Below are 57,671 nucleotides of genomic sequence, written 5' to 3' on the forward strand. Positions count from 1 at the left end.
TCGGTGGGGGATGAGGTGAGGCTCAAGGGTAGATAAGGCTGCCAGTCTTTAACCCCTTGAAGAATTGCATTATGCCAAGCCTCAGGCTTAATTAACGCTCCTTGGGGCGGAGGTGCAATGTAAACCCGGATAGGCCAATGACTCCAGATCAAAAATCCGGCTCGCGATGGCTTGATTTGGTCGAAATAGTCTCCCTGAGCGTTTTGAACTGCATCCCATCGCGCTAAGGTTTGGGGTAGCGGATGGGCTTGAGCGGGCGGGAGCGTCGATGAAGTTTGGCTGGAAATCTTCCCCGCAGAGATTGTTAAGGCAATTGCTACAACGGCAAAGAAGACTGTAAGAAAACGTTTCCACGTTTTCCCGCTGAAGTCGTTCTTTCGTCGTCGAGCGATCGGCATTTAAACTGCGGGTGCATTAAATTGACCTGCTGTGGATTCTGCGGGTGGGGACTCTACCGGTGTCGCCATTCGAATTTCCGAGCAGAAGGTTGTAATGCAAACCGTATCGTCCTTCTTGATACTGCTGCTGCGCAAGCGCAAGTTGGGGCTGGCAAACCAGATCCGCTCTTCAGAAATAACGTTCGCGTCCTCAAGCCGAAGGGTGAGTGCTTCATCGGTCCCGATGCTGTAGGTGCCCGTTACGCCATTGGCAGAATTTAAGCTGCGCAGAAGCTGCCCGGAGTGCGGGCTGTCCGAGGCGATCGCCACCAGCAATGCCATTCCTTCCTCCTTAGGCTTGAAGCGACTTTGGTAAGCTTCCGTCACTTCGCTCCAGCGCAGCCTTAGGCCGCATCGTGCCGAAGATGGATCGACGTCGAGCTGTTGGCAAAGGGCTGCAATCTCGCCATGGCTGCCTTCTAGGATTTCACCCCATAGATCGGAACGTCCGCTCTGGTTGTTTTGGTCGATGAGGTGATGGGTAGTGCGCTGAGAAATCCACTTGCCATCGCAGAGCTGAAAAAAAGATTGGATATCCATGGAGCTAGTGACAGAGTACGCCGAATCCTTTCTATTTTAAGGGTTGAGGTGACGGGCGTGAAATTGAATGTGATCCTCAATAAAAGTGGCAATGAAATAGTAGCTGTGGTCGTAGTGAGAATGTTCTCGATAGGTGAGGTCGCGTTTCGTCGCTCGACAGGCTTTTACGAACAGTTCCGGACGCAGTTGCTCGCTCAAAAAAGGATCGGACATTCCCTGGTCGATTAAAATCGGGCGCGAATCGGCTGGGAGCGTTGAAACAATAGCAGTGGCGTCGTAAAGATCCCAAGCAGTTCGATCTGCCCCGAGATAACCCATCAATGCCTTTTGACCCCACGGGCACTGACTGGGGGCTGCAATGGGCGCAAATGCCGAAATGGAACGATAGCGATCGCCGTTCCGCAACCCGCAGACTAACGCGCCGTGCCCGCCCATCGAGTGCCCGAAAATCCCCTGTCGCGCTACATCTGCCGGAAAATACTCGGAAATGAGCGTGGGCAGTTCCTCCACCACGTAGCTGTACGTTCGATAGTGCTTGTTCCAGGGCGATTCCGTTGCGTCCACGTAAAACCCGGCTCCCGCGCCAAAGTCCCAATCTGCCCCTTCCCCAGGAATTCCCGTATTGCGAGGGCTGGTGTCGGGTGCGACCAGAATCAGCCCCAACTCAGCGGCATAGCGCTGCGCGCCAGCCTTGGCCATGAAGTTTTCTTCCGTGCAGGTGAGTCCTGCCAGAAAATAAAGGACGGGTAAAGGCGTTTGGCTGGCCTGCTGGGGCACGTAAATTGAAAAATTCATCGGGCAGTGGCACACTGCGGAGAAGTGGCTGCAAAAGGAAAGCGTGCCATCAAAGATGGCGTGCTGTTTGAGAATCTTAAGCTGGACAGTCATGGGTCATCGTTACACTGGTCTGACTATCCATCAATTTTGCGATAAAAACAAATTCTGTTGTGATTAATGGCCGAAAGAAGGCTGCTTCGCAACGATTTTTAAAGCGCGCTGGAGCCGATCGCTCAAAATCTCCGCGTATTGTTTCATTTGCGCGTCTTGCTTCTTTAATGCCTGTCGCTTGAGGGTGTTGAGGCTGTTTTGGGCTGACAGAAGATGCTGGCGACAATCTTGAGGGTCCTTTGCTGCTCGAGCTTGCAGCACGGTTTCTAAAATCTGCGCTGTAAGGACAAAGGCATCCTGAAATTGCTGGGCTTCGCGTTGGCGGCGTTGGCGATCGGCTTGGCTCATCCAGTTGTGAAGCGTACCTGCCGCCAGCAGTCCGGCACCCAATACCGTTGCAATTCCAGCGGTTCCCGTGACTGCATGGGCGATCGCCGCTTTAGACGTTCCCAGGGCTACTAGCTTGGAACTCAAGGCCGTGATGCCCGACCCCGCCAGCAATCCCGTCGCCGAGCCGACGCCTACTGAGGCTGCTTTGATGAATAAATCTGCCTTCAAGCCTGCTTCCTGTAATTCCCGCTCTCTGAAGAGGTGGTGCTTCGCAAATACGCTGGCTAAAAATTCGTCTTTGCGAAGGGCGATCGCTTCGTCGAAGAGCTGCTGGCGCGCGCGCCGAAATTGTCGTTCTGTCGTGAGGGACGAATTGAGGCGATCGTCTAGAGGCTGCTTCAAGAATTGTGTTGTCGTAATATCGATGGATTCCAGCAGAGCATCTTTCATCGTACGGCGCGGGTCGGACATCCAGGCGCGCAGCGCCAGCAGCTTTTCTTTGCTCGTATCGAGGGCGTACATCAGCCAGCCCGTTTCTTCCTCTTCGCGATAGAGCGTCACGGCCTGACGGAGATTTTTCTCGGCTTCCCCCAGTCCGTAACGACAAAGTTCGAGGCGGTCTTGCTTTTCGTAGGTTTGCTTGCGCTTGTCAGCAGCATTCGACAGCAACCCCGCACTCAGCCCGACCCCCGCTGCGATGGGAATGAGAAAGGGCGCTTCTCGGTCTAGGGCGTAGACCGTTCCGCTGACGCCCACAACGCCCGCAAATACCCAAGCCGCTCCGTGTTGCTGCCATCGGTACCGATTCGGTTGTCGGGAGCGGTATAGCGCGATATCTAAGCGATCCTTCGCTAAGTTGCGTTCTAGCTCGGCTTCGGTCGCCTGCTGTTCGAGGGTGCGGACCAGTTGAGTTTGCTGCGGGTCAACCATGGGTTTGCGTCAAAAGTTCCCTACTTTTATTATGCCCTGATGCTTCAATCGGTCGCTGGCGCGCTACACCCATCCGCTGCACCGATACTAGCTGCACCTATACTAATGGAAGTACGCATGGAAGACGTCCCGAGTCCCTAGGTAAACTTTTATGATTGCAGCGACACCTCCCCGTCATTGGCAGCCGATCGTCCAGGCGCTAGAGGCCATTGTGGGTCGCAATGCTATCATCAGCAGTCGCGAAGAGCGCTCGGTCTACGAATGCGATGGGTTAGCCAGCTATCGAGAATTGCCTGGGCTGGTGGTGCTGCCCCAAACCACTGAAGAAGTGGTCGAAATCGTGAAGCTCTGCGATCGCCTTAACATCCCCTTCGTAGCGCGCGGGTCCGGCACGGGGTTGTCGGGGGGTGCCATGCCGACGGAAGATTGCCTGCTGATCGTAACGGCCCGCATGAACCGGATTTTAGAGGTAGATTTTGAAAACCAGCGGGCCGTCGTGCAGCCTGGGGTCATTAATGCTTGGGTGACGCAAGCGGCGAGTGCCGAAGGTTTTTACTATGCCCCGGACCCCTCCAGCCAAATTATTTGCTCCATTGGCGGCAACATTGCCGAAAACTCCGGCGGGGTTCACTGTCTCAAATACGGCGTGACCACCAACCACGTTTTGGGGATGAAAATGGTCTTGCCTGACGGCGAACTGATTGAGGTGGGCAGCAAAATTGCCGAAACCCCCGGCTACGACCTAACTGGTTTGTTTGTCGGCTCGGAAGGAACCCTCGGCATTGCGACAGAGATTACCCTCAACATCGTCAAGACGCCCGAAGTGGTGGAGGTTCTGTTGGCGGACTTTACCAGTATGGAGGCAGCGGGGGAAACGGTTGCGGACATTATTGCAGCGGGTATTATCCCCGCAGGCATGGAAATTATGGACAAACTCAGCATCAATGCCGTGGAGGATGTCGTGGCAACGAACTGCTACCCCAGAGATGCGGCAGCCATTTTGCTGGTCGAGCTCGACGGACTGGGTGTAGAAGTGAAGGCCAGCAGCGATCGCGTCCAAGCGCTCTGCCGCAAAAACGGCGCGCGCAATGTTATTGCCGCCAAGGATGCCGAGGAACGGCTCAGGTTTTGGAAAGGTCGAAAAGCTGCCTTTGCTGCGGCTGGCAAGCTCAGCCCCAATTACTTCGTCCAGGATGGGGTCATCCCTAGAACGCAGTTGGTCTCTGTTCTCAAAGAAATTCAAGCATTAAGCGATAAATTCGACTACCGCATTGCCAATGTCTTCCATGCGGGAGACGGTAACTTGCATCCGCTGATTTTGTACGATGAATCCATACCGGGAGCCTTTGAGAAGGTGGAAGAATTGGGCGGCGAAATCTTGAAGCTGTGCGTGAGGGCAGGGGGCAGCATTTCCGGCGAGCACGGCATTGGGGCGGACAAGCGCTGCTATATGCCAGAGATGTTTTCTGCGGCAGATTTGGACACCATGCAGTGGGTTCGCGCTGCTTTCAACCCTAAGGAATTAGCAAACCCCGGCAAAGTCTTCCCCACCCCGCGCACTTGTGGGGAAGCGGCCCACGCCCACCACCACGGAACGATGGAAGGGGTAGATCTCTTTTGACGCAAACCTTAAAGCGTCAAGATAAACTGTCGTACTGCATAAATTGGCAATGGCTACACATGAAGATCTCTCTAGCTCTTTCAGAGTGGCTCCGCCAAGAATAAGGAGGAACTTCAGGCTTTAGCGTTTTTGAGGCTATAACTAACAAGATTTTTCAAATGCCCATTGAAGACGTTGGGAGCTTGAAGAAGATAAGAGAAAAGTAAAGAACAAAAAAAATCCGCTAAAGAATAATTGAACAGTGCGTTAGTGTCCTGAGTTTTTCGCCATAGAGGCCAAAGCGTGAAAAGGTCTGAGGATAAGAGATTCAGGCCAACAGAGAATGGATATCGTCACACGCAAAGCCCAAATACTGCGGGTTCAAACCCAAAATCCATATCCAGAGTTGAACGAAGTCCTACAGGAAAAACTGAATACAGAGGTTCTGGGGGTTACGCAAAGCGTCTTAGAAGCAGCTCTGTGCGAAGAATTACAAGAGCATCTCAATCAGCTTGCGGGAGAACGACCTCGTCGGTCTGGCTACTTCAAGCGAGTCCTTGATAGCGAATACGGGCGCATCGAATCCTTGTCGGTACCCAAGCTGCGCCATGGGAACAGAGACCGAGACTGGCAAATCTTGGGGCGCTATCAACGGGGCCTTGGCAGTCTATTAAACTTTTGTCTAAGTCTGTATGTCATGGGCCTGTCCTTGCGAGACTTGCAAGAAGCGCTCTATCCATTACTCGGGGCTGTATTATCGGTCAATGCCATCAACCGAATCACAGAAGCCGCTCAACAGCAGATGAATCAACGGCGCACGGCAAAAATTACCACTGCTGTACCCATTTTGCTTGTCGATGGTGTTTGGGTGAGAATTCAATATGCAAGCGGGGAAACCTTTGAAGACCAAGCTGGACATGTGCGCGCCTTGCGTCAAGCCGAAGAACGGGTTGTTTTAGTGGCAATGGCCATTTATCCAGATGGCACTCGTGAAATCTTGCACTATGAGATTGCCGAGAGTGAATCTCAATTCGCCTGGGAGTCTTTTTTCAAGGGTTTACAGGAGCGTGGATTGAAGCTTGATGGGGTTGAGGTTGTCGTCAGTGATGGGACCAATGGATTGCCCGCTGTGCTCAAAGCCTGGGTACCTCAGGCCCAGCATCAACTGTGCATCACTCATAAAATCAGGGCAATGCTGCGTCATCTGGGCTATGAGAATTTATCCATCCAAGATGCGCAAGGTCAGACCCTAGACCTTCCAGAAGCAAAGAAGCTTCGCTATACCCAGATTAAGACTGACGCCTATGACATCTATAAAACCGATGATTGGATGGAAGCCATTGAGCGATTGGTGGTCTTTGTCGAGACTTGGCAGTCTGTTGAACCTAATGCCATCCGCTCCTTTTTGAGAGATATTGTTTTGACCTTTAATTTCTATGATTTGAACCCATCCTTATATCCACTCGTCCGAACCACTAATGCGCTCGAACGATTGTTTCGAGAGTTTAGGAACAAGTCCGATGAAATTGGTGCGTTCCCCAATGAAGACAGTTGTTTGACCATTTTCTTCTTGGTCTTACAGCGTGACCATACCAAGCATGACCGTCTCAAATCTGTGGCGAAAAACTAGGGACACTAACGAACAGTGCTATCCTAAGTGACCATGGATTCACGATCATGTCACATTATATGCAACATTTATTCATGCATAGCTGTTGTTGAGCGATGCATATTACACAACAACAAGAACAATTTAGCAAAGCATACCTCCGTGCCATTTCAGCTATCGCAGGATGTACTTTAGCTGAGCCAGAAGTAGACGACGATAGTATTGATATTACACTGTCGAGCAAGCGATTCCCTAGAAAACCAAAGTTGGATATACAGCTAAAGTGTCATATGCGGGACACTTGCATTGACAAATCTGGCTTGAGGTATGGTCTAAAAAGGAAAAACTATGATGACCTAAGGGCAACCGATGTTCTTGTACCGCGTCTTCTTATGGTAGTCGTGGTGCCAAAGGCCATTGAGAATTGGTTGTCTCAATCTGACAACGAAGCTATGATAAGATACTGCGCTTATTGGGCTTCATTAAGAGGGCTACCAGACAAAGATCAAGGCGAAATAACTGTGTTTATGCCTCAGGCAAACCGAGTGACTTCAGAAAGCCTTAACGAACTGATGCAAAAGATTGCATTAGGAGACGAGCCATGAAAGCTTTTATCCAGGATTCCGAAACTCTCAGGAGTCTAGACCCTAACCAGATTCTTGTATATTTACAAGAAAAAGGTTGGGAACAAGATGATTATATCGAAGACAAAGCATCCATGTGGACGCTAAAAGAAAACGGTTCTGAAATTGCAGAGATTTTACTGCCTGCACATTCACGTTTTAGAGACTTCCCGCTTCGGATAAGTGAAATTCTAGAGACTCTAGAGGAAGTAGAAAAAAGATCGCAAATTGAAATTTTTAATAATTTAGTGAATTCACTTTCTGATGTCATAAGAATCAAATTGAATCATCAAGAATTTCATAATGGAACGGTTCCACTCAATAATGGTTACAATTTAATTCGATATGCCAGGGAAATGATGTTGTCAGCAGCTTGCTCAACTGTAGATTCTAGAAGGCATTTCGAAAAAAAGAAACCGTCAGAAGCCAATGAATATCTCAGAAAAGCGAGATTTGGACAAACTGAGAAAGGGAGCTTTATCTTAACTATTATCTCTCCTATTTCTTCAGAAGTAATAGGACATTTCTCTGGCGATCCATTTGAAAGAAAAGTTATAAAAACTCTTTTTAATTCGTTAGAGCTTGCCAAGGAAGCTGCTCAAAGTATTGATGTTTCGAGAATTGATTTTGAATTACCCTCTAACTATATTGAAGAAGGTATCAGCTCTAACTTGTGTGATGCTCTTGTAGGTATATATCAAAGCGGAAAGAGAGAAGATATTCATATAAAACTTGATAGTTCTCCTGCGATTTCTATGCCAGACAGCATTTCTACTAGTATAAATTTTCCTTCTAAATTGATGCCTGCTATTCACAGAATAGGGAAGCGCCTCAAGGCGAATATAACCCCTGATTTTCAGGTTATAGGCGAAGTTATTAAACTAGAAAGACAAAATAGAGAACAAACTGGGCAAGTGACTCTATTTGGAAATCTAGGTAAGCAAATAAAAAAAATCAAGGTTCAACTTTCTGATGAAGATTATGCCATTGCCGCAAAAGCTCATCAAGATAGAGTTTTTGTAAGTTGTTTTGGCTCTCTCATAAAAGAGGGACAAATCTATTCACTTACTAACCCTAAAGATTTTTCAATAGTAAATAAAGTAGAAGAGTGAATCAAGTGTCGTTGAAATTGCAGGTTTAACAACCTTAATTTTGGGCTGATGCAGATGGCGTTTGCTGTTTGAAATGCTTCGGCCAAATGCGATCGCAGAAAAACAGCGTACCCGATGCAACGCAGAGGGGCACTGTAATGAGATTCAGCAGCGGAATGCTGACCAAAAAAAGCGAGACCAAGCCAAAGCTAGCGGTGGCGGGAAGCGTCCCGTAAATTAACCCTAGCTTTTGACGAAACTTCAAGCGGCGGCGTTCGAGGGGAGAATCTAAAAAATCGAGGCAGACCAGCGTCGAACCCAAGGAGAATCCACCGATCGTGGCGATCGTCGAACCCAGCCCTGGCAGCGTATTGACGATAAAGCAAGTTCCCCCAACCACCAGCAAGAGCAGGAGCTTTTTGAGTTCGAACAGCACCGCCCGCCGAACTTCCTGGATCGGTCCGATTTCAACGATCTCCATCTGCTGGGTTTTGAACTGCTCGATCTTTTCCGAGAGCTTGCCATACCACGGCGCGCCCAGCAGCGTCCCAAACTGGGCCAGCAGCAGCCCGATGAGCAAAAATAGCCCCAGACTCAGCGCGATCCGAAACACCCAGCCCAGCCCAGCCCCAACTTCATCTAAAAAGCCCAGCCAAGGCGGCAATGTCCCCTCCCACTGAGCCAAAAAGGCATTGAAATCGCTGAGTTCGGTGTTAATCCACTGCCAGCTTGGAGCAAAGATGCCCAGGTATAGCCCTATCCCAAGCACGACATTTAGCAAGAGCGGAAAAAAGAGGTACGTCAAAAAGGCTGGCTTGCGCAGAAATAGTGCCAGCGCGCGAAAAGGATAGGTTCCGCCCGCAATCAGTCCCGTCATAGGTAATAATATTGGCCCGTTTGCAATGGCTTAGGATCGATTTTCGGCAAGGGGCCGAAACAATGCAAAGACGGCGGTGTACCCGTGGAGGAAGGTGGCGCTACCGATCGGTCCAATCTCTCCCTGACAGAAAAAACCGCCGATGGGTGTCTCGCCCACGTACTGACGAAACAGTTGAGTATCGAAATTAGGGCGGTTGTAAAATCGTTCGCCTCGACCCAAACAATCGAATAGCAGCGCTCCCGCAGGCGACGGGTTTCGCTCGTTTTTTTCTTGATAGTCGATCAGCAGCATTTCCAAATCTTCGGCAGAGGCATCCGCGTCGCGCAGGTGGAACTGAACCCGCTGTCCTGGCCGGATGCGATCGCCAATGGCAATCGCCCCAATTCGGGGATCTACTCCAATCAGATTCCGAATCAAAAAATCGCCCGTCTCTACATTCGCCTTAAACGCATCGCGGACGATCCCGATCGAGAGGGCATTTTGAGCCTTCGTCCGATCTTCTTCGTCCAGGGTATCTAGGGCGCGATGCAGGGCTTCAAGGGCCGTTTGCGCTTTAGTATCCACTGCTGCCGTCTCCCAGCGTTCGCCTTCCGGGTTCGCTTCGACCCGCAGCAACACGTGTCTGTCCGCCTCTGCCACCCGCAGCAGCGGGCCAACCGGACGACAGCCCTGGGCCACAATGGTCTCGACCGAAATATTGCCGCTGAGCGCGACGCCAATCGTCCCTTCCCGCAGCAATCGCCCTTTACAAAACAGGCCGCTCCCCCCCAGAGCCGAGACACCAGCGGTCAGCCCGCCCACTTTAACTGACTGAGGATAAGCGTAGTCTAGACCCTGAAGCAAGTCGTTGATGCGGGCGCTCATCGAATCGCCCAGCAAAATAAAATGCGGGTTGTCTGCCGGATCGACCCCAAGTAGATTGACCCATCGGTCGGGAGAGCTGTCTAAATCGGGAAGTTCCTCTGGACGCAGGTGAAAGGGATGGACCTGCACGTCCGGTAGGGCGGCCAACGTGAGGGCGATAGCGGGTTCGTCTTCAATTTCCAAAGGGCGTCCCGAGGCCGATTGCGCGATCGCGCCGCCGCACCCGCAGCCTAAAATAGGAACGGATCCGAGTCGCGCTTGCAGCAGCGGCATTAACCGCGAGTACTCGCTGGCAAAGGCTTCAGAGATGAACACTAAGGCCAAGTCAGCCGCCTGGCCCAAGGCCGTTTGGGCCTTGTCTGCCACTTCAGTGACTGCTGCCTCTAGAGAGGGACGAGTTGAGAGCGCACTAGTCCACTTCATCGAGCCTCCTTCCGCCAATACTGCTGGGTGAATCCCATCGATCGAACCTATTGTGCCTATTGTGACACTCTAGCCCCTAAAATGCAGCATTGGTAACAGTCCTCTATGGGTCGATCGCTGCGGGTTCGCGATCGAGCGAGCGATTTCGTTTGCCCGTTGCAGCCTGAAACGCACTAGAGTGAATGATAGTTGCCAGAATCTGGATTTGGATCTACTGAGGAGACTTTGAATGCCCACGCCTGACGATTTTTTGACCTATACCCAATGGAGCGGCATTGCGACGTTGGCCCTTGCGGGACTGACAGCACTGGCCTTTGCGATCGGTTGGGGCTTCCGCTTTCGGCTGGTGGGCGCGACGGGGTTCGTGGGGGTGTTGACGGTGGGCCTGCTTTCCCTCAGTTTTGTGCCGCTGACGCAGACTGTTATTCCCAATGCAACCAAGTATTCTTTGGTCTACGATACGGGCGCTGCCGAAGTGGTGATTGCAGTCGCACCGGACATTACGCGGCCCCAGCTCGAGGCGACATTAGAGCAGGCTGCTGTCAATCTCTTTTCTCCAGGGCGGCTCGGTCGCGGTAAAGCGCAGCTTACCGTCAGGGCCAGAACGGTCATTCATCCTGAGGAGGGCGTTTCCGTGCCGCTGTATTTAGGAGAAGCGCGGCGATCGCTCTCTACCCGCGATGACAAAAACCTCGAAGTATCATTGTTCGAGCAAAATCTGGCGCTGCTGCCCCAGCTAGCAGCAAGCTAAATAAAATCCTTAACCTTTTGCACGGCTACCGTTAGCGCCAGCATTGCGATCACAAAAAAGGCAAAGGTCGTGAGATGGGACGCGACATTCACGTTATACGCCTGACCGAATTTTTCGTAAAGGCCGTTAATATTTCCCTCCGCTTCGCTGATGGCCCGATTGTATTTGAGGTTCCAATCTTTATAGACCTCATTCCAGACCTCCATTTTGTCTTGGTAAGTCGCAATCTTTTTTTGATAGGCCAACTGCTCTTCCAAGGAAGCGTTGCTAGACAACTTCGGCTCGTCGGGCTTCTTCGGTTCGGCTTGGTCGATCTCGGGGACGTAGAATTTACCGATTCCTGCAAAATTACAGGTCTTGAAGACGTTTTTGCCCATGCATTTGCAGTCTTTTTTATCTTCATTTTTGAGGTCTTTGCGCTGTTCTGGCGGCAGCTGCCAGCATTTATCGGTCGCCACATCCTTGCCGAATCCGGTCAGCGTCACCAAGGTTTCAAAAGGCCACTTGGTGAGAGCCAGGGTGTTCAGCACTTTCCCCGGCGGGCCGAAGGTTTCGATGGGCAAGACGCCACCGCCGAACAAAATCTGCGGGATCAGCAGCAGCAGCACGATCATGGGCGCAACGCTCTGGTTGGGCGAAATGGCCGAACCCAAGAGTCCCATCATCATGCCGCCGAGGGTGGCTAGCAGCAGGGTCAAAAACATCCCACCCAAAAACTCGGGGGTGCGGGGCAATTCCACGGCTAAGGACTTAAACAGCACGAAGATAACGGCCTGATAAATCGACAGCAGCAGCGCCACCCACACCTTAGACAGCACGTAGGGCGCAATGCGGATGCCAATCATGCGCTCTCGCTTAAAGATGTCGATTTCTTTGACGATCTCGCGCATGGTGGCCAAGCTGCCCACCATAATGGCAATCAAAATGGAGGTGAACAGCATCGAAACCGTGAGGCTGGGGTTCCCGGTTTTGACGTTCAGAATGGTTCTGGGCCAAGCGGAAAAGTCGAGCAATCCCAACAGGGGCGCGACGGCCAGCATCAGAATCAGGCTAATGCGATCGCGAGCTAATATGGCTAAATTCCGCTGGGAGAGCACCAAAAACTGCCGAAAGCTGGAAGCGCGCTTGATATGCGCGCCAGACTTGACCAAGCGTTCTCGTTTTTTCGTCCCGCGTCCGTCTTCTGCCACCTTCAGCGTCTGCTGGCGACCTGCAATGTACTTGTGGAAGTAGGGCGACTGGAGATACTGGGCCTGCCATTCCTCCGGCGATCGCTCGTTTTCGACTTTCCGGTAAATTTCGTTAAAGCGCTGGACGCCAAAATACTTCAGCGCGTCCTGGGGCGGCCCAAAAAAGGCTAGATTGCCGCCCCGCGCCATAAAGACCACCTGATCGCACAGCATCACGTTTTCCGTGGCGTGGGTAATCAGCAGAATGGTGCGACCCTGGTCGGCCAGCTCACGCAGGAGCTGCATGAGTTCGCTTTCCATGCCGGGGTCTAGCCCCGAAGTGGCTTCGTCCAAGAAGAACAAACTGGGCTTGGTCAGCAGCTCTACCCCGATCGAAACCCGCTTGAGCTGACCGCCGCTCAGGGATTTGATGGGGACATCGCGACGCTGGATCAGCATGAGTTCCCGCATCACCTCTTCGACCCGTTGGTGGCGTTCGGCGGGGGTGGTATCGACGGGCATTCGCAGCTTGGCCGCAAACTGGAGCGCGTCTTCGACGGTTAGCTCCATGTGAACGATGTCCTTTTGAGGGACGTAGCCAATTTCAGTCCGGTAGGCGTTGAAGTTTTTGTACAGGTCGATACCGTTGATATAAACGTTGCCGCTGGTGGCGGGACGAAACCCGTTGAGGGCATCTAGAAGCGTAGACTTGCCGCCGCCGCTGACCCCGGCGATCGCCACAAACTCGCGCGGCTGGATCGACAGAGAAATCCCGTTGAGGAGATTGAGTCCCTTGGCAACCACCTTATTGAGGTCGATCGCATCGATGCGAAGATTCCCTTCCTCGTTGGTTTTGATGAGGGTTTCGTCTACGTTAAACACGAGCTGAGCGGGACCGATGCGGATCGTATCTCCCACCTTCAGGGCATGACTGCCTGAAATCAGCTCGCCATTGAGGAAGGTCCCGTTCGTGGAATTGAGATCGTAGAGGGTATAGTTCCCCTGCTCCAGCTTGATTTGGCTGTGAAACCGCGACGCTGCGGGGTGGTCGATGACCATATCGTTGGTGGGGTCGCGCCCGATGTTGAGGAGGTCTCTTCCCCGCAGGTTCATGCGCTGGGACGTCCCTACGTCTCGATCGGGCAGCGCGTCGAAGGGTAAAACGGTCGTTTTTTCGGCAGGCGGTAGATTGGGCGACAGTGGTGGAGCTTCGGGGCCGGATACCGGGTACCCAGGCGCCTTTGGATGCGTCGCGATCGCCTCCGTTGCCTTAAAGGTAAACTGACAGACAGACCCGATTGAAATCCGATCGCCATCCCTGAGAGCGTGCGGCGTATAAGCCTGAATGCGCTGGTCGTTGAGATACGTGCCGTCGGAGCTGCCGACGTCTGTTAGAAGGTACGTTCCGCTCCCTAAAGCAATTTGAGCGTGGTGCCTCGAAACCGTCAGGTCGTCACTCAAGCACAGCAGGTTATCCGGGGCGCGACCAATGGTTACAATCGTCTCGTTGAGCCATAAATCTTGAAAAAACTGACCATCGCTGTGAATGACGAGCTTGGCGTTGGTTTGGGCCATTGGGGTCTCGGTACCTTTAACACGATCGTTTTGACCCCTAAACAGGAGTGTTTGGGGGGATTCGTTGAGTTTATCTTGACAGAAGTGCGCCTAAATGGGCACTGAGCTATTCTTGCACCTTCAGGCGGTCCTTAAAACTATAGGGTTGAAGGGAAAAGCGGTAAAAATCTTTACAGCAGTCCGGCAAAGATCGGCAAACAGTGTTTAATGGGTTTAACCTCGACCTCTTCCTGTCTTTGAGACTCTTTGAGACGTTTAATGACGGCCAGCCTTGCCCGACTGCAAATTCTGACGGACTCCGGCTCCGATCGGCGTCAAATCCCGCTCCACCCTCACACTATTACTTTAGGTCGCGGCTATGATAATCACTTGGCGATCAACGAAACAACCGTATCGCGCTATCACGCTCGGATCGATCGGGGAGAGCAGGGCTACACCATCACCGACCTCGGCAGCGCGAATGGCACTCTGGTCAACGATCGCAAAATTGCGGCCCAAGTGGCAATCCCCCTCAACCACGGCGATCGTATCGAGATTGGCGCGCTCAAGGTTTCCTTTTTAGTCAGCGAAACCGCTCCCATCGAAGACTCCACGGCCCAGCGCACTATCTTAGCGCCTGGGGATATGGGTCCTGCGATCGAGTTGGGAGTCCCCCCCGAAACCCTATCTCTGCGGGGCCGCGATGCGTTTACCATCGGTCGCGATCCCAAAAACGACTTAGCGATCCCGCACCCCGTTGTTTCCCGCTTTCATGTCAGGCTCGATCGACGGGATGGCAAATTTGTCATTACCGATCTCAACTCCAGCAACGGCACTTACGTCAACGGCAAAGCCGTCCGCGGATCGGTGGCCCTTCGCGCCAGCGATACCATCCAGGTCGGGTCGTGCAGCTTCGTCCTGAACCTCAACGAAACTCTAACGCAGAATTTTGAAGAAGGGAATCTGCGGCTCGATGGGATTCACCTCAGCAAGATTGTCGGCAAAAACGTAACGCTCCTCAACGATGTTTCCCTGTCCGTTTTGCCGAGGGAATTCGTGGCACTGTTAGGCTCCAGCGGTAGCGGTAAATCCACATTGCTGGATGCCCTCAACGGGCTCAGACCCGCCACCAGCGGCAAGGTGCTGGTCAACGGGACAAATCTGTATAAAAACTTCCAGGCTTTTGCCACGCAGATGGGCTACGTGCCCCAGCAAAACATCATCCACACCGATTTGACCGTAGCGCAGGCCATGTCTTTTGCCGCCCAGATGCGGATGCCATCGGATACAACGCTCGCCGAACGCCAACAGCGGATCTACGAGGTTCTAGAGGATATCGGATTATCTCATCGACGCGAGGTGCAAATTAAGCTCCTCAGTGGCGGTCAACAGCGGCGCGTTTCGATTGGCGTAGAACTGCTCAATCGGCCCAGTTTATTCTTCTTGGACGAAGCCACTTCGGGGCTGGACCCCGGTACTGAAGCGGACATGATGGTTCTGCTGCGACAGCTTGCCGACCAGGGCCGCACCATATTGCTCATCACCCACGCCACGCAAAATATTCGACAGTGCGATCTGGTCCTGTACTTGGCCGAGGGAGGCCGCATTGCCTACTATGGGCCGCTAGACAAAATTCTAGAATACTTCCGCAACGCGTTCCCCCGCGAATGCGAAGGATTTGGGCTAGATGATTTTTCTGGAATCTATCGCTTCCTGGACCCCGAGAAAAACTCTCAGGCTCCCTCTCCAGAGCGATTGGAACGGCAGTTTCGCGACTCCCCTTTGTACCAACAGTACGTCATCGAACGCCAGCGCGAAGTGCAGCCCAACGATGCGGAACGCTCGACGAAGGTGCGTCCCAAAATGACCAGGGCCAAGGTCCAAAACCGCATTTCGGGCTGGCGACAGTTTCGGATTCTGTCTGCGCGGAATTTGGCAGTCTTGGCCAAGGATAAAGCGACATTGGCGCTGATGTTTGCGATCGCCCCTCTTCTGGGCATGTTGGACTTTATCACCTGGAAGTCCGACCTCTTCAGCGTCAAAAATGGCAGCGCCACCCAGTCCGTCACGATGCTATTTGTGAGCGCCCTGATTGCGGTGATGATCGGCGAAATTACGACCATGAACGAACTGGTCAAGGAAGACGAGATCTACCGTCGCGAGCGGCTGTACGGCTTAAAAGTCACCCCCTACATTTTGTCGAAGGTCTGGATTGCTTTTTTGTTCTCGGTGTATCAGGGGGCGGCGTACCTGCTGGTCAAGCTCATCGCAGTTCGGTTTCCGGGGGGTTGGGAGGTCTTGCTCAATTTCTACCTCGACTTCACCATCGCAATTATGGCAGGGGCCATGTTGGGGCTTCTGGTCTCGGCGATCGCCCCCAACCAAAGCATGGCGCCTTTGCTCATGATTATGGTGCTCGTGCCCCAGATTATCTTTAGCGGCGGCATCCAGCCCGCCAGCAACTTCGGGCCACCAGGGCAGCTCTTAAATCGCGTCAATGTCATTAAATGGCCCTTTGAACTGTTAGTAACGCATTCTGGCCTGGGGCAAGACGTGGCCAAAGATCCCTGTCTCAAAAAGACCGATGCAGAGCGCGAAAAATTGACAGACGCGGAGCTAAAGCAATGCCAGTGTTTTGGTCCGAATGTCTTTAAGGGCTGTCGCTTCCCTGGCATTTTAACGAAGTACGTTCCTGAAATCGACCAGCCCGAACCCGTGCAGCCCAAGCTGGCAAAGCAACCGAGCGATCCCTCTCCCGAGGCTCAGCTTGCCTATCAAAAAGAGGCTGCCGCGTTTCAGGACACCCTTAAAACCTGGCAAGCAGACTATCAAAACTGGCGGCAAAAGCGCCAAAAGGCCATCAGCGAAGCGGAGGGAATTATTACCAAAACCTACGATGAGTTGGGCTACTTGTTTGACATCAAGCCGCTTGCTCATTTCTGCGTTCAGGGGCTGCTTATTTTAAGTATCTTAATAGCACTGCCTTTTGTTCAAAAACGTAAGGATGTGGCATGAAAAAATTGGCATGAAAAAATAAAGAGCCAGTTGTTTCTTCAAAACTCAAGATGCCACACGCCACTGGCAATCCATTTCCCGTCATACTCCTGAATCTTTTGAGGCGTCATAAAGTAGGCCCAAGCAAAACCCAGCGATCGCCCGTCCTGCCCAAACACTTCCGCTTCCCGCCGCTGATACTCATTGTGCGCTTCAGGTCGCTGAGGCTGATAGTCTTCTAGGCGGTCTAGAGCGAGCAACGCGGATTCGTCGGCAAATTGCAGCAAATAGCCCTGTACCCAAGCGTCACCGGACGTCATCCCCGGATATCCGAGGGAAAGGTGAAAAAGTCGACCCCGAACTTGGGCGGGCAGGGCCTGGAGAATGCGATCGCCGCAATAGCGATCGTAATTTACCTGTCCGGGTTTCAGCGTGCCGTAGACAAATACCCTCAGCATTGCTACTCGTCTGCCATACCCGCATCCACTGCTTTGAGGGTCGGGACGCTGCCGATCTCAAACGTAATAACATCGGGGTGATCGGAGTACCTCAGTTCCCCCAATCCAATCCAGCCTTCATGTTGCAAGACGTACTCTTCGCGGTGGATAAAGGCTTGGCTCCGATCCTTTGCCACAATAAACGTCCCGTTTGTGCTTTGGTCGACGAGCACGAACTTTCCTTTGCGGAAAATAATTTGAACGTGGTGCCGAGAAGTGTAGTCATCGCAAATGACCAAATTGTTATCGGCATTGCGGCCAATGGTAAAGCCGCTCTGCTCGGGTCTGAGCTGTACGACGCGATCGTGGTGTTTGAGTTGGAGAACGCTGGTATGGGTGGAAGTCTCCGCCAAGTACGTTCTGGCCGTGGTCAGTTCTCGCCGCTCCCAAATAATTTGATAGAGACTGATGCGTCCGGTTTGTCCGGGACTGGGAATGCGTTCCATCAACCGCGTCTGGGCCTGAAGCGCAGACGATAGCGCCTGAACGGTTTCTTGGCTAGTAATAATTTGACCGGATTTCGCAAAAGCCACCATCCGCGCGGCGGCATTGACCGTAGTCCCAAAAATATCTTCATTTTCGGTAATGATCGGACCGAAGTTTAAGCCGATCCTGAGTCCTAACTGAAGATCGTTGGCAGCGGCATATTGCGTAATATCTTCTTGCATGTGACAAGCAGCCTGAACCGTCTTATCCGCGTAGGGGAAAAGCGCCATAATCTCATCGCCAATCACCTTGATCGTTTGACCTTGGTGCTGCTGTACGATCGCGGTAAGGCGCGTGAGACAGCTTTCTACGATGGTTTTGGCAGCCTCATCGCCCAACACTTCATAGAGCCTAGAGCTGCGGCTGATGTCAGCAAAAAGAACGGTTTGGAACAAGCTCATAGCCAGATGACGCGCGTACGCTGGCAAACGTTAGCTCCCATAAGTCTATATCGCCATTGGAAATGGGGGCCACTTTTTCGGGTGAATAATCTGAGATGAATGACCTGCGCAGCAAAGGAACGATTCGCGACTCGATAACCTAGAAAACAACAGCCGATCCGCTTGACCCGCGCCAGCAGCCCGCTCCGTTTTACAATCCCTTGACAAGATCTTGAAAGACGCGCCCCAGAATGGCGATCGCCTCCTCTACCTCTGCTGCACTCACGATCAACGGCGGGACAAACCGCACCACCTTCGGCCCTGCCGGAACGAGCAACAGTCCTTCGTCCATTGCAGCTTTAACGACTTCTGGAGCGGTAAGGGCCGCTTCAGCACTGATTTCCAAGCCATTGATGAGTCCCCACCCGCGAACTTCAGCAACGAGAGAGGGGTATTGATGGCCGATTGCCCTTAATCCCTCTCTCAACTGTTCGCCCCGCACCCTCGCGTTTGCGAGCAAATTGTCTTGGGTGAGGGTTTGACAGACCGCTAGGGCAGCAGCGCAGGCCAAGGGATTGCCGCCAAAGGTACTGGCGTGGTCGCCGGGAGTAAAGACGTTACAGGACGCCTTGCAAAGCATGGCCCCAATGGGAATACCGCCCGCCAAACCCTTAGCTGAGGTGAAAATATCCGGTTCGATTCCCAAGTTTTCGTAGCCCCACAGTCGACCGCTGCGGCCAATGCCGACTTGAACTTCATCCAGCAGCAGCAGAATGCCCTTTTCGTCGCAGAGCTGGCGGACTTTTTGGAAATACGCCGCATCTCCGGGACGCACGCCGCCTTCGCCTTGAAGCGGTTCCAGCAAAATGGCTGCAACTTGGCGCTCGGAAACGTCGAGCTGGGCGATCGCCGTTTCTAGCGCCGCAATGTTGTTGTAGGGAACGTAGTGAAACCCTGGCACGAGGGGCGAGAAGTTTTGCTGATATTTAGGCTGAGCGGTCGCGGTGACAGTGGCCAGGGTCCGACCGTGAAAGCTGGCGTTGGCCGTGATAATAACGGGATTGCAAATCCCTAAAACAGTATGGGCGTACTTCCGCGCTAACTTGATGGCCCCTTCGTTGGCTTCGGCTCCAGAGTTGCAGAAAAACGCGAAATCGGCGCAGGAGTTTTGCACGAGCCACTGGGCCAAGTCGCCCTGCTGGGGAATGTAGTACAGATTCGAGACGTGGTGGAGGGTTTGAATTTGGCGCGCGACGGCATCCACGAGGGCCGGATGGGCGTGACCTAAGGTGCAGGTAGCAATGCCCGCCACGAAGTCGAGGTAGCTATTGCCCTCCGTATCCCAAAGACGGCACCCCTCTCCCCGGGCGATCGCCAGCGGAAAGCGCCCGTAGGTGGGCATCACGCAGCGATCGAAATCAGCAGCATCAAAGGTCGAGGCGGATGCGGTTGCAGCAGGAGAGAGGGTTTCAAGACTCACGAGACGGTCCTCAATTGAAAGGATGGCAATATACTTCAATCGTATTACACGCGTAATACAATTCGCAAGATCGGCTTTGGCCGAGCGGAGTGTTTTTTCGAAAAACCTGAAGCGCGAAGAAGGCGATCGCCTTTACGGTTTGCAGAAAAACGATGGTACCCCGATTGTCTCGCATTCTTCCACATTTGGGCAGATTGAAATAGGGGAGGCAAACCTAACGCCCATCGCTGGGCCATACATGTTTATTTATGAAATGAAACAAAACCAGTGAAAAACTTTATATTTGTCCCTGTGCTTAACAATTCGTAATCAGGGTATATTAGGTAAATATTCCTAGAGAGGAGAGCTATGTTTCGCTCTACACGTCAGGATCTCTTGAGACTTCAGCGATTTTGGCAAGGGCAATCGTAGCTGCATCGATCGAAGACATCTGTTAACGATTGATACAAATGATTGAGTTTCGATAACTTTTAGACTTTCGCCCCATGGGGTTCTAAACAATGGTCGATCACTTTCCCTGGCTCACAACGCTGATTGCATTTCCGGCGATCGCAGCGCTCCTGATTCCCGCCATTCCAGACCGAGACGGCAAAACGCTTCGTTGGTACGCTCTGGCTGTCGGTCTGATAGATTTTTCCCTGACCGTCTGGGCCTTTTGGCAGCACTACGACTTTGCCACGCCCGGACTTCAATTAGTCGAACAGTACCCCTGGATACCGCAGCTAGGACTCAATTGGTCGGTTGCCATTGATGGCCTTTCGATGCCTCTGATCGTCCTGACGGGATTCATCAATACTTTAGCGATTTTTGCAGCCTGGAATGTGTCTCACAAGCCCAGGCTTTTTTATGGCCTCATGCTGTTGCTGTACAGCGCCCAGATTGGGGTTTTTGCAGCGCAGGATATGCTGTTGTTCTTTACGCTCTGGGAGCTGGAACTGGTTCCGGTTTACCTGCTCATCTCGATCTGGGGCGGCCCGCAGCGCGCTTACGCCGCCACCAAGTTCATCCTTTACACGGCCCTCGGCTCTATCTTTATTTTGGTCGTGGGTCTGGCCATGGCATTTTCAGGCGACGCGGTCTCCTTCGATATGGCGACCTTGGCTCAGAAGCACTACTCCCTCGCCTTTGAAATTGCGGGCTACATTGCCTTACTCATTGCTTTCGGGGTCAAGCTTCCCATTTTTCCCTTCCATACCTGGCTCCCGGATGCCCACGGCGAAGCGTCTGCTCCAGTTTCTATGGTGTTGGCTGGGGTGTTGCTTAAGATGGGCGGCTACGGACTCATCCGCATGAACGTCGAGATGTTTCCCAATGCCCACGTTTATTTAGCGCCTGCTTTAGCCGTGCTGGGCGTTGTCAATATTGTCTACGGAGCGCTAACGGCCTTCAGCCAAGGTAACTTGAAGCGCTGTCTGGCTTGCTCTTCAATTTCCCACATGGGGTTTGTGCTGATTGGGATTTCGGCCTTGACGGAAGTTGGCTTTAGCGGCGCAGTCCTCCAAATGCTCTCTCACGGGCTGATTGCGGCAGCGCTCTTCTTCTTGGCTGGGGTCACTTACGAGCGCACCCACACGCTGGTCATCGAAAAGATGGGTGGCATTGCCAAGGTCATGCCCAAAGCCTTTGCCCTGTTTACGGCCTGCACGATGGCCTCGCTCGCCCTACCTGGCATGAGCGGGTTCGTAAGCGAACTGACCGTTTTCTTGGGCGTGGCTAGCAGCCCCATCTACAGCGCGCCCTTTAAGGCGATCGTCACGCTTCTGGCAGCAGTGGGGCTGATTTTGACGCCTATCTACCTGCTGTCCATGCTGCGACGCGTATTTTACGGTCGATCTTCCATGCCGGAACAGGCGATCGCCCCGGCCATGGATGCCCAACCCCGCGAGATTTTCATTGCCGTCTGCACGATCGCACCCATCATCGCGATTGGGTTTTACCCCAAACTCGCGACCCAAACCTACGATGCAACCACCGTGGCCGTTGCATCGCAGCTCCAGGAATCCATTACGACGATCGCTCAGGTTCAGGGATGGACTGCCATTGCGAACGGTGCCGAGACAGCGCCAACTGCTTTTCTAGGGTCCTATCGTCCTCTAGTCTCTAGTACGACCGCGCCAGTCATTCCCTGATAGGCAGCTCAAGCATCATAATAAACAGGGAGTCTGTTTACGCCTCCCTGTTTTGTTGTACGACCTCTTTCATGACTGAGCTTGTGACTGTTTCAGAATCTACTCGAAATTCTTATCTCCATGCTGCTTTGCCCCGTCTCTCTTGGCAGTGGCGGGGCTTTGACCTTTGCTATACGGTACTTGGAGAAGGGCAGCCCCTGCTGCTCATTCACGGGTTTGGCGTTACCTACGCCCACTGGCGCAAAAACATTCCAGCGCTGGCAGAGCAGGGGTATCGAGTTTATGCCATCGATTTGTTGGGTTTTGGCGCTTCAGAAAAGCCCGCGCTGGATTATTCCCTCGAGTTATGGCAAGAAATGATTCGGGACTTTTGGCAAGCGCAGATCCAGCAGCCCATGGTGGTGGTCGGTAACTCGATCGGGGCGTTGCTCGGTCTCATGGTTTTAGCCCGGTACCCCGATATGGCCGTAGGCGGCATCTTACTCAACGTGGCAGGTGGGCTCAACCATCGCCCTGACGAGTTCAATTTGCCGCTGCGAATCATCATGGGCATTTTTGCAGGAGTGGTACAAAACCCCTGGATCGGACCTATCCTGTTCGATCGAGTCCGTCAAAAACGCAGAATTCGCAATACCTTGAAGCAAGTCTACGGCAATCCCGAGGCCATCACCGACGAGCTGGTGGAGATCATTTACGAGCCGACCTGCGACCCCAAGGCGCAGAAGGTTTTTGCCTCTATCTTAGGGGCACCCCCTGGCCCGCGCGTTGCAGAACTGCTCCCGTGCATTCAACAACCGTTACTGGTGCTGTGGGGAGAGGCAGATCCCTGGACGCCCATTCAAGGCAGTCAGGTCTTTCAGGAATGGGCAACGGACAGGAAGGAATCTAAGCTTCAGGTCGTGGCAATTCCCGATACGGGTCACTGTCCCCATGACGAGCGACCGGAAATTGTCAATCCTCTCATGATTGACTGGCTTAAAACCTTGGTGCGGCCCTAGAGTAGAACGAATGTACAAAATTGTCGTAGTGGGTGCCGACGGGCAGGTCGGTCGAGAGCTCCAGCACAGTCTTCGTCCCCTTGGCGAGCTGCATTTATTGAATCGTCATTGCCTCGATCTGAGTCAGCCAGACACTATTGCTGGCGTCTTAGGGCCGCTTCAGCCCCATATTATTGTCAATGCCGCAGCCTATACTGCCGTGGATAAGGCAGAATCCGAGCCGGACTTGGCCCGTACCATCAATGCAGTGGCCCCCGCGCAGCTTGCTAAAGTTGCCCGGTCTCTTGACGCGCAACTCATGCACATCTCGACAGACTACGTCTTCGACGGCACGAAAGGCTCCCCTTACTTGCCGAGCGATCCGACCCATCCTACGAGCGTCTACGGGCAATCGAAACGAGATGGCGAGCGGGAGATTCAGGCCAACTGCGATCGCCACTGGATTCTCCGTACCGCCTGGGTCTACGGCAGCTACGGCAAGAGCAACTTTGTCAAAACCATGCTGCGGCTGGGGGCAGAACGCGCTGAAGTGAAGGTGGTGGCCGATCAGATCGGATCGCCGACTTGGGCGAGCTCGATCGCAGAGACGATAGCCGCTCTGATTCGCACGCTGGAAGGTCAACCCGCGCCTTCGGGCATTTATCACTTCACCAATAGCGGCGTCGCGAGTTGGTACGACTTTGCGATCGCCATTTTTGAAGAAGCCCGCTGTCTGGGCATTCCCCTCAAAATCGAGCAGGTCTTACCGATCTCCACTGCCGACTATCCCACGCCCGCAAAGCGGCCCCATTATTCGGTGCTTTCGCTCCAGGATATTACGCCCGTTCTAGGCCAGCCGCCGCTCCATTGGCGGTCCGCACTTCGGCTGATGTTGAAGGAGTACCAAGCTTTGATGTAGCGCTGGCTGTCGTGCAACTCAAAATCTCGGGCATCTATAAACCGCCCTAAAGCAACCCTAACTCGATCTCCTCGATCGCCTGCAATCCGCTCGGATCGCCTAACTTCAGTAGGGCGCTTTTAGCATCTTCTTGGACGCCCAAATCTGGATCGGACAGCGCGTCAATTAAAGCAGCGATCGCCCCGCGATAGACCTCACCAACTGGAACCGCCTGACACAATTGACCGATCGACCACGCGCAGTTGCTCCGCACTGCCGGGAGCGGATCTCGTGCTAGCGCTTTCGCGACTGCCGGGATAGACTCCGCCGCCGTTTCGGCATCCACATCTGCCATTTGCCCCAGGGAGCTAGCGGCCCAAAGTCGCACCGCAGAAATATCGGTCTCGAGAGCTTCGACGAGCGGAGAGAGAGAACGGCGATCGCGACAGTTGCCTAAAGCCCACACCACGCCTTTGCGAACGTAGCCATTCCAGTCGCGATGGTATTGCTGAATTAAAGGCTCCACAGCATCGGTGCTGGGGTTGCGGCCTAACGCATAAGCCGCGCTCACGCGCACCAACGGGCAGCCATCGGCCAAGAGTTGAATGAGCTGCGGCGTTGCCCGTTCGTCCTGGAGCTCGCAAAACGCCCGTGCCGCTCTCATGCGCTGGGGCACCTCTGCTGAGGACAATAAGCCCAGCATTTCTTCTACATCGGGCTTGTCCGCCTCAGCCGCCGGATCGTCAATCGGAGCTAAGCGGTCTAGCGGACTTTCCAATACGGCGTCCGCATTGAGCAGGTTTAGGTCGTCGTCGTCATACATATCTGTAACTTTACAGCACTCTGCTGGCGGGTTTGACGCGACAGAGCAAATAAATTTCGATGCTTGATTCGAGCGTCTGCGATGGGTTGAAAGCCACGGGCTGACCTAGCACAACTGCGATCGCCTTTCAAAACTGCTTTGGCAAAAACAAAACTCGATCGCGGGGAATATTTGCGCTTTTGAGCTAAGGTCAGTTAGCGCAACGATCCGTACTGGAGAAATACACATGGGTACCACAGCTTTCATTCAAGACGAAGCCGAATTGGACGCGCTGTTGGCTGCGGAGGCTGTGTTAGTCATCGACTGTACGGCTACCTGGTGCGGACCTTGCAAGCTTGTCGCACCCTTGATGGATCGACTGGCGGAGGAATATGGCGATCGCGCCAAGGTGTTCAAGATCGATCTCGACGTCCACAAACCCGTCGCCAAACGCTTTGGAATCAGAAGCATCCCAGCCGTGCTGTACTTTAAGCAAGGCGAGCGGGTTGAAACCATCGTGGGGGTTAAATCTTACGAAGAGTTTAGCAGCGCCGTACAGCGGTCGCTGTAGGCGTTCTCAGAGTTTCGACCCATCAAGGTAAGGCGCCCCACTTTAACAGAACGCGAGTTTTTCAGGGTGTCGGTAGTCCCCCAAATGTAAGGATAAGATCATAAAGACCTCTTTAGCGCCTTACGATCAATGCCAAGTTGCCCAAGCTGCGAATCGACAAACGTTGTCAAAAACGGTTTTATCCATAACGGGAATCAAAATCACAAGTGCAAAACTTGCGGTCGCCAGTTCGTTGAGGCCCCTAAGCAAAAACTGATCTCTCAAGTGACCCAAGACCTCATCGATAAACTCTTACTCGAAAAGATACCGCTTGCCGGGATTGCGAGGGTTTGCGATGTTTCCGAAACATGGTTGCAGGACTATGTTAACTGCAAATATGAGTCGATTCCTCGACAGGTCAAAGTGTCCTCTAAAAAAAAGGGCCGTTGACCCTTCAGTGCGATGAAATGTGGTCGTTTGTCGGCGATAAAGGCAACAAACAATGGATTTGGCTTGCTCTGGATGTCGAGACCCGCGAAATTGTCGGGGTTCATGTCGGCGACCGCTCTGAACAAGGAGCGAGAGCGCTTTGGGCTTCGTTGCCTGGGATCTACCGTCAGTGTGCAGTGGCCTACACAGATTTTTGGAGTGCCTACGCCCTTGTGTTCCCTGATAAGCGTCACAAGGCTGTGGGCAAAGAGACAGGCAAAACGAGTTATATTGAGCGTTTCAACTGTACGATGCGCCAACGAGTCTCACGATTAGTGCGTAAAACCCTCTCTTTTTCTAAAAAACTGGAAAATCACATTGGAGCCATCTGGCTCTTTGTTCACCACGACAATGCATCCTTACTTGTTTAGGACTACCCAGGGTGTCTAGGGTTGAGAAGCCGAGGAAACCAAATTAGGTGCAGGCAGCTCGACCCGATCTGCGGCTGCAACGTCTGGAGATAGCTCGGGGCGATTTTGCGCCGAGTCAGCCGAAGTGCGATCGGTCTGCAAACTGTGCAGTTCTTCAACAAAGTCTCGAATCCCTTGAAACTGTCGGTATACCGAGGCAAATCGGACGTAGGCGACTTCGCTCAACTGCTTGAGAGATTGCAAGACCGCTTCGCCTACCTCCGTACTGGCGATCTCTCTAACGGAGCGCAGCTGCAGTTCTGCTTCGATGTCATCCACCAACGCTTCCAGCCGTAAGGCAGTCAGCCCCGTTTTCTCGCAGGCCGTGACAATGCCCCGCAAGAGCTTCGAGCGATCGAAGGACTCGCGCTGCCCGTCTCTTTTGATGATAGTAATGGGGACAAATTCAATGCGCTCGTAGGTTGTAAAGCGGCGGCTGCAACTCAAACATTCGCGGCGACGGCGAATACTATGCCCGGATTCGGCAGAGCGCGATTCTAAAACTCGGCTGTCGGTATGCTGACAAAAAGGACACTGCATAATTCATCCGCCAGAGAAAAAAGCCCAAGGGAACGACCTGGTAACGTTAGCAACCCGTAAAATGGAGTTCCTCCCCCTCCTTTCAAGCGTACCGCAACGCCGATAAAAACGGCCTCTCTTCGGCTATTGCGGCTTTGCGATTTCGGACAGAGTGGGGCGGTAGCTGAGGTAAAGCACTAAAAGAGCAAAGATGACCGTTCCAACCAAATATTTCAAAGAGGAGGGCACCACTGGAGAGGGCGAGAAAAATCCTTCGATAATTCCTGCCACAAACAGCATGGGCACAACCCCAAACATAAGCTGAATCGCCTTCCCTCCTAGAATCTTGAGCCGATCCACCCGTCGGTATTGACCGGGAAATACAATCGCCCGTGCTAACAGCAGGCCTGCCCCGCCGGACATGAAAATGGCAGGCAATTCCAGGGCTCCGTGGGGGAAGACAAAGGCCCAAAAGGGGTAGGCCAAGTGATACTTGCCCACGAGGGTGGCGATCGCCCCAATGTGCAAGCCGTTGTTCCACAACAAAAATAAGGTCCAGGTTCCTGCCAGCATGCCGCCCGCAAAGGCAGAGATGCAGACGCTGATGTTATTGCGCATGATGGCAGAGGAAGCCATTGGTTCGATGCCGACGATGGAACCCATCCAGAGTTCGCCTTTATTCTGCACCAGATCCAGGATATGGGACGGAACGACAATTGATAAGAATGCGGGGTCGCGCCAGCCATACCACCAGCCGATTAACGCGCCGATGAGGAACGCGATCGTGGAGATTACCGTGTAGGGAAAAGTTTCGCGCACCACAGCCGGGAACCCTCGCAGGTAAAACTCCAACACGTCGCGCCAGTTTTGACGGCGACCGCCCTGATAAATTTGGGTATAGCTGCGCATGGTGAGGTTGGCGAGCTGCTCGATCGCCACAGCCCCAACTTCATGGGTGCGGGCGCGGGAGAGGTCGGAGCTGACCTTGCGGTAGAGACTGCTGAGTTCTTGGACCTCAGCGGCAGACAACCGCTTCATGCCCTGCTTCTCAGCGCGATCGAGCAGCGCGATCAGCCGTTGCCAATTCGGCTCTTGGCGACTCAACCACTGTTTGACATCCATGACGCTCGGGTTCCTCAGGGCAGGTATCCATCGGGCATTGACGGTTCGGATCGACAGCAGTCGCGACCGCAAACGCCTTTTGCATTATCGTCGATCTGGCTGACCCAACGTCAACGACTTGAGGGCAGAGGGTTCTATAATGGTGAACTGTTTGGTTATCGATCGGGCGTTGGTATTGAGCTGCTGCCTAAAATTTTGTAAGCGACCGATTGGAGTCTCCCATGCTACGCCTGGAACGTGTCAGTAAGATTTATCCCACGGGGGAAGTGCTCAAGGATATTAATTGGGAAGTCAAAACGGGCGATCGCATCGGCCTAGTGGGGGTCAACGGTGCGGGGAAATCGACGCAGCTCAAAATTATTGCGGGCGAAATAGAACCGACGGCGGGGGAGGTGATTCGCCCCAGCAGCCTCAAGATTGCTTACCTGACGCAAGAGTTTGAGGTAGACCCCACCCGCACGGTGCGCGAGGAGTTTTGGACGGTCTTCCACGAGGCCAATGCGGTGCATCAGGCCCTCACGGAAGTGCACGGTAAAATGGAGACGGCAGATCCAGCGGCGCTGGATATCTTGATTGACAAGATGGATAAGCTTCAGCGCAAGTACGAGGCGCTGGATGGCTATGGCTTGGATTCCCAGATTGAAAAGATTTTGCCAGAGATGGGCTTTACCTCGGAAGATGGCGATCGCCTCGTCAGCGCCTTCAGCGGCGGTTGGCAAATGCGGATGAGTTTGGGCAAGATTTTACTGCAAACCCCAGACCTGCTGCTCCTGGACGAGCCGACCAACCACTTGGACCTAGAAACCATCGAGTGGCTGGAAAATTACCTGAGAGGGCTGACGACGCCGATGGTCGTGGTGTCCCACGACCGCGCCTTTTTGGATCGGCTCTGCAATCAGATCGTAGAAACAGAGCGGGGCGTTTCCACGACCTACCTGGGCAATTATTCGGCCTACCTGTTGCAAAAGGAAGAAATGCAGGTAGCTCAGATGAGCGCATTCGAGCGCCAGCAAAAAGAAATCGAGAAGCAGCAGACCTTTGTGGATCGGTTCCGGGCCAGCGCCACCCGCAGCACCCAGGCCAAAAGCCGCGAAAAACAGCTCGACAAAATCGAGCGAATTGAAGCGCCGACGGGCAGCGTGCGGAGCTTGCGGTTTCGGTTTCCCGACGCGCCCCGCAGCGGTCGGGAGACGGTAATTATCGAAAATTTGGTCAAAAGCTACGGCGACAAGATTTTGTTTTTGGATGCCAATTTGCTGATCGAGCGGGGCGATCGCATTGCCATCCTCGGGCCGAACGGGGCGGGTAAATCCACCCTCCTGCACATGATGGTGGGACTCGAGAAGCCCGACGAAGGCACCGTCAAGCTGGGCGAGCACAACGTCATCATGGGCTACTTCGAGCAAAACCAAGCCGAAGCCCTCGACCTCGACAAAACCGTCGTAGAAACCATCCACGATGAAGTCCCCAAGTGGTCGAACGAAGAAGTTCGGACCCTACTGGGTCGCTTCTTGTTTAGCGGCGACACGGCCTTCAAGCGGGTCGAATCCCTCAGTGGAGGCGAAAAAGCGCGGCTGGCCTTGGCAAAGATGCTGCTGCGCCCCGTCAACCTGCTGATCCTAGACGAGCCGACCAATCACTTAGATATCCCGGCCAAAGAAATGCTGGAAGAAGCATTGCAGAACTATGAAGGCAGCGCCATTATCGTTTCTCACGATCGCTTTTTTTTAGAGCAGGTTGCTAACAAGATCGTCGAGGTACGGGATGGGGAACTGCGGTTGTATCGGGGGGACTACCATTACTATTTAGAAAAGCTAGCAGAGGAAAAGGAGCAGGTGAAGCTCGGGAAATTGGCAGCCGCGAAGACGGCCAAAGAGGCTGAAAAACGCGCGAAGCAACAGGAAAAAGAGGCGGCAAAAAAGCAAAAGAAAAAGACGAAGGCTTAGTCTGGCTGACGGCAAATAAACGTAAAGAAGCGTCGAGCCGTTCGGAATAAATTTGGAAGACGAACTGCCATGGCATACAGTAGTTTTACTCCGATTGAAGTCAATCAAACCTTTTTTTGGCTCCTTTATCGGACAAAATGATTCCTAAAGAGAGTCTTTGGCCGAATGCTCGAACCAGACCCACGAGATATCACTGCATGGATGGACAGCGGATTGCTCCACCTTCGGCATTTTGAATATGCCGAAGCACTGAACTGCTTCCGCCAAGCGCTGATTCTAAATCCTAACTTGCCAGAAGGGTGGCTTCAGTACGGTTCCGTGTTAGAAAAGCTGGGCTGCTACGGTGCCGCGATCGCCGCCAATAACAACGCCCAACGGCTTTACTCTACCCCTGGATTGAGCTTGGAACCCCCCGACTCGGAACCTGGCGATGCCGTCTCTGCCGCTCTTTCCTTGCAGGAATCCAGCGCGGATTATTGGCTGCAGCGCGGCCACGCGCTCTGCGACGAAGGGAGTTTTGAAGAGGCGATCGTCAGCTACGATCGCGCCCTCGCCCTTCGGCCTGAAGACGCGCAAGCGTGGTTTGGGCGCGGCAACATGGCAGCAGCCTTGGGTTGCTTTGAAGATGCGATCGCCAGCTACGACCGGGTTGTGGAACTCCAGCCCTCGGACTATCAAGCCTGGAATAATCGGGGGTATTCGCTGCATCGGTTAGAGCGGTACGAAGCGGCGATCGCCAGCTACGATAATGCCATTGCTTCCAAGCCAGACTGTTACCCGGCCTGGAATAACCGCGGGTATGCCCTGTACCATCTGGGTCGTTATGAGGCGGCGATCGCCGAGTTCGACCGGGCGTTAGACCTGAATCCCAGCTATCCCGAAGCCTGGAACAATCGCGCCAACGCGCTCAACGCCCTGGGGCGCTTGGAAGAAGCGATCGCCAGTTACGATAGCGCGATCGCCCTCAAACCGGACTTTCTAGAGGCCCAGCAGAACCGCGATTTGGCCCAGCAAGCCTTACTCCAACCCAAAGCCACGATTCCCCACATCCCTCAAGCCGAACCGGCTATCCAACCCAGGACCTTAGAGGACTATCCCTTTGAAACATTTCCTGAAGAGCATCTAGAGATCTTACTCGCGCTATCGACCGCGTTTTGTCGGCAGAACGATTTCTCTGCTGCGGCACCCTTAATCCAGCAGGGTATCGAAAAACTAGAGCGCCTGCTGCAAAATTCAGATCTCGAACCCGGTCAATTCACTGCATTCGATGCCAAACAGGCTGGGTTTGAGCAGCTTCAGGTCGATTTGCTGGTACCGGACGACCCGGTACAGGCCCTAGAACTGGCCGAAGCGTGCAAAAACCGCGATCTCAATCGGGTCTTCAACTGGTCGTCCTTAACGCCGCAGATCGACTATCCCAAAATTCAATCGCGCTTGGGTCCCCGTACCGCAGCGATTTACTGGCATCTCAGCCCTGCCAACCTCAATGCTTTTATCCTGAGGCAAGACTGTCCGCTCCAGGTAGCGTCCTCCCTTCATCAAGGTCAGCGATTTGAAGCATGGATGCAGCAGTGGCAGCAAAATTACGAGCAATCCCGCATGCTGTCGCCAGAGACGGCTGCCGCGTCGCTCTGGCGACAAACCATGCCGCACAGCCTGGAACAGCTCTCTGCAATTCTCGAAATCGACCTGCTCGGTCGAACCTACCTTCAGGGCATCGATCGGGTCGTTCTCATTCCCCATCGGGCGCTCCATTTGCTGCCCCTCCACGCCCTCTTCCCCGAGAAGCTACAGGTAGCCTATCTCCCTTGCGCTCAATGGTTATACCTTCAACCGCGCGCTTTGGTGCCAATTCAGCGGTTGCTCAATATTGAGGCCTCCGATCCTGACATCGATGGCGCCAGCGGTCCCTCTATTGAAAATCTGTCAACTGCAACTACCATTTTACTGACCCGCTGCTACGGTCAGGTTAAATCGCTGACCCTCTCGGGTGCTGAAACGACTCAATCTAGGCTGGTGGCAGCATTAACGCTCATGTCCGACTGCCTCCACATTTCAGGACGCTGCCAATCTCCTCAAGATGCCGCACAGCCCGTGCTAGCGCTATCCGATTCCGAGATGCTGACCCAAGAACGACTTGCGGAATTGGATTTGAACGGCTATGCCGTGGTTTGCCTGCCGAATTGCGAGGCTAGAAAGCTGGATGGCCGGGGGATCGTTCGAGAGTTCGTTCCAACTGCCAGCGGTTTTCTTGCTGCCGGAGCGGGACACGTTATGAGTACCCTGTGGGTGGTGGACGAGCTACCCAGAACCATTCTGATGGTAGAGTTTCATCGATGGTTGAAGCAGTCATTTACACCCACGATGGCTCTTGCTAAAGCACAGCGGTGGCTCCGGACCGCAACCCCGGACGATTTAAGGAAGTGGTGCCAATCTAAATCAGCAATGCTCTCCCGCAGAGGCCTAGACGACGAGCTGTTGACCTGGCTCAGAGACAGTATTGCCCCCACCCACAACGGCAACGCAACTCCCTATCCTTTCGCTCATCCATTTTACTGGGCTGGCTTTACGGTAACGGGCCAATTTCCACTCCAGTCTCAACTTCCTCAGGACCATACTTTACACCTGCAAGCCTTTTTAGAGGCGATCGCCGCGCACCGAGAGCCCGCGCCTCACGTCGAGCGAGAACTACAGGCCGACCTCGAACGCGTCACCGATCGGATTCAGCAGATCGTCCAAAAGTATCCATCGCTTCAAAAAGATTACGATGCCGCGATCCAGAAGCGGCTTCGAGGCCGATCTAATAAAGTCTAAACTTCAACCCGCATCTGCCATTGCTTCTTGGCGGACAGTCACCGCTAGCGATGGCTTAATGCGTCGGGCAGACATCGTCGCGCGTTCGCTCGATTGCTGCCTGGACGGAGGAGCGAGCAGCGCCAAGCTTTCTTGGATTGCTTTGCCTACCAGGGGACTCGTTTCTCGACAGGCCAACAAATGGAGGTAGTCTAAAGCGTGCGATCGCTCTAAAGCACTGATCTGGCCCCGTGCCGTCAAAGCGGCCAACTGACGCACCGCCATCAACCGTCGCAGCTCGTCTCGATGGAGCAATCCCGCCACGCATCGGTCAAAGGAGTGGGGCGGTTTATTTTGACGCGCTGACATCAGCCAAACCGCCAGACCTAGCACCCCCAAAAAGCCCATCTCCTGGGTTAAAAGCATCATTGCCAGCCAAGGGCTGTCGAGATCTTGCCAGACGGCTAACGCGCCATAGGAGAGCGCCAACATCCCAATGCCGCCGCCGATGCTGAGGACGATCGGGGCATTGGGGCTCCTGAGCCACTGCTCGAGCTGGCGCGTTAAAAATTGTCGCTGGGCCATGCGGTAGACTAGTATACTGCTGCCGCCACCTGCTGCAAGGGCTAGCAGGAGAGACGCATTCCAGCACCAGAGAGCGATCGCGCCGGACAGAACCGCCACCGGAAGAACGACATTTGGATAACGAGACCCGCGATGGCCGCGCGTAGAGCGTCGCGCCAATGCCGTCAAAATCTCCGCCCAAACCGAAAGCTTTGCCAGCATCAGCAAATCGCCCTCCAGCCAATGTCTGAAGTGGGTTGTTTTTGGAGATGCCTTCATCACGGCGTTAATGTTCCTTCTCGAAACCGCTGAAAATACGTCGAACCTTCAAGCTGTCTAGAACGGGGTCGCACTGTTCTAAGCCATTCACTTTTATAGTGTAATGGACGGATAGTAGAGTACGGAACGCCAGCGGCGACAGTTACGAAATTTATAATCAAATGTAGTGCCATCCGATAGAACCCATGACCTCTTCTTCTGAATTACCCGCGTCTTCGGTTGGAGACACCGACCTCGCCCCTTTTAGCACCGAAGAGGCAGAGATTGCACCGCCACCCATTGACCCGGACGATTTGGTCGATGATGTGGAGATGTCATTGTTCGACCATCTCGAAGAACTGCGCCAGCGGATTTTCTATGGGTTGCTCGCCTCTTTGGGCGGTATAGTACTGTGCTTTTGGAAAGTAAACTTAATCGTCAGCGTCTTAGAAAAGCCAGCCCAAGGCGCTAAATTTTTGCAGCTCGCACCGGGAGAGTATTTTTTCGTTTCTATTAAGGTGGCTGGGTACAGCGGCCTACTGGTTGCCAGCCCGTTCATTTTGTATCAGGTGATCCAGTTTGTTTTGCCGGGATTGACCCGTAAAGAGCGGCGCTTTTTGGGTCCCATTGTCTTTGGCTCTTCCATTTTGTTTGTTTTGGGATTGGGGTTTGCTTACGTCGCGCTGATTCCGGCAGCACTGAACTTCTTCATCCAGTACGGCGGCGATGTTGTCGAGCAGCTTTGGTCCATCGATCGCTATTTTGAATTTGTCCTGCTGTTGTTGTTCAGCACGGGGCTTGCGTTTCAAATTCCTGTCATTCAGATTCTGCTAGGGCTGATTGGCATTGTCTCTGGCAAACAAATGCTGTCGGCTTGGCGGGCGGTTTTGTTGGGGGCGGTGGTGTTGGGAGCCGTATTAACCCCCTCCACCGATCCGCTGACGCAAAGTCTGCTGGGGGGAGCGGTTTTGCTGCTTTACATGGCGGGCACGGGACTAGTCTTGCTCTTGGGCAAATAGTCTGAGGTCGCTCTGCGGAGGGCGATAGCTGCGCACCAAGAGTCCGCCGCGAGTCTGGAGTCCGCCCAAATTTGAGCCAGCGGATCTCGGATTTTGGATAAGATGTGGGGACAGTATTACCCTGCCCTATGAAAGCGCGCCGAACCCGCAGTCAAGATACAGTGCTGCGATTTATCAAACAGTTAAACCGAGAGATTTCTGCCCAAGAGCTTTACGTCGAACTCCGTCAAGCCGACGCGCCGCTGGGGTTGGCAACGGTCTATCGCGCCCTAGATGCCCTCAAGCTGTTGGGGGCCATTCAGGCACGGGTTGTGGGGAATGGAGAAACGCTCTACAGCCAAGCTAAGGAAGACCGCCATCACCTCACCTGCCTGCAATGCGGCGTGTCCCTTGCCATCAGCGAGGCGGATTGTCCCGTACATGCATTGGAGAAGCACCTGCGGCAATCGGCTCACTTTGAAATTTATTATCATACCCTCGAATTTTTTGGGCTATGTTCTCCCTGCCAGCTTCAGCAAGCTAATCTGCTATAGCGCTTCAAGTCGTCGCGCCGCCGCAACTACGGTCAATTTTTCATAGAGATCCTCTAAAATCTTCACAAACAGCGTGGAGGGAGTTGACGAATACCCCTGCAATAGTGAATGATAGTGAATCGCAGCAATACGCTGTTTGTCCGCGCGGAACTGGCGGAATTGGTAGACGCGCATGATTCAGGTTCATGTGCCGCAAGGCTTCCGGGTTCAAGTCCCGGGTTCCGCATCTATGGTTGTATGTTAACCAGCCTCCAAAATCCTCTGGTCAAGCAAGTTCGAAAGCTTCGCAGCTCGAAGCATCGGCGTTTGCAGGGCTGCTTTTTGCTGGAGGGAACCCATTTGCTCCAGGAGGCGGCGTTGGCGCGCTGGCCCCTGGTAACGCTTTTCTATACGGAACGCTGGCAGGATAAAAACCCGCAGCTTTTGTCCGATTTGCAGGGCACGGTACCTCGCTGCGAATTGGCAAGCGCTGAGGTACTGGCGGCGATCGCCACTACCCTCAATCCAGATGGCGTCGTTGCCGTGGCTCAGTTAGCCTCGCAAAGGCCTGTCACGATCCGACGTTTAGGACTGGTGCTCGAAACCCTTCAAGATCCGGGGAATGTGGGCACTTTGCTGCGAACGGCAGCCGCCGCAGGGGTGGAGGGGGTTCTCTTGAGCGAAGATTCTGCCGATCTCGAAAGCCCTAAGGTATTGCGCGCTTCGGCGGGGGCTTGGTTTAAGGTGGCTGCGGCTCAATGCGCCAATGTTCTGGAACAGGTAAAATACTACCAATCTCAAGGATTTCAGGCGATCGCCACCACGCCGCGCGCGACGATCGAATATTGGTCCGTAGACTATACTCAACCCACGTTAATTTTGGTGGGCAATGAAGGGGCAGGGCTATCGGAGGCGCTCCTTCAGGTCTCGGACGTACGGGTTTCGATTCCGACGAGTGCCGGGGTGGAATCGCTGAATGCGGCGATCGCCACTGCAGTCCTGCTGTACGAAGCAAAACGACAGCGCGCCCACGCTTTAGCGCGCAACCGATCGTGATGACACCAGAAGAACCCTTATTGCCGCCTCAACCGCTGCCAGAACATCTGTGGGGGGATCTGTGGCAATTTGCCAGCCTCCCCGCCGAAGATCTGGAATGGAGACTTTGGGAACGTCCCATTCCCTTTCGAGAGGCGGCTGCCATCGCACTACCCAGCCAGCAAAATCTCAGCTCTACCGCCCTCGTTCCGGGAATTGTCATCAACGCAGGCCGTCAGGCGATAGGACTGTCTCGCTGGCTGTCCGAGCGCAAGCCCAAGCAAATTTCGGTTGCGAATCTAGAATTAGGTGCAATTATTTTAACGACAGCTCAAAAAGAACGATGGATTTTAGCCACCTATCAAGACGATGCCGTAAGGGAGGCAGGCCAGGGCTTTGAAGGTCGTAAAGGCCCCAGTAAGGGTATCCATTTTCTGCTGATTCAGCCCGACGATAGCGGTGTCACCCATGCTGGCTTGTGGATTTTGAAAGACGATCGCTTCTGGAGCGATCGCCAAACGAACGGGAGCGCTCAAGTCGTATAGACATTTTCCAGCGCCAACCAGTTTTCGTCTTCAGACGGATCGTCGCTAGTAGGTGCTTCCCAGTGAAGAGTGGGCAAACTTTTGAAGGATTCCTTGACGCAATCTTCCCAGGATTTGCGGATGCTTTCCAAGTAAGGATCGCCCTTGAGCAGTTTGCGTCGATACTGAATTTTCAACGTATCAGCCTCGTACAGGACGATGTTAATGGGCGGCCCGACGGAAATATTAGACTTCATGGTGGAGTCTAGAGACAGGAGCGCGCATTTTGCAGCTTCTTCCAAGCCTGTGGTGCGAAATTGAATGACGCGGTCTAGGATGGGCTTTCCGTACTTAATTTCGCCCACCTGAAGGTAGGGGGTTTCTTTAGTGGCCCGCAGGAAATTGCCTTGGCTGTAAACCAGGTACAGTTCGGGGGATTCTCCCTTAATCTGCCCTCCCACCAAAAAAGTGCACCCCGCATCAATGCCATCTTTTTTTAGCCAAACTCGATTTTCATCCAAAACTTGACGGGTTAAGTTACCGATGTATTGAACCACCTTGTACATGCTGGGCAAGGTATTGATGTTATTCTCCGCTCCTAGCTTTAAGTCCTGCGCCATCAGCATCAATACATTTTGCGTCATGGACAGATTCCCAGCAGTGCAGATGAGGATGACGCGCTCTCCGGGGATCGAAAAGTCAAACAGCTTCTGCGAGATTGAAACGTGGTCTACTCCAGCATTGGTGCGGGAGTCGGCGGCCATTACTAGGCCAGCCTGGGTTAAAATTGCAAGGCAATAGGTCATCGCGCCGACTCTTTTGGGCTTTATTGTATGACGTGCTGAAACCTAGAAGCAATGACTTGAGAAAGGCTGCTTTTGCAAAAATGCTGCCTTCCTTCAAATGGGGGGGGCGATCGCATCTCAGAATCGGAGCGGCCACCTGTTGACAAGCTTCTCCACATCCGAGATACTAGGTAAGTACTAAATGTGCGGGCATAGCTCAGTGGTAGAGCGTCACCTTGCCAAGGTGAATGTCGCGCGTTCGAATCGCGTTGCCCGCTTTCTAAAAACGATCGGCTCCGAGCTAAGCTGAGGGGAGGGAGGTTTTCCTCTTGGGGTTTTCCTGCGGGCTTAGCAATTATGGCTATTACAATTCACCATCTCAAGCAGTGGAAGCAAGACGGTCGCCCTATTGTGGCGCTGACTGCATGGGATTACCTGCTGGCAAAAACTTTAGACCAGGCTGGGGTCGATGTCATTTTGGTGGGCGACTCTTTGGCGATGGTCGCGTTGGGGTATGAAACGACGCTCCCGCTGACGTTAGAAGAGATGTTGCACCATGCCAAGGCCGTTGCTCGCGGGGTTTCTAAGGCGTTGCTGGTGTGCGACTTGCCGTTTCTCAGCTATCAAGAAAGCCCGCAACAGGCCCTCAGCGTGGGGGGCCGCGTCCTGAAGGAGACTGGAGCGCAGGCGGTCAAGTTGGAAGGGGGGTACCCTGCCATGGCAGAAACGGTCCATTTTCTGACTCAGCGGGGCATTCCGGTAATGGGGCACGTGGGGCTGACGCCGCAATCCGTCCATCAGTTTGGCGGCTATCGCAAGCAAGGCAAAGACGAGCGCGATGCAGAGCGGATTCTGGAGGAGGCGATCGCCCTAGAGGCTGCGGGTGCCTTTGCGATCGTGCTGGAACACATTCCAGATGCGTTGGCCGCAACCATTACTCACAAGCTCGGCATTCCTACCATTGGCATTGGAGCGGGGTCGGACTGCGACGGACAGGTTTTAGTGACCGCCGATTTACTGGGACTCTCCGACTGGCAACCCAAATTTGCCCGTTCCTACGCCAACCTCCGCCAAACCGTCACCGATGCGGTGCAGGCCTTTAGCAATGAAGTCCGCACCCGCAAATATTGAACGCAGGGCAACCGCCAACCTCCGCTTTTGCGAAGATCGACCTCCGCTCAGATAAGCTAGAGAAGCAACCTACGACCTCGGGCGCAAAGGAGACACTCAGTGGCTAATATTGCCGTCATCGACTACGACATGGGGAATCTCCACTCGGCCTGTAAAGGGCTAGAGACAGCAGGCGCTAAAACCTCCGTAACCGATCGAGCCGCCGACTTGCGCGCTGCCGATGCAGTCGTTCTACCCGGCGTAGGGTCTTTCGACCCGGCCATGCAGCATCTTCAAGAACGCGGTTTAGTTCCCATCATCCAGGAGATCGTTGCGAGCGGAAAGCCTTTTTTAGGAATCTGCCTTGGGCTGCAAATTTTGTTTGAGAGAAGCGACGAAGGCCAAGAGCCGGGGCTGGGCATTTTCCCCGGCACGATCGAGCGGTTCCGATCCGAACCGAACCTCACCATTCCCCACATGGGCTGGAACCAATTGGACTTCACCCAGCCGAATCTAGCGCTGTGGAACTCTCTTCCGGCTAATCCGTGGGTCTACTTCGTCCATTCTTACTACGTGGTCCCCACGGACCCGACCTTGACCGCAGCGACCGCGACCCACGGGAGCCAGACCGTGACGGCAGCGATCGCCCGAGATAACGTCATGGCGGTTCAGTTCCATCCAGAAAAGTCTTCCGATGCGGGTCTCCAAATTTTGGCCAATTTTGTCGCGATGGTGCAGCAGCAGCAGCTCGTAGGCGCTGTTTAGCGGGTTAGACCAGTGAGACCTCGAGGCAAGCAGACCATCCAAAGCGTTGCAGGGCCGGACACTCGGCCCACGACATCCCGCGTGCGCGAGGCTGTCTTCAATATCTGGCAGTTTGAAATTGCCGATTGCCGCTGGCTGGACCTGTGCGCTGGCACGGGTGCGATGGGGGCTGAAGCGCTTCGTCGCGGAGCGTCGATTGTCGTGGGGATCGAGCAGGCCGGACGGGCCTGTGCTGCGATCCAGCAAAACTGGCGGAAACTAGCCCGTCCCGAGCAGCAGGTGCAGATTTTGCAGGTGGATGTCCTGCGCGGGTTAGGGCAATTGGTCGGTCGGCAATTCGACCGGATTTATTTCGATCCCCCCTACGGCTGCGATTTCTACGAAGCGGCGATCGCCGCGATTGCGACCTACGACTTACTCAGTCCTGCGGGCGTATTGGCGGTGGAGCATCGTAAATCCAGAGGACTGCCAAGCCTGTCTGGAACGTTAATCGCCACTCAGACGCGCAACTATGGCACTACGGCATTGACGTTTTATCAAACCGCCGCACGTTTGACAACTAAGGGCTAGCTCGTGATAGAAACCCTCTCCATTCAGTTGAAGCGTCTAGGGCACTATGCGGTCTATCGATCTATTGCATTGCCCCTTGGAATACTGTTTGTCATCCTCGTCTTGACGATCTCTCCTGTCGGCGAATTCCCCCTCAACGACGACTGGATCTATACCAAAACCGTCCAGCATTTGTTAGAGACGGGTCAGTATCGAGCGCATCCATACATTAATGCGACCCTTGTTGCCCAAAGTTATTGGGGGGCGCTCTTTTGCAAAATTTTTGGCTTTAGCTTCACCATCCTGCGGGTTTCAACCCTGGTGTTGGCTTTTGCGAATGCTTGGGCCGTGGCTAAAAGCGGCATCGTTCTGGGATTTTCTCGAAATCTAGCACTCCTGTGCGGAGCGGTCGTGGCGACCAGCCCCTTGGTGCTGCAGCTTTCCTATAGTTTTATGTCGGACGTACCGTTTTTGGCCCTGTCAAACCTCTCTGGGTTGTGCTTTTTGAAGGCCCTCCGCCAACCGAAACCTCAGTGGGTGGCTTGGGGAAGCATTGCTGCGGCCTTAGCCTTTCTCGTCAGACAATTTGGCATTCTGCTCCCCGTTGCCTTTGCCATCGCGATCGCCCTGCTCGTTTGGCGCAAGCGCTACGCGCCCTCTAAATCCACGATCGCGGCCTTGCTCCTGCCTTGGATTGCGGTAGCTGGCATCTACGTCGTTTGGGGCGATGCTTTGGCTTCAGATACCCCACTGCTAGAAACCAGTCAGTCCTTGGCCGGTCCCCTCCTCGATAGCGCGCGCCACATCCCACTTGCACTGTGCTATGTGGGCTTGTTTGCTCTCCCCTTGGGGGTCGGTCGGCTGATTCAAATCGTTCAAAAGCAAGAGTGCTGGACTCCCAGGCAGCGAACGCTCTGGATTGGATTTTGCGGGGTTTCGCTGTTTGTATTTTGGCTGCCCCAACTGCTCTATTGGATTGCGAAGCTAGCCTTTGGGCGCGAAGCCCTGTGGCTCCGCCGATATCCGTACCGCATGCCATTGACCCTTTATAAATCGCTTTTAGACCTTGGCTTGGGGCCCCTCCAACTTCCCGATCCGCAGTTCCAGCCCACCGTTCAGATCCGCGAGTGGTGGTGGCCGATTACGTTGGCGGCTTTGTGCGTGGCAGGGTTGCTGTTTGTCTCGGTGGTGAATCGGTATCGACAGCAGCAAGATTCGGAACAGACCCAATCCCTCGAACGGCAAAATCAAGATTTATTTTTGCTGGTCTGGGCGTTGTTGTCCCTTGCCGCTACCTATAATCCCTTTCGAGCCGTCATGGTAGATCGGTACCTGCTGGTTCCCCTGGTTCCATTTATCTTGCTACTGGGGCGAGATCTGATGCAGGTCGAAGCAAAAGTGTCCTTTAAACCGATGGCGATTAGCGCGCTGGCGATCGCTTTATTTAGCGTCGGCAGCCTTCAAGAATACTTGGCCTGGAACCAGACCGCATGGATCGCCCACCATCGCCTCGAGACGAAGTATCGGGTATCGTCCCAAGCGGTAGCGGGGATTGACACATTCAACGGCTGGTTTAACAGCGAAGCCTACATGCAGCGCTACAATACGCGAAGCTGGTGGGATGTCGGCAAACGGGGCGGCAGTCCGTGGGCGCTAGACGATCAGTATGCGATCGCCAGTGTCGAACCTCGAGCTGGCTATGAAGTTCTAGAGCGGATCCCTTACTTCTCTTGGCTGGGCATGAAACAGCGTTCGATCGCCATCTTCAAACGATCGAGTTTTAATCCGCCAACGCTCGGCCAGCCCCGATCCGGCTAACCTTTGCGGCCTAAAAATTTGGGGTCGAGGGCCTTTCTCCCTTGCGAGTCGGCCCATGCTCCATTCCAGCTTTTCTTTTCATTGTCGTGGAGTCATTGCAGCGTGAACGTTACATTTGTAATTCCCCACGACAGTTTTGCGGGCGGCGTGCGAGTGGTGGCCGTTTACGCTCAGCGGCTTCAGCAGCGGGGACATTGCGTTACAGTCGTCTCCGCTCCGCTGCCGCGTCCGAAGCTGCGACAGCGGTTGAAAGCATTCCTCCAACCCCAGTCCGTTCCTCCTAAAGCTGAAGGTTCTTACTTCGACTCGATTGGCGTAGACTGCCGCTGCTTAGATCGGTACCGTCCGCTGCGCGATAGCGACCTGCCGGATGCCGATGTTGTCGTCGCCACTTGGTGGGAAACTGCCGAGTGGATTGCACCACTATCCGCTGCAAAAGGAGCAAAGGTTTATTTCATCCAGCATCACGAGGTATTCGAGTATCTACCCAAACGTCGCGTTGAGGCGACGTATCGCCTGCCGTTTTATCGAATCGCCGTGGCGCAATGGTTGGTCGATATTCTGCGCGATCGCTATCAGGCGCAGCAGGTCGCTTTAGTTCCGAATGGGGTTGACTTAACGCGATTTTACAGTTCGCCTCGCAGCAAAGCACCCGTCCCAACTGTTGGTGTTGTCTATACCGCAACGCCTTGGAAGGGAATAGATATAGCATTACAGGCATTTCAGCGCGCCCTTCAGGATCTCCCGCAATTGCGATTGGTGGCCTTTGGGACGGAACAGATCGCTGCCGAACTGCCGCTGCCGGAAAATGCCCAATATTTTTTTCGACCTGCCCAGGAACAACTGAAACATATTTACGCCCAGTGCGACGCATGGCTCTTTAGCAGTCGGACGGAGGGGTTTGGTTTGCCCATTTTAGAAGCAATGGCCTGCCGCACTCCAGTCATTGCCGCACCCACTGGTGCGGCACCAGAACTGTTGAGCAATGGCGGCGGCCTTTTACTGGACGGGAACGATCCCGCACTGATGGCTGAAGCGATTCGCCGTATTTGTACCCTTGATGTCAAGGAATGGCAACAGCTTTCGGAAAAGGCGTATCAGACAGCCTCTCAGCAAAGTTGGGAAAACGCGACTCGCGACTTTGAGACAGCACTCAAGGACGCGATCGCCCAGCCGCGACAAGACGACAGCCGCTCCAAAACCGATCGTCTTCTGCCATAGACCATCGGACGCGCCACGCGATAGATTGAAACAACCGAAACTTTCCCGATCGCGACGATCTGAAAATATACATTTTTCTTTTGTTACAAAAAAGATAGGAAGTCAAACCCGTCCAAAGTAAGGTTGACGGATTGGGCTTGGCTGTATCAACATTCTTATTTATTCCCGGTAATATTGCCCCTATCTGTTAAGACGATCGATGAGTTTGGGTAGATTAAGTGATATGCCTGAACTCATCCGATATCGAAACCTGCTCAGATATGCTCTCTATAGATATGGTCTATTAGATCGGTAAATTCCTGGCACGAACTGCACTGTCAGGTCAGTGAGTTTTTATTTAATAGAAAAAAATATCTTCAATCCCACCGGGGTAGGAACCTTTGTCAGCGATGAAGTCGTTAGAAAACTTTCAGAAGCCACGTCCCGCATACCCTGCGCATCTTCTAAAGACCTCAGATGCTTCCTACGAAGACAGGCAGGAGAAGGAGAGATTACCTCTACTGGTTTCTCTAGTCATTCCTGCTTACAACGAAGGCAATATTTTACAAGAAAACCTAGATCGGATCGAGCAATACACGCTGCAAGAGAATCGGTCTTTCTGCTGGGAGTTTGTAATTGTCAATGATGGCAGCAGCGACAATACAGGAGCTATTGCGACTCAGTTCTCCCGACATAAGTCTAACGTTTTAATCGTTCACCATCCCTGCAACCTGGGTTTGGGACAAGCTTTAAAGTCAGGGTTCGCATACGCCCAAGGGGACTACATTATTACATTGGATGTAGATCTGAGTTACGCTCCATACCACATTGAGATTTTGCTCGAAAAAATTGTAGAAACTCAAGCCCAAATCGTAGTGGCATCTCCTTATATGGAAGGGGGACAAGTTTCAAACGTTCCGTACCTCAGAAAAGAACTGAGCGTTTGGGCGAATCGCTTCCTTGCCACAACTGCCAAGCACAGTCTCTGTACGTTTACCGGAATGGTGCGCGTCTATGAAGGAAATTTTTTAAAGGGCCTCAATTTAAAGGCCAACGGGATGGATATCAACCCAGAAATCATTCATAAAGCACAGCTTCTGGGTGCGCGTATCGAAGAAGTTCCCGCCCATCTAGACTGGTCTGCCGAACGCCTAGAGTCCATCCAGAGAAGGCCGCGAAAGTCAAAAAGCCGGGCCTCAAGCATGAAAATATTTCGCCATACTTGGGCCATTCTTTTCTACGGGTTTATCTTTCGACCCGTCATGTTTTTCATTCTGCCCAGCCTTGTTTTATTTTTACTGTCGCTTTATGCCAACGCATGGGTTCTGATTCACTGCTGGACGAATTATCAAATCCTGGCTCAATCCACTCCTTATCCCGACCCGACGGTGGCTGTAGCCGAGGCCTTTCAGCAGGCACCCCATGCATTCGCGATCGGAGGGATGACGTTAATGCTGTCGATTCAGCTGTTTAGTTTGGGCATTCTAGCCGTTCAAAGTAAAAGCTACTTTGAGGAGATATTTTATTTGGCTAGCGCAATTTATCGTCAAAATTCCAGTTCGCGGTCGAACAAAAATTAAGATGATGAATTTTAATCTAAACACGAGTTAAATCCGGCATTTGGCAAGAGTTTTGATTGATATACAACGGACAAAAAAGGATATTGAGATGGTCGTTCAAAATTATCGCTTGACGTTGCCTTCCGACCAAGATACATCGGGTCGCACCCTCGGAGCGGAAGAGATTCAGCTGCTCGCGCAGGCAATTGGCAGCGGGACGCTGACCAGTACCAAGGGGACTTTTGTCAAGCAGCTCGAGCGAGACTTTGCCGACCTGATTGGCGTCAAATACGCCTATGCTTGCGCGTCGGGATCGGCTGCGGTCCATACGGCGATCGCCGCCATCGACCCCGAACCCGGCGATGAAATCATCACGACTTCGATTACCGATATGGGCGCTTTAACACCCATTCTTTATCAGACGGCCATTCCAGTGTTTGCCGACGTGGACCCGCGCACTTGGAACGTGACAGCAGAAACCATTGAGAAATGCATCAGCGATCGCACCAAAGCAATCGTCGTCACCCATTTATTTGGCAACCCCTGCGAGATGGCGGAAATTATGGCCCTTGCCGACGCGCGAGGCATTCCGGTCATTGAAGACAGCGCTCAAGGCTTTTTAGCGACCCATAACGGCCAAGCCATGGGCGGGATCGGGACGATTGGCTGCTTTAGCCTCCAGCAAGGCAAGCACATCACCACGGGAGAGGGCGGGATTGTGACCACCAACGACGAAGCCTTTGCTCGGCGGATGTTTTTGTTCGTCAATAAGGCTTTTGGATACGGCGATCCCAAGCCGGACCATTACTTTATTGCGCCCAATTACCGCATGTGCGAGTTGCAAGGCGCGGTGGCAGTCGCCCAGCTTTCCAAGCTGAAAGATATTGTAGCCAGACGCCAGGCCAGCGCGCGAAAGCTCACGGAACAGTTGCAGGGAATTGCTGGTATTGAAACCCCTTGGCAGGATCCTCGCAACACTCACGTTTACTGGAAGTATTGCCTGAGCGTGGACGCCCAGTTCATCCATGAGGGAGCCATCGGTTTGGCCAAACGCCTTAAGGAAGACTTTGGCATTTTCTCGGCACCGAGGTACATCCAAAAACCCGCCTTTCAGTGCGAAGTGATTCAAAATCAGCGCACCTTTGGCAATTCGCGCTTTCCGTTTAACTTAGCCCGTCCAGAAGCCGTAGATTACAGCCCGGAGAAATTTCCCGGTACGTTTGCGGGCTTAGAGCGGGTGCTGGTTTTGCCCTGGAACGAAGCCTATACCGACGAGCACATTGACTATATCGCGCGGGCCATTAAAACGGCGATCGCGCAATTGTCCAGCCAGTCGTAAGAACAAGCCCAGCAATTCATCGATGGGTTGACCTTGGCAACTTTGCCAATACCTGCTCTGACCGACCGATCCGTTTGCATTATTCAATCGTTAACTGAGGGGAATCGAGAATGTCTGAAAAAACGATTAAATTTGGGCTGGTAGGAGCGGGCGGCATCGCGCAAGCCTACGTACAAGCCTTCGGGCAAAGCGAGGTGGCTGAATTAGCGGCGATCGCCGACGTTCGCGCTGAGGCGGCATCCGCGATGGCAGAGACGGCGGGGTGTCGATCGTTTCGGTCTCATCAGGAGATGATTGCCAATACCGAACTGGATGCGGTGGTGGTCTGTACGCCCCCTTCAACCCATCCCGATATCTGCATCGATTTGGTGCAGCAGGGCAAGCACGTTTTGTGCGAAAAGCCTTTCAGCATCACGATTCAGAGCGCGCTAGATATGAAAGCTGCCGCCCAAGAAATGGGCGTGTTGTTGACCATGGCTTCTAAATTTCGCTATGCCGAAGATGTGATTCGAGCGAAAAGTATTGTCGAATCCGGCATTTTGGGCGAAATTGTTTTGTTTGAGAATGCGTTTACCTCCCGCGTGGATATGTCCGACCGTTGGAATGCCGATCCTGCCATCAGCGGTGGCGGGGTGTTAATCGACAACGGCACGCACTCGGTCGATATCATGCGATATTTCTTAGGCCCGCTGTCAGAAATTCACGTCGTTGAAGGCAAGCGAACTCAGCACCTTGCAGTGGAAGATACGGTGCGGATTTTTGCCCAGAGCAAAACTGGAGTGATGGGCAATGTGGATTTGTCTTGGAGTATCAATAAGGAACTGGATTACTACCTGCGAATTTACGGGTCTGAGGGTACAATTTCTGTCGGTTGGAAGGAGTCTAAGTACCGTCAAAGTTCCAGTCAAGGTTGGGTGGTATTTGGGCGGGGGTACAACAAAGTCCAGTCGTTCCGCAGTCAAATCGAAAATTTCTCGAAAGCGATTCTGAAACAGGAACCGCTGCTGATTGCGGTAGAAGATGCGATCGCCTCGGTGGAAGCGATAGAAGCAGCCTACCGATCTCTCGATCGAGACCACTGGACTCCCATTTCCTCGTTTATGGCGGAGAGTGCGATGGCATTCGCCTAATTTCCAATAAGTGGTTGGGATAGGTCGTGGTTCGGCAAACCTTACCGAACCACCTTGGCACATTATTGAGGTATATTGCAGTCAATAATCCTCTAATCTTGTTTCGCTAATTTTCTAAAAACCTGCCAGAAAAATGTAATGGGCGAAACCGCGATCGTGCCAATTGCCAATAGCAGCCAAACGATCGAAAACAACCCAAATTGCAGCTTGCCTTTCATGCCAAACCTCACTAACGTCTCCATCCAGTACCGCTTGTTTAGGGCGGAAATTGCTGGCGGCCTAGATGCGACGGGAAGGCCAGCCTCTTTTAATTCTGGAGAATAGAGAGGATCGTCGGGCAAAAGATTGAGTTCGCTGGCGATCTCGCTGGCTTGCTGTATTGCTGAGAAGCTCTTTTGGACTTTGCCATTAAATGAATAGAGCGAAGCTAAAGCTTGCAACGTGCCGATCGCACCTCGTCGATCGCCTGCTTCTCGTTGCAGGACCAATGCTTTTTCGTAGCTGACTTGCGATTGTTTGTATTGCTTGAGGGAGAACAGCGCGCTGCCGCGCAGCGCCCAAGCTTCATGGGTATCTGAATTGATTTTAAGCGCTCGATCGAAGCTGATAACGGCTTGTTCGTATTGTTTCGCATCATTCTGCGCTTTTCCCGCTTGATAACAACTGTCGTAGCTATCAGGTGAAGAGAATGGTTGCTCGATCATGATCAACTTTTAACGAAAGCTCTCGGCCTAGTCGCACGGGTATGAGTAGCATCTTACTGCTTGCCATAATCTTGGGATAATAATTTTTCGAAAGCTGCTGTTCGGACCTGCTTGCTTTAGTCCTCCACCCTCGCTCGTACCGCGCTCCTGAAAAGCGTCCTAAACAAGGGGGCAACGACTACCCTCACTCAAGCATGACTGACCGCCGTTTCCCGTTCGGGGTTGTATTCTCCCAAGGCCGCAGCGCTATTCAACTGAACGCGATGTAAAAGTACCTTTTGGGCCGCAGCGACATTAGCCTCCTGTCCCATCCAGGTTTGCATTGCAGCTTGCTGAAGCGCGCGACCGTAGGAGAAGGTCAAAGTCCAAGGCAATTGACCCTTGAATTGCTGATTCATGGCGTTGAGGTGAGCCGTTGCCAGTTCGTCGCTCTGTCCGCCGGAGAGAAAAGCACAGCCGGGAACGGAAGCCGGAACCCGATCGCGCAGGCATTGCACCGTCGCCCGCGCCACTTCTTCTACGCTAGCCTGCTGGGGACAATCCACACCTGCAATGACCATGCTGGGTTTCAAAACGATTCGATCCAGGTGGATGCCGTATAGGTAAAGGCGATCGAATACGGCGTGCAGGACTTGGTGGTGCACCGCTAAGCTTCGAGCGATCGCGTGTCCTCCATCCATCAGCACTTCCGGTTCGACGATGGGAACCAACCCGCCTTCTTGGCAGAGGGCAGCATACCGCGCCAGGGCATCGGCATTGGCTTCAATGCAGTGCCGCGAGGGAATGGTATTGCCAATCGTAATGACGGCACGCCACTTCGCAAAGCGAGCGCCGAGGCCGTAATACTCGGCAATGCGATCGCGCAGTCCGTCCAGTCCCTCGGTCACGAGTTCGTCAGGGGCACCCGCTAGGGGTTTTGCGCCTGCGTCTAGCTTGATACCTGGGATAATTCCAGCCTCGGCCAGTACCGTCGGAAACGGCACGCCAGCTTCGGTCGATTGGCGGATGGTTTCATCAAACAAAATCGCGCCGCTGAGAAATTTGCCAATGCCCGGTGCCGTAAAGAGCATTTCGCGATAAGCGCGCCGCATTTCTACCGTTTGGGGGATGCCCAACTTCTGAAAACGTTTGTTAGCCGTTCCAAAACTTTCATCGGCGGCTAAAATACCTTTGCCTGGTGCGACCATTGCCTGAGCCGTTGCTTTCAGTTCTTCTGTAAACGTCATGACAGCGCCTTCCTAAAGAATGAATGGTTCGGAGAGCCCGATAACTTTACTAAGGATCGAGGATTAAATAACCTCCAGAATATAGGAAGCGTGATAGCTTGAAGATCCTTTCCTTATCTGTTTTTAGATGAATCCCTACCCCTTCGCTATTGAGCAGCAAATGCAACGGCTTTACAAGTCCTTAAATCAAAAGGATCGTCGTCGTTATGGGGCCATCGAAGCTGCGAAACTGGGATGGGGTGGAATATCGTACATTAGCGCTCTGTTTGGGTGTGATTATTACACGATTCGATTGGGGCTATCAGAGTTAGATGATTTAGTGGCCATGAATCAGGCGGGGATTCGGGCAAAAGGCGGGGGACGCAAATCAGCCTTTGAGACCGTCGAGGGACTGGATGAAGTCTTTATTGAGGGGCTAGAGGCGCACACCGCAGGGTCGCCGATGGATGAGGGGCAGAAATGGACAAATCTCAAGCGTCAAGAGATTGCTCAGTTGATCGAAGTTGACGGAAAAGCCATCAGCGTTACCCTCGTTGACCAATTGCTTAAAAAGCATCATTATCGCAAACGCAAAGCTCAGAAACGACTGTCTACAGGAGAAACCGCCCATCGTAACGAACAGTTTGAAAACATCAGGAATCTTAGAAAAACCTATCAAGACTCAGGTCATCCGGTTTTAAGCATGGACACTAAAAAAAAGAGTTGATTGGACTCCTGTATCGAGAGGGTCGTTTGTATACCCAACAAGAGATTCAGGTGCTTGACCATGATTGGCCATCCCTGGCAGAGGGGGTTGCCATTCCCCATGGACTATACGACTTAGACCTGAACATCGGCTATGTGCAGATTGGGGTCAGTCATGACACGGGAGAGTTTGCCTGTGACTCGATTCGCTACTGGTGGAATCATTACGGTTCCATGGAGTATCCGAAGGCCAGTTCTATTTTGATCCTCTGTGATGGAGGCGGGTCTAACAGTTCACGCCACTATCTGTTTAAGCAAGATTTACAGACATTGGTCAATGAATTGGGGATTGAGATTCGCATTGCCCACTATCCACCGTATACCTCAAAACACAATCCCATTGAGCATCGTCTGTTCCCTCATCTGACACGGGTGTGTGAAGGTGTCATTTTTGAGTCGGTGGAAACTGTTAAAGATTTGATGGGTAAAGCCAAGACGAAAACGGGTCTGAAGGTCTTGGCGACGGTATTAGATAAGGTGTATCAAACGGGGCGAAAAGTCACCCAGGCGTTTAAGGAATCAATGGAAATCGTTTTTGATGCTTACCTGCCAAAATGGAATTACACCGCCAAGCCTCAAAAAGCTTAATTCTGGAGGTTATTTAATCCACGATCCTAAGACATAGAGGGTTAGGTGCCCGGAAGTGCCAAAAGTCTGGCATTGAGATGCGCGCGATCGCCCAGTCGCTCTAACAGCGGACCGTGGGTTCCAAACCGCACGACGCTAACCGAACCGACGAGGGTATTGATGCGATCGCGGTATCGCCCCAGATCGATCCCCAGCAGCGCGCAAAGGATGATGCGAATGGTGGCCTTATGGGAGACAACCAACACGTTGCCCGCTTTATACATCTCCTCAATTTCGGCAATGACAAGGGAAGCCCGGCTGGCAAGCTGGACCGCCGTTTCGCCCCCCGTAGGCGGGTTCCAAGCAGGTTCGGCCAGCCAGCGCATGTAATCGTCAGCGTGTCGCTCTTTGACAAATGCTTCCGTTTGCCCTTCCCATTCACCATAGCGAATTTCTTTTAATCCCTCTCGCAACTGCATCTCCAATCCGATGGCCTGACAGAGGGGCGTTGCCGTGGCGATCGTGCGCTTCATGGGGCTGACGTAAACCGCATTCCAGTCAAGCGCGCGATATGCTTCTGCAAACGCTTTTGCCATTTGGACGCCATCGTCCGTCAACTCGGGGTCGAGATCGCCGCAGTAGCCTCCCGTTTTGCTGTAAACCGTTTCTCCGTGGCGGAGAAGATAAAGTGTGAGGCTCATGGACAAGCTTTCCTCGTTTTGGAATACTGCTATCGCTGAGGGCTGTTCTTCATGATAGCGGGCCTGACCTCAGGCTCAATGTCGTTTATCTGTCGAGAACGACGGGATCGAGCAGCTTAACGAGATCGCGATCGGGATCGAGTAACCGCGCTACAACTCAAATCGGATCGGTGTAGTAGGATTGGCATGATCCACCAAAGCGCAGTTATTCTTGAATTTATGAATCCAATCTCCCCTACAGACCTATTAGATGCTCTTACTTGGCGTTACGCCACCAAAAAATTCGACCCGACCAAGACGATCGCCTCCGAAACTTGGTCTGCTTTGGAAGAATCTCTCATTCTCACGCCTTCCTCCTACGGCTTGCAGCCCTGGAAGTTCTTGGTCGTCACCGATCCAGAGCTGAAACAGCAGCTCCAGCCCTTGTCCTGGAACCAAGCCCAGGTCGCAGACTGCTCCCACTACGTCGTCTTCACGATCAAGAAAAACCTCACTGCTGCCGATGTCGATCGATTCGTGGCGCGCACTGCCGAAGTGCGGGGGGTTCCGGTCGAATCTATCGCTGGCTATCGCGGCATGATGGTGAGCGATGTGGTGCACGGTGCCCGCAGTTTTAACGTCAACGAATGGGCGACCCGACAGACCTACATTGCCCTGGGCAACTTTATGACCAGCGCCGCGCTCTTAGGAATCGATACTTGCCCCATGGAAGGGATCGAGCCAGTGAAGTACGATAAGCTGCTGAACCTGTCTGAAGCAGGCTATGCCACGGTAGTAGCCTGTGCCGCTGGGTACCGCGCCGAAGACGATAAATATGCGGAACTGGCCAAGGTCAGGTTTGCAAAATCTGAGGTTGTCGAAGTCCGCTAAATCGCGGCTCTTGAGGGGCAGACCCGATCTCCCGTAATCCCTATCGCCGATAACGCGATGGGGATTATTTCGTTGAGAAATATTGAGTTGTCCTCTGCGGGGAGACCACATTGTATTAAATTCGAGGGTCAAACGCGATAGAGAACAAAAATGGCTCATACTCCGCTATTTCGGAAGTTGGTACGCGCCCTTCAAGAGGCTCGTCGCCTCAACCTACAAGCAGAAGGCAAACCGCTGCCCGTCCCAAAATCAAACCTGCGGTGGACCCGCCGCCGCTTCGTGCGATCGCTTACCTTAGCCAGCGCTTCTGCCCTCGCTAGCGGTTCGCTTACGCGGATGGGAGGAGCTTGGAGTAGAGAAAAGCAACCAGCGATCGCCATTATTGGAGCTGGGCTGGCTGGCTTAAATGCGGCCTATCGCCTCAAAAAAGCGGGTATCAAAGCCACCGTCTACGAAGCCAGTACTCGTCTAGGCGGGCGGGTTCGATCCGTCCGAGATGCCCTCGGACCCGGCCTGGTTTCAGATTTGGGCGGCACCTTCGTGAATACCGACCACGAAGACATGTTAGCGCTCGTCAAAGAATTTAATCTCAAGCTGTTCGATCGCAGTCAATACGCCAAGCAATTTTCCTTGCCAACCACCGCGTACTTTTTCAACGACAGACTGCAACCCGAAGCAGAAATAGCCGAGAAACTGCGCGCCCTTGCCAGCCAAATTGGCAACGATGCAGCCCTCCTCGATCGAGACTTCGAGAAATTTGCGCCTCAGTTCGACCGACTTTCCGTCGCGCAATATTTAGATCGACATGCCGATAAAATCCCCGAACCTTTGATTAGAAGGCTGATTGAAAATACCGTTCGCAGCGAATTTGGCGTCGAACCCAGCGAATGTTCCGCCCTTCAGTACGTCCAACTTTTGCCGACGGTTGAAGGACAAGCCGTCAATCTAGTCAGCGATAGCGATGAAGCCTTTACAGTAGAGGGCGGCAGCGGCAAGATTATTGAGGGGTTGGCCGCTGCCCTACCAGGGCAAATTCAGACAAAAATGCAGTTAACCGGACTTCAGGCCAAGCGCAGCGGATTTCGACTGACCTTTGCCAACCAATCTGCGATCGAGGCAGATTACGTCATTATTGCAATTCCCTTCTCCATTTTGCGAACGGTCGATTTGCAAGTCGCGCTACCGCCGACGCTCAAACGCTTCATTGCAGAAGGCAATTTGGGCCGCAATGACAAATTATTTGCAGGTTTCTCTCAAAAAGTTTGGGAACGCAGCGGCGGCTTTACGGATGCAATCTGGACAGATCTGGGATTTACAGAGGCTTGGGACGATACCCAACGCCAAACAGATCGCAAAGAGGGTGCGTTAAATTTCTACTTTGGCGGAAACGAAGTCAAAGCATTGGAAACGGGCAGCACTCGGGCCGCAGGCCGACAGTTTCTCGAGCGCTTTGAAGCAGCGCTCCCTGGGGCTCAATCCGCATCTACGGGAAAATTTCTACGGACCCAATGGAGTAGCAACCCCTTGAGTAAAGGCGCGTATGCCAACTTTAGACCGGGCCAGCTAACTGCTTTTCAGGAATTTTTCTACGTGGAATCTGACGAGCCTTCAGAGCGCCAGGATGTACGAGTGGGCAACCTAATCTTTGCAGGGGAGCACCTGAGCGATGAATTCTACGGATATATGAATGGCGCGGCTCAGACCGGACGCTTGGCCGCTCGAGCCGTCCTGGATCGGATCGCACACCGCAAAGGAAGGTGATTCGGCAAGCTATAAGGGTCTAGCACTTGTATCGCATTCCCAAAGACTCGCCACCGAGTTTAATGAGTAAATATAGATAAATGTGGCTAATATTACTGAATTCTCAAAGCAACGATGCCGATCAGTACGATTGCCCCCAGCGATCGCCGGAAGTAGTTTACGCCATCAAATAGTTCCATCCAGGCCCAAGCGAACAAGGCACCCAATGAAATAGCATCTAAAGCGGTATAGACATTGCCGCTTGTAAAAACGAATTCTTTGAGTAAGGTCGATCCTACCCCCACTAAAAGGGGTAGATTTGGAGGCTGAACGATAATAAAATTGCCTTCGCCATCTCGGAAAGTTTTATCGAACAAACTAGCTTGCATGACTTGATTACCGATTTACTTGTCAAGAGCATACTTTGCAAGACCTGCGCGGTTTTCATCCATTGGTCGTAATCCCCTCAACCGTTGAGGAAGATTTATCTCAACTGCAAAGTAAGTGGATCGCGGCTTTAGAACGGACTGTCTGGGATTGTGAGAAAATAGAGTTATAAATTAATTGATATCTTCATGACTATCATTCGCGTGCTGGTTGCCATTTTCTTGCCGCCCCTTGCAGTTTTTCTAACGGTTGGGATCGGACTGCCTTTTTGGATAAATCTTGCCCTTACTTTTCTGGGCTACATTCCGGGAATCGTTCACGCCATTTGGGTGATTGCCAAACGCAGCTAGGTCGCCTCCCAACCATCAGTCTCTCTTTCCTGCGATCGCCCCCCGCTTCGATCTCATTCCAGTGGCCGCGCTAAGTTTTTTAAAACCTCTACAAGCGCTGCGACCGTTTATTTCGCAGCCGAAACTTTATCTGTCACTTCGATCTTGCCATCGCTGCCGACCTTCCAAACATCGTAAGTTCCAGACACATCCCCATTCTCGTCAATGTCTACATTGCCGCTGGCACCTTGATAGTTAATCTTTTTGCCAGCTTTGAGTAGCGCAAGACCTTGGCAAACGTCTGTAACTTCCTCTCCAGGACCGCCGGACACGTTTCGAAGTTCCTTAGAGATTGCTTCACCTGTATTTGACTTGGCAGCCTGTGCTGCTAAGATCAACAGCGCGCCTGCATCCCAAGTTTGCGGAACGTAGGCCCCTGGCAAAGTATTATTCTTCGTCTTCCATAGCTGAGTTAGGGCGTTCAGCGCTTTCCCATCTGCACCAGGGGCCGTACCAATAGCACCCTCGATGATGAATCTGCCCGCTGTCGTCTTCCCCACCTGCCGCGCGAAATCATCGGACTTTACTCCGTCCGCAAGCAAAAGCTGTACGTTTTGGGTTAGCCCCATTTCATAGGCTGCTTTGAGAAACAAACTGCCCGATTCGGCGTAGAGCACGGCTGCCACGCCATCGGGCTTTCCCTTAAACGTCGCTGCGGCCTCGGTATTGAAGGAGACCGTTCTAGGATCGTAGCGAGTCGGCTTTTGCTCGTTGACGACAATGCCCCCAAGTTGCTTGAACGTGGCGACAAATGCTTTCTCAAACTCTACGCCATAGTCATTATTAATCGCCACGGTAGATACGCGCTTGAGCCCTTTATCGCGAGCCAGCTTTGCTAGGGCGCGGGCCTGATAGGTGTCGGATGGGGCAGTTCTGGCCCAAAATCCTTTGAAGTCTCCTTTTTTAGCCCGCTCGGTAAAGATCGAGCTGGTACTTGCGGGAGATACCATCATAATTTTATTGCGAACGGCAATATCCACCGCTGCCTGGGAAACGCTGCTGGCAAACCCGCCTACGACTGCTGAAACGCGATCGACCTCTGCCAGCTTGGTCATGGCAGCATTTCCTTTGTTCGGATCGGTTTCGTCATCGGCAGACACGAGTTCGACGGGTTTGCCGTTCGCGCCGCCGCATCGATTGACGCGATCGACCAGCAGCGGTAGGGTTGGCGCAATGAGTTGCCCCATGGGCGCTAGGTCCCCCGTAACGGGAAACAACGTCCCTATCTTCAACCCTTCATCTGAGGAACTGTTCGGATCGGACCGACCGCAGGCCCCCAGAAGCGCGATTCCAGCTAAAGCAACAGCTTTTTGGAAATCGAGGATGAATTTGGATTTTTGATGAGTCATAACAACCGGGAGAGGAACTGTTTGAGTACATTTATACATTCAATCGCGTTCTGAGAATCCTAAATGGATGCTTGCATCGATCGAGCGCGAGACGATGCTTTACTCGGGGTATAGCGGGCATTTTGACTGTTGCCTTAAAATAGAGCTGTACCCACGGTGGCACCGCCTTCGCGCGGCTGTCATTGGCTGCTACAGAAGTAGAACTAATCTCACCATCGCGACCTCAAGCGCCATTTGTCATTCAAGGACTTACTCATGTCCAAAGACCCTTCCGTAGAAGCAAAACTCAAGAAGATGATGGCGCAGCTCGATCGTGAAAGCCATCCATTAAGATCTCAAACGAAAGAAACTCTCCCTCGCTCTCAGCCCAAAACCAGACAAGGACTTAAGTTTGGTTCTACCCATTGGAAGAGCAGATTTTTTATCCCCCTTGCCATTCTCTCGGTTCCCTGGACTCAGCACATTGTTAACACGCTATTTTTTGGGGGACGGTGGGACTTCCCAATCTATCCCAGATCTGTTGAAGGAATCCCAGGTATCTTCCTATCGGCGTTTTCTCATGGAAGTTGGGGGCACCTGATCGGCAACACTATTGCGTTTGCTATTTTTAGTTGGTTGATTCTCGCTAAAAATGCGAGGGACTTCTGGATTACTTTTGCGATCGGGTGGCTGGGCGGCGGTTTGGCTTGCTGGCTGCTCGGACCTCAAGCCGTTCATGGATTGAGTGGAGTTGTATACACCTTGTTCGGTTATTTGTTGGTCATTGGCTGGCTGGAGAAGCGATTTCTTCCGCTGGCGCTCTCAGTCTTTGTCGCGGTCAACTTCAGTTACGTTGCCTGGGGAGTATTCCCGACGGATGCAAGAGTGGCTTGGTGGGGACATCTGCTCGGATTTTTGCTGGGTGTCTTTTCTGCCTATGGCGTTTATCGCGAACCAAAACGATCCGGCTGAGGAATTCTTAGGACATATCTTCTCGACAGAGTTCTTTTCCTGCAATATCTCAGCTCTTCCCTTTAATAGGGTCCGCCTTTAGCTCAAAACGAGCCAAACGGTCGCAAATGTCTGCAAACAAAGGACGCTGAGAGGGAATCGGGTGGATACAATCTTGCTCGATGAGACGAAGCTGCTCGATAACCTGCGATTCGGCCATTAAATGCTCGTCGCAACGATCTAACAAGTCCTCTAACAAACAACCAAAGGCCCTGACCTCAAGTCGCTCCAGTGCCGCTCCAGTTGCGACATCGCTGCGCTCGTAAAAGGAAGCCGCGCCAAAATCGCCCAACAAACTATCTCCTTCATCGTTCGTCAGAATGTTATGGGCGTAAAGATCGCCATGCATAATTCCTTGGCGGTGTAAGTGGGCGGCGGCGGCAGCAATTCCCCGAGCGATGCGGAGGATAGAGGGTAAAGAAAACGAGGTTTCGGGTGCGTAGGTATCTCTCGTACAGGTGTCCAGGCTAGGCGGTCCGCCCAGATTGCTGTAGTCTGGCGGAATCAAGGACAGTACCAGCCCTGACTTGTTCTCAGGGTGATTCTCTACCTTGCCCAGTACGTTCGCTAGATTTGGGTGAGATCCTGCCGCAAGGCAAGCCTGCATTTCATCCGCAGGTAATCCGTCGCTCGTAACCCGACCTTTAAAAACCTTGATGGCAACTCTTTGCGTTTCGGTCGAGGTTACCTGCCACAATCCCTCAGAAATCACACCAGAGGCACCCTCTCCGAGGGTATTCTCAAGAGCCAAGTCCTGCCAATCAATAGTGGAAAGGGGCGATCGCCCCTCTACTTCGCGCGCCGCACAAAACGGGTTGCCCGCATACGCCAACCAAGACAAGCGTGGAAGTGCGAGCAACCACGGCGGCAGTTCTGTCAGGCAATTGGCGGAAAGCCGAATCAGCTCTAGATTCTGACAATTGGATATTGATTCGGGAAGCGACCTCAGACGGTTGCCAGCAAGCATGAACTTCTGCAAATGGGTGAAATTGCCGATCGACTGCGGCAGCCGTTCGAGCTCGTTCTGGGTCAGAATCAACCAGCTCAGGGTTGGAGGCAGGGCAGTTTCGCTAATGCACCGAATTCGATTGGACTTGAATCCAACGATCCTGAGTTTGGGACATCGGGCGAGAACCTCCGGGATCTCCTCAAACTCGTTGTTGATAAAGAAAACAGCCTTGAGGTTTTGCAACCGTTCGAAGTCGTCGGGTAAGGCCTTCAGACTGTTGTTCGACAAATCCAACACTTCCAACGATTCTGCCAGATCGAAAACCTCTGACGGGACTCGGGTTAACCCGCAGGCCAGCGAAAGTTTTTGGGTGCCCGTAAGCTGGCCCGCGCGCAGCAAGTCGAGCGTTTCTGTACTCAAAATAGCAAACCCCTTGCGAATTCAGTTTGGCCCCGTTCGATCGCGCGACTCTCAAGCTGAGATCGCTACCTCCACTTAAGATACTATGCAGATACCATTCAGTACCCCATCGTTCTTAAAACCGAGCAACGCACTGAATCCTGTTGCCAACCCCTTTAATTCGACGTCAGATCCTTAGCAGTACGGGCTGATATCTTCGCCGCAGTCATCCGCCAGATAGCAAAGCGCCCGAAACCGCAGTGCAACTAACTCCTCAAAGAACGGATTCAGCTTGCACAAAGGGGGAATATGGGCGATTTTGCGTCCG

General features: G+C 53.1%; 51 protein-coding genes, 2 tRNA genes and 2 pseudogenes (2 of these 55 running past the window's edge). 32 read left to right on the top strand and 23 right to left on the bottom strand.

The window, feature by feature from the left end:
• The 4 genes from R6H26_RS17125 to R6H26_RS17140 form a co-directional block, all read right to left on the bottom strand.
• Nucleotides 1-398: the 5' portion of a hypothetical protein gene (locus R6H26_RS17125; RefSeq protein WP_404784042.1), read on the bottom strand. The gene continues 571 nt to the left of window position 1, outside the view; the window shows 398 of its 969 coding nt (coding positions 1-398); its start codon is at nt 396-398; the stop codon falls past the left edge of the window.
• The gene (locus R6H26_RS17130) at nt 399-977 is read right to left on the bottom strand and encodes a phycobiliprotein lyase (protein ID WP_404784044.1); all 579 of its coding nucleotides are present in this window, start codon (nt 975-977) and stop codon (nt 399-401) included.
• 36 nt (nt 978-1,013) lie between these two features.
• The gene (gene fghA, locus R6H26_RS17135) at nt 1,014-1,865 is read right to left on the bottom strand and encodes an S-formylglutathione hydrolase (RefSeq protein ID WP_404784046.1); all 852 of its coding nucleotides are present in this window, start codon (nt 1,863-1,865) and stop codon (nt 1,014-1,016) included.
• A 63-nt stretch (nt 1,866-1,928) separates the two neighbouring features.
• The gene (locus R6H26_RS17140; RefSeq protein WP_404784047.1) at nt 1,929-3,125 is read right to left on the bottom strand and encodes a hypothetical protein; all 1,197 of its coding nucleotides are present in this window, start codon (nt 3,123-3,125) and stop codon (nt 1,929-1,931) included.
• A 151-nt stretch (nt 3,126-3,276) separates the two neighbouring features.
• Here R6H26_RS17140 and glcD point away from each other — a divergent pair, with 151 nt between their 5' ends.
• The 4 genes from glcD to R6H26_RS17160 all read left to right on the top strand — a co-directional run bounded on the left by glcD (nt 3,277) and on the right by R6H26_RS17160 (nt 8,069).
• Entirely contained in the window at nt 3,277-4,746 is a 1,470-nt protein-coding gene (gene glcD / locus R6H26_RS17145) for a glycolate oxidase subunit GlcD (RefSeq protein ID WP_404784048.1), read from the top strand.
• 322 nt (nt 4,747-5,068) lie between these two features.
• A complete protein-coding gene (locus tag R6H26_RS17150) occupies nt 5,069-6,355 on the top strand; it encodes a transposase (RefSeq protein ID WP_404783412.1) in 1,287 nt (428 codons plus the stop codon).
• 95 nt (nt 6,356-6,450) lie between these two features.
• Entirely contained in the window at nt 6,451-6,939 is a 489-nt protein-coding gene (locus R6H26_RS17155; protein ID WP_404784050.1) for a DUF4365 domain-containing protein, read from the top strand.
• Nucleotides 6,936-8,069 (top strand): hypothetical protein, encoded by a 1,134-nt coding sequence (locus R6H26_RS17160; RefSeq protein WP_404784052.1) that lies wholly within the window; start codon nt 6,936-6,938, stop codon nt 8,067-8,069. Before R6H26_RS17155 ends, R6H26_RS17160 begins: the two co-directional genes overlap by 4 nt.
• A gap of 34 nt (nt 8,070-8,103) precedes the next feature.
• On the opposite strand, the gene R6H26_RS17165 is transcribed toward R6H26_RS17160, so the two are convergent.
• Together R6H26_RS17165 and R6H26_RS17170 are read right to left on the bottom strand one after the other, a co-directional pair.
• Entirely contained in the window at nt 8,104-8,925 is an 822-nt protein-coding gene (locus R6H26_RS17165; RefSeq protein ID WP_404784054.1) for an EI24 domain-containing protein, read from the bottom strand.
• A gap of 30 nt (nt 8,926-8,955) precedes the next feature.
• Complete coding sequence (locus R6H26_RS17170; RefSeq protein WP_404784055.1) at nt 8,956-10,215, bottom strand: FIST N-terminal domain-containing protein; 1,260 nt, start codon at nt 10,213-10,215, stop codon at nt 8,956-8,958.
• Nucleotides 10,216-10,444: 229 nt separating this feature from the next.
• Here R6H26_RS17170 and R6H26_RS17175 point away from each other — a divergent pair, with 229 nt between their 5' ends.
• Entirely contained in the window at nt 10,445-10,966 is a 522-nt protein-coding gene (locus R6H26_RS17175; protein ID WP_404784056.1) for a Ycf51 family protein, read from the top strand.
• On the opposite strand, the gene R6H26_RS17180 is transcribed toward R6H26_RS17175, so the two are convergent.
• A complete protein-coding gene (locus tag R6H26_RS17180; RefSeq protein WP_404784057.1) occupies nt 10,963-13,710 on the bottom strand; it encodes an FHA domain-containing protein in 2,748 nt (915 codons plus the stop codon). The genes R6H26_RS17175 and R6H26_RS17180 overlap by 4 nt on opposite strands.
• Before the next feature lie 258 nt (nt 13,711-13,968).
• Between R6H26_RS17180 and R6H26_RS17185 the strand changes: the two genes are divergently transcribed.
• A complete protein-coding gene (locus R6H26_RS17185) occupies nt 13,969-16,704 on the top strand; it encodes an FHA domain-containing protein (RefSeq protein WP_404784059.1) in 2,736 nt (911 codons plus the stop codon).
• A gap of 38 nt (nt 16,705-16,742) precedes the next feature.
• Here R6H26_RS17185 and R6H26_RS17190 read toward each other — a convergent pair whose 3' ends face one another.
• The 3 genes from R6H26_RS17190 to R6H26_RS17200 form a co-directional block, all read right to left on the bottom strand.
• On the bottom strand, nt 16,743-17,141 hold the full coding sequence (locus R6H26_RS17190; protein WP_404784060.1) for a gamma-glutamylcyclotransferase: 399 nt from the start codon (nt 17,139-17,141) through the stop codon (nt 16,743-16,745).
• Nucleotides 17,142-17,143: 2 nt separating this feature from the next.
• Complete coding sequence (locus R6H26_RS17195; protein WP_404784062.1) at nt 17,144-18,094, bottom strand: adenylate/guanylate cyclase domain-containing protein; 951 nt, start codon at nt 18,092-18,094, stop codon at nt 17,144-17,146.
• Nucleotides 18,095-18,257: 163 nt separating this feature from the next.
• Nucleotides 18,258-19,526, bottom strand: coding sequence for an aspartate aminotransferase family protein (locus R6H26_RS17200; RefSeq protein ID WP_404784064.1), 1,269 nt, complete (start codon nt 19,524-19,526; stop codon nt 18,258-18,260).
• Nucleotides 19,527-20,026: 500 nt separating this feature from the next.
• Between R6H26_RS17200 and R6H26_RS17205 the strand changes: the two genes are divergently transcribed.
• From R6H26_RS17205 to rfbD, 3 genes are all read left to right on the top strand, one after another.
• Nucleotides 20,027-21,655, top strand: coding sequence for an NAD(P)H-quinone oxidoreductase subunit 4 (locus R6H26_RS17205; RefSeq protein WP_404784065.1), 1,629 nt, complete (start codon nt 20,027-20,029; stop codon nt 21,653-21,655).
• A gap of 71 nt (nt 21,656-21,726) precedes the next feature.
• Nucleotides 21,727-22,653 carry an alpha/beta fold hydrolase gene (locus R6H26_RS17210; protein ID WP_404784067.1) on the top strand — a complete coding sequence of 309 codons (927 nt, stop codon included), beginning with the start codon at nt 21,727-21,729 and terminating at the stop codon, nt 22,651-22,653.
• Between the two features lie 10 nt (nt 22,654-22,663).
• Nucleotides 22,664-23,551, top strand: a complete 888-nt coding sequence (rfbD, locus tag R6H26_RS17215) for a dTDP-4-dehydrorhamnose reductase (RefSeq protein WP_404784069.1) — start codon at nt 22,664-22,666, stop codon at nt 23,549-23,551.
• Between the two features lie 46 nt (nt 23,552-23,597).
• Here rfbD and R6H26_RS17220 read toward each other — a convergent pair whose 3' ends face one another.
• The gene (locus R6H26_RS17220; protein ID WP_404784070.1) at nt 23,598-24,353 is read right to left on the bottom strand and encodes a HEAT repeat domain-containing protein; all 756 of its coding nucleotides are present in this window, start codon (nt 24,351-24,353) and stop codon (nt 23,598-23,600) included.
• 226 nt (nt 24,354-24,579) lie between these two features.
• On the opposite strand from R6H26_RS17220, the gene R6H26_RS17225 reads away from it, so the two are divergent.
• The gene (locus R6H26_RS17225; protein WP_404784072.1) at nt 24,580-24,903 is read left to right on the top strand and encodes a thioredoxin family protein; all 324 of its coding nucleotides are present in this window, start codon (nt 24,580-24,582) and stop codon (nt 24,901-24,903) included.
• A 129-nt stretch (nt 24,904-25,032) separates the two neighbouring features.
• Nucleotides 25,033-25,742 (top strand): IS1 family transposase gene (locus tag R6H26_RS17230; RefSeq protein ID WP_404784074.1). Its coding sequence is split into 2 segments (ribosomal slippage): nt 25,033-25,330 and nt 25,330-25,742, totalling 711 coding nucleotides; the frame shifts between segments, so codons are not numbered across the junction.
• 15 nt (nt 25,743-25,757) lie between these two features.
• Here the strand turns inward: R6H26_RS17230 and nrdR are convergent.
• Both nrdR and R6H26_RS17240 read right to left on the bottom strand, forming a co-directional pair.
• Entirely contained in the window at nt 25,758-26,321 is a 564-nt protein-coding gene (gene nrdR, locus R6H26_RS17235) for a transcriptional regulator NrdR (protein ID WP_404784075.1), read from the bottom strand.
• Nucleotides 26,322-26,444: 123 nt separating this feature from the next.
• Nucleotides 26,445-27,422 (bottom strand): stage II sporulation protein M, encoded by a 978-nt coding sequence (locus R6H26_RS17240; RefSeq protein ID WP_404784077.1) that lies wholly within the window; start codon nt 27,420-27,422, stop codon nt 26,445-26,447.
• Between the two features lie 221 nt (nt 27,423-27,643).
• Here R6H26_RS17240 and abc-f point away from each other — a divergent pair, with 221 nt between their 5' ends.
• The gene (abc-f, locus tag R6H26_RS17245; RefSeq protein WP_404784079.1) at nt 27,644-29,368 is read left to right on the top strand and encodes a ribosomal protection-like ABC-F family protein; all 1,725 of its coding nucleotides are present in this window, start codon (nt 27,644-27,646) and stop codon (nt 29,366-29,368) included.
• Between the two features lie 165 nt (nt 29,369-29,533).
• On the top strand, nt 29,534-32,182 hold the full coding sequence (locus R6H26_RS17250; RefSeq protein ID WP_404784081.1) for a tetratricopeptide repeat protein: 2,649 nt from the start codon (nt 29,534-29,536) through the stop codon (nt 32,180-32,182).
• A 3-nt stretch (nt 32,183-32,185) separates the two neighbouring features.
• On the opposite strand, the gene R6H26_RS17255 is transcribed toward R6H26_RS17250, so the two are convergent.
• Nucleotides 32,186-33,007 carry a hypothetical protein gene (locus R6H26_RS17255; protein ID WP_404784082.1) on the bottom strand — a complete coding sequence of 274 codons (822 nt, stop codon included), beginning with the start codon at nt 33,005-33,007 and terminating at the stop codon, nt 32,186-32,188.
• 308 nt (nt 33,008-33,315) lie between these two features.
• Between R6H26_RS17255 and tatC the strand changes: the two genes are divergently transcribed.
• The gene (gene tatC / locus R6H26_RS17260) at nt 33,316-34,002 is read left to right on the top strand and encodes a twin-arginine translocase subunit TatC (RefSeq protein WP_404791359.1); all 687 of its coding nucleotides are present in this window, start codon (nt 33,316-33,318) and stop codon (nt 34,000-34,002) included.
• Nucleotides 34,003-34,130: 128 nt separating this feature from the next.
• Nucleotides 34,131-34,535, top strand: coding sequence for a Fur family transcriptional regulator (locus tag R6H26_RS17265; protein WP_404784084.1), 405 nt, complete (start codon nt 34,131-34,133; stop codon nt 34,533-34,535).
• On the opposite strand, the gene R6H26_RS17270 is transcribed toward R6H26_RS17265, so the two are convergent.
• Nucleotides 34,530-34,709 (bottom strand): hypothetical protein, encoded by a 180-nt coding sequence (locus R6H26_RS17270; protein WP_404784086.1) that lies wholly within the window; start codon nt 34,707-34,709, stop codon nt 34,530-34,532. The two genes, R6H26_RS17265 and R6H26_RS17270, sit on opposite strands and share 6 nt — an antisense overlap.
• On the opposite strand from R6H26_RS17270, the gene R6H26_RS17275 reads away from it, so the two are divergent.
• The 3 genes from R6H26_RS17275 to R6H26_RS17285 all read left to right on the top strand — a co-directional run bounded on the left by R6H26_RS17275 (nt 34,680) and on the right by R6H26_RS17285 (nt 36,094).
• Nucleotides 34,680-34,761: transfer RNA gene (locus tag R6H26_RS17275), tRNA-Leu, on the top strand. The genes R6H26_RS17270 and R6H26_RS17275 overlap by 30 nt on opposite strands.
• Nucleotides 34,762-34,772: 11 nt before the next feature.
• Nucleotides 34,773-35,570: a TrmH family RNA methyltransferase gene (locus tag R6H26_RS17280; protein WP_404784088.1), complete on the top strand. Its 798-nt coding sequence runs from the start codon at nt 34,773-34,775 to the stop codon at nt 35,568-35,570.
• A complete protein-coding gene (locus R6H26_RS17285; RefSeq protein WP_404784090.1) occupies nt 35,570-36,094 on the top strand; it encodes a Tab2 family RNA-binding protein in 525 nt (174 codons plus the stop codon). The genes R6H26_RS17280 and R6H26_RS17285 overlap by 1 nt, the downstream gene beginning before the upstream one ends.
• On the opposite strand, the gene R6H26_RS17290 is transcribed toward R6H26_RS17285, so the two are convergent.
• Entirely contained in the window at nt 36,082-36,879 is a 798-nt protein-coding gene (locus R6H26_RS17290; protein ID WP_404784092.1) for a peptidase, read from the bottom strand. The two genes, R6H26_RS17285 and R6H26_RS17290, sit on opposite strands and share 13 nt — an antisense overlap.
• A gap of 185 nt (nt 36,880-37,064) precedes the next feature.
• Here R6H26_RS17290 and R6H26_RS17295 point away from each other — a divergent pair.
• The 9 genes from R6H26_RS17295 to R6H26_RS17335 all read left to right on the top strand — a co-directional run bounded on the left by R6H26_RS17295 (nt 37,065) and on the right by R6H26_RS17335 (nt 46,328).
• Nucleotides 37,065-37,136, top strand: a tRNA-Gly gene (locus R6H26_RS17295).
• A 79-nt stretch (nt 37,137-37,215) separates the two neighbouring features.
• On the top strand, nt 37,216-37,989 hold the full coding sequence (panB, locus tag R6H26_RS17300; protein WP_404784093.1) for a 3-methyl-2-oxobutanoate hydroxymethyltransferase: 774 nt from the start codon (nt 37,216-37,218) through the stop codon (nt 37,987-37,989).
• A 99-nt stretch (nt 37,990-38,088) separates the two neighbouring features.
• On the top strand, nt 38,089-38,733 hold the full coding sequence (gene hisH, locus R6H26_RS17305; RefSeq protein WP_404784094.1) for an imidazole glycerol phosphate synthase subunit HisH: 645 nt from the start codon (nt 38,089-38,091) through the stop codon (nt 38,731-38,733).
• A 12-nt stretch (nt 38,734-38,745) separates the two neighbouring features.
• Nucleotides 38,746-39,303 carry a 16S rRNA (guanine(966)-N(2))-methyltransferase RsmD gene (gene rsmD, locus R6H26_RS17310; RefSeq protein WP_404784095.1) on the top strand — a complete coding sequence of 186 codons (558 nt, stop codon included), beginning with the start codon at nt 38,746-38,748 and terminating at the stop codon, nt 39,301-39,303.
• Nucleotides 39,304-39,306: 3 nt separating this feature from the next.
• A complete protein-coding gene (locus tag R6H26_RS17315) occupies nt 39,307-41,100 on the top strand; it encodes an ArnT family glycosyltransferase (RefSeq protein ID WP_404784096.1) in 1,794 nt (597 codons plus the stop codon).
• A gap of 102 nt (nt 41,101-41,202) precedes the next feature.
• Complete coding sequence (locus R6H26_RS17320; RefSeq protein ID WP_404784098.1) at nt 41,203-42,321, top strand: glycosyltransferase family 4 protein; 1,119 nt, start codon at nt 41,203-41,205, stop codon at nt 42,319-42,321.
• Between the two features lie 389 nt (nt 42,322-42,710).
• Entirely contained in the window at nt 42,711-43,880 is a 1,170-nt protein-coding gene (locus tag R6H26_RS17325) for a glycosyltransferase family 2 protein (protein ID WP_404784100.1), read from the top strand.
• 88 nt (nt 43,881-43,968) lie between these two features.
• Nucleotides 43,969-45,198 carry a DegT/DnrJ/EryC1/StrS family aminotransferase gene (locus R6H26_RS17330; RefSeq protein ID WP_404784102.1) on the top strand — a complete coding sequence of 410 codons (1,230 nt, stop codon included), beginning with the start codon at nt 43,969-43,971 and terminating at the stop codon, nt 45,196-45,198.
• Nucleotides 45,199-45,308: 110 nt separating this feature from the next.
• The gene (locus R6H26_RS17335; RefSeq protein WP_404784104.1) at nt 45,309-46,328 is read left to right on the top strand and encodes a Gfo/Idh/MocA family protein; all 1,020 of its coding nucleotides are present in this window, start codon (nt 45,309-45,311) and stop codon (nt 46,326-46,328) included.
• Nucleotides 46,329-46,420: 92 nt separating this feature from the next.
• Here the strand turns inward: R6H26_RS17335 and R6H26_RS17340 are convergent, their stop codons facing one another.
• Both R6H26_RS17340 and R6H26_RS17345 read right to left on the bottom strand, forming a co-directional pair.
• Nucleotides 46,421-47,032 carry a hypothetical protein gene (locus R6H26_RS17340; protein ID WP_404784105.1) on the bottom strand — a complete coding sequence of 204 codons (612 nt, stop codon included), beginning with the start codon at nt 47,030-47,032 and terminating at the stop codon, nt 46,421-46,423.
• Between the two features lie 188 nt (nt 47,033-47,220).
• A complete protein-coding gene (locus R6H26_RS17345) occupies nt 47,221-48,258 on the bottom strand; it encodes a class I fructose-bisphosphate aldolase (protein ID WP_404784107.1) in 1,038 nt (345 codons plus the stop codon).
• A gap of 442 nt (nt 48,259-48,700) precedes the next feature.
• On the opposite strand from R6H26_RS17345, the pseudogene R6H26_RS17350 reads away from it, so the two are divergent.
• Nucleotides 48,701-49,590: pseudogene (locus R6H26_RS17350) on the top strand (ISAzo13 family transposase).
• Between the two features lie 41 nt (nt 49,591-49,631).
• Here R6H26_RS17350 and R6H26_RS17355 read toward each other — a convergent pair.
• Entirely contained in the window at nt 49,632-50,270 is a 639-nt protein-coding gene (locus tag R6H26_RS17355; protein WP_404784108.1) for a histidine phosphatase family protein, read from the bottom strand.
• 219 nt (nt 50,271-50,489) lie between these two features.
• Here R6H26_RS17355 and R6H26_RS17360 point away from each other — a divergent pair, with 219 nt between their 5' ends.
• Both R6H26_RS17360 and R6H26_RS17365 read left to right on the top strand, forming a co-directional pair.
• Nucleotides 50,490-51,140 (top strand): NAD(P)H-dependent oxidoreductase, encoded by a 651-nt coding sequence (locus R6H26_RS17360; protein WP_404784110.1) that lies wholly within the window; start codon nt 50,490-50,492, stop codon nt 51,138-51,140.
• Between the two features lie 150 nt (nt 51,141-51,290).
• Nucleotides 51,291-52,901, top strand: a complete 1,611-nt coding sequence (locus tag R6H26_RS17365; protein ID WP_404784112.1) for a flavin monoamine oxidase family protein — start codon at nt 51,291-51,293, stop codon at nt 52,899-52,901.
• 92 nt (nt 52,902-52,993) lie between these two features.
• Here R6H26_RS17365 and R6H26_RS17370 read toward each other — a convergent pair whose 3' ends face one another.
• Entirely contained in the window at nt 52,994-53,269 is a 276-nt protein-coding gene (locus R6H26_RS17370; protein WP_404784114.1) for a hypothetical protein, read from the bottom strand.
• Nucleotides 53,270-53,455: 186 nt separating this feature from the next.
• Here R6H26_RS17370 and R6H26_RS17375 point away from each other — a divergent pair, with 186 nt between their 5' ends.
• The gene (locus R6H26_RS17375; RefSeq protein ID WP_404784116.1) at nt 53,456-53,617 is read left to right on the top strand and encodes a YqaE/Pmp3 family membrane protein; all 162 of its coding nucleotides are present in this window, start codon (nt 53,456-53,458) and stop codon (nt 53,615-53,617) included.
• Nucleotides 53,618-53,724: 107 nt separating this feature from the next.
• Here the strand turns inward: R6H26_RS17375 and R6H26_RS17380 are convergent, their stop codons facing one another.
• Nucleotides 53,725-55,005, bottom strand: a complete 1,281-nt coding sequence (locus R6H26_RS17380; protein ID WP_404784117.1) for an ABC transporter substrate-binding protein — start codon at nt 55,003-55,005, stop codon at nt 53,725-53,727.
• A gap of 255 nt (nt 55,006-55,260) precedes the next feature.
• Between R6H26_RS17380 and R6H26_RS17385 the strand changes: the two genes are divergently transcribed.
• Nucleotides 55,261-55,956, top strand: coding sequence for a rhomboid family intramembrane serine protease (locus tag R6H26_RS17385; RefSeq protein ID WP_404784119.1), 696 nt, complete (start codon nt 55,261-55,263; stop codon nt 55,954-55,956).
• Nucleotides 55,957-56,005: 49 nt separating this feature from the next.
• Here the strand turns inward: R6H26_RS17385 and R6H26_RS17390 are convergent, their stop codons facing one another.
• Entirely contained in the window at nt 56,006-57,364 is a 1,359-nt protein-coding gene (locus R6H26_RS17390; protein WP_404784121.1) for a leucine-rich repeat-containing protein kinase family protein, read from the bottom strand.
• Between the two features lie 174 nt (nt 57,365-57,538).
• A pseudogene (locus tag R6H26_RS17395) lies at nt 57,539-57,671 on the bottom strand (Mo-dependent nitrogenase C-terminal domain-containing protein) (its annotated part continues 116 nt past the right edge of the window); the annotation flags it as partial.

It is taken from the genome of Altericista sp. CCNU0014, from assembly GCF_044923475.1.
Taxonomy (GTDB): domain Bacteria; phylum Cyanobacteriota; class Cyanobacteriia; order Thermosynechococcales; family Thermosynechococcaceae; genus JAAURS01.

Bases quoted from the DNA above. Each gene is read 5' to 3' on its own strand.
- R6H26_RS17160 (WP_404784052.1), top strand. From the start codon at position 6,936: ATGAAAGCTTTTATCCAGGATTCCGAAACTCTCAGGAGTCTAGACCCT.
- R6H26_RS17170 (WP_404784055.1), bottom strand. From the start codon at position 10,215: ATGAAGTGGACTAGTGCGCTCTCAACTCGTCCCTCTCTAGAGGCAGCA.
- R6H26_RS17330 (WP_404784102.1), top strand. From the start codon at position 43,969: ATGGTCGTTCAAAATTATCGCTTGACGTTGCCTTCCGACCAAGATACA.
- R6H26_RS17290 (WP_404784092.1), bottom strand. From the start codon at position 36,879: ATGACCTATTGCCTTGCAATTTTAACCCAGGCTGGCCTAGTAATGGCC.
- R6H26_RS17325 (WP_404784100.1), top strand. From the start codon at position 42,711: ATGAAGTCGTTAGAAAACTTTCAGAAGCCACGTCCCGCATACCCTGCG.
- R6H26_RS17240 (WP_404784077.1), bottom strand. From the start codon at position 27,422: ATGGATGTCAAACAGTGGTTGAGTCGCCAAGAGCCGAATTGGCAACGG.
- R6H26_RS17210 (WP_404784067.1), top strand. From the start codon at position 21,727: ATGACTGAGCTTGTGACTGTTTCAGAATCTACTCGAAATTCTTATCTC.
- R6H26_RS17270 (WP_404784086.1), bottom strand. From the start codon at position 34,709: ATGCGCGTCTACCAATTCCGCCAGTTCCGCGCGGACAAACAGCGTATT.
- abc-f (WP_404784079.1), top strand. From the start codon at position 27,644: ATGCTACGCCTGGAACGTGTCAGTAAGATTTATCCCACGGGGGAAGTG.
- R6H26_RS17355 (WP_404784108.1), bottom strand. From the start codon at position 50,270: ATGAGCCTCACACTTTATCTTCTCCGCCACGGAGAAACGGTTTACAGC.
- R6H26_RS17175 (WP_404784056.1), top strand. From the start codon at position 10,445: ATGCCCACGCCTGACGATTTTTTGACCTATACCCAATGGAGCGGCATT.
- nrdR (WP_404784075.1), bottom strand. From the start codon at position 26,321: ATGCAGTGTCCTTTTTGTCAGCATACCGACAGCCGAGTTTTAGAATCG.
- R6H26_RS17365 (WP_404784112.1), top strand. From the start codon at position 51,291: ATGGCTCATACTCCGCTATTTCGGAAGTTGGTACGCGCCCTTCAAGAG.
- R6H26_RS17370 (WP_404784114.1), bottom strand. From the start codon at position 53,269: ATGCAAGCTAGTTTGTTCGATAAAACTTTCCGAGATGGCGAAGGCAAT.
- R6H26_RS17340 (WP_404784105.1), bottom strand. From the start codon at position 47,032: ATGATCGAGCAACCATTCTCTTCACCTGATAGCTACGACAGTTGTTAT.
- R6H26_RS17285 (WP_404784090.1), top strand. From the start codon at position 35,570: ATGACACCAGAAGAACCCTTATTGCCGCCTCAACCGCTGCCAGAACAT.
- panB (WP_404784093.1), top strand. From the start codon at position 37,216: ATGGCTATTACAATTCACCATCTCAAGCAGTGGAAGCAAGACGGTCGC.
- tatC (WP_404791359.1), top strand. From the start codon at position 33,316: ATGTCATTGTTCGACCATCTCGAAGAACTGCGCCAGCGGATTTTCTAT.
- R6H26_RS17375 (WP_404784116.1), top strand. From the start codon at position 53,456: ATGACTATCATTCGCGTGCTGGTTGCCATTTTCTTGCCGCCCCTTGCA.
- R6H26_RS17380 (WP_404784117.1), bottom strand. From the start codon at position 55,005: ATGACTCATCAAAAATCCAAATTCATCCTCGATTTCCAAAAAGCTGTT.
- R6H26_RS17140 (WP_404784047.1), bottom strand. From the start codon at position 3,125: ATGGTTGACCCGCAGCAAACTCAACTGGTCCGCACCCTCGAACAGCAG.
- glcD (WP_404784048.1), top strand. From the start codon at position 3,277: ATGATTGCAGCGACACCTCCCCGTCATTGGCAGCCGATCGTCCAGGCG.
- R6H26_RS17360 (WP_404784110.1), top strand. From the start codon at position 50,490: ATGAATCCAATCTCCCCTACAGACCTATTAGATGCTCTTACTTGGCGT.
- R6H26_RS17165 (WP_404784054.1), bottom strand. From the start codon at position 8,925: ATGACGGGACTGATTGCGGGCGGAACCTATCCTTTTCGCGCGCTGGCA.
- R6H26_RS17220 (WP_404784070.1), bottom strand. From the start codon at position 24,353: ATGTATGACGACGACGACCTAAACCTGCTCAATGCGGACGCCGTATTG.
- R6H26_RS17250 (WP_404784081.1), top strand. From the start codon at position 29,534: ATGCTCGAACCAGACCCACGAGATATCACTGCATGGATGGACAGCGGA.
- R6H26_RS17150 (WP_404783412.1), top strand. From the start codon at position 5,069: ATGGATATCGTCACACGCAAAGCCCAAATACTGCGGGTTCAAACCCAA.
- R6H26_RS17155 (WP_404784050.1), top strand. From the start codon at position 6,451: ATGCATATTACACAACAACAAGAACAATTTAGCAAAGCATACCTCCGT.
- R6H26_RS17225 (WP_404784072.1), top strand. From the start codon at position 24,580: ATGGGTACCACAGCTTTCATTCAAGACGAAGCCGAATTGGACGCGCTG.
- R6H26_RS17185 (WP_404784059.1), top strand. From the start codon at position 13,969: ATGACGGCCAGCCTTGCCCGACTGCAAATTCTGACGGACTCCGGCTCC.
- R6H26_RS17280 (WP_404784088.1), top strand. From the start codon at position 34,773: ATGTTAACCAGCCTCCAAAATCCTCTGGTCAAGCAAGTTCGAAAGCTT.
- R6H26_RS17385 (WP_404784119.1), top strand. From the start codon at position 55,261: ATGTCCAAAGACCCTTCCGTAGAAGCAAAACTCAAGAAGATGATGGCG.
- R6H26_RS17345 (WP_404784107.1), bottom strand. From the start codon at position 48,258: ATGACGTTTACAGAAGAACTGAAAGCAACGGCTCAGGCAATGGTCGCA.
- R6H26_RS17180 (WP_404784057.1), bottom strand. From the start codon at position 13,710: ATGGCCCAAACCAACGCCAAGCTCGTCATTCACAGCGATGGTCAGTTT.
- fghA (WP_404784046.1), bottom strand. From the start codon at position 1,865: ATGACTGTCCAGCTTAAGATTCTCAAACAGCACGCCATCTTTGATGGC.
- rfbD (WP_404784069.1), top strand. From the start codon at position 22,664: ATGTACAAAATTGTCGTAGTGGGTGCCGACGGGCAGGTCGGTCGAGAG.
- R6H26_RS17265 (WP_404784084.1), top strand. From the start codon at position 34,131: ATGAAAGCGCGCCGAACCCGCAGTCAAGATACAGTGCTGCGATTTATC.
- R6H26_RS17130 (WP_404784044.1), bottom strand. From the start codon at position 977: ATGGATATCCAATCTTTTTTTCAGCTCTGCGATGGCAAGTGGATTTCT.
- R6H26_RS17335 (WP_404784104.1), top strand. From the start codon at position 45,309: ATGTCTGAAAAAACGATTAAATTTGGGCTGGTAGGAGCGGGCGGCATC.
- R6H26_RS17190 (WP_404784060.1), bottom strand. From the start codon at position 17,141: ATGCTGAGGGTATTTGTCTACGGCACGCTGAAACCCGGACAGGTAAAT.
- R6H26_RS17205 (WP_404784065.1), top strand. From the start codon at position 20,027: ATGGTCGATCACTTTCCCTGGCTCACAACGCTGATTGCATTTCCGGCG.